Consider the following 57,671-nt stretch of genomic DNA (forward strand, 5'->3'; position numbering starts at 1 on the left):
CGAAGCGGTTGAATATGTTACCGGATTCGCTTTGCAAACGCAAGAACAAATTTCCGCTATTTTCTACGCACTCTCAAACGCAGCTTTCACGCTCGCAGCAAGCCGAACCCGCCGGTCGCCCAGCACGCGCAAACGCCCACGGCAAGCCGTCAAAACCCACTTCCGAACAACGGGCTCGTCAGCTTCGCCTCGCACTCGCTATGCTACACTCGAAAACAAAACGATGCCTTCACCACCCATACCACGTGGCCCTCGCCTCGCAAGAAGCGAGGGCCTGCCGGCCGAAGGGGAACGACCGTCATGCACACCGTCCTAATCGCAAGTACGCTCGAAAGCGACCGTGAAGAGCTGGGGAGCCTGCTGACGCAAACATGCACCGTGCTGAAAGCATCTGACATCCTGGAAGCGTTCTCCCTTGTCAGAGGATCGAAACAGGGCATATCGGCCATCATTGCAGACAACGATTTCCCCCATCTTGCAAGCATGACCGGACCAAACGTTTTCGAAGGGCCCAGCGTAACCGACGGCATTCCGTTCTTCTTGATTGTAGACGACCACAACGAAGCGCCCTCCACCGAACGGATGCCGAACGCGCTGGACATCATCGTTCGACCCTTCAGCCCTTACGCATCTCGACGCATCATGAACGCCATCGAAATGAACCAAGCGCAGCGCAAGCTGCGATCGGCCTTGGCAAACGAGCGAAAAATCAAAGAAGAATACCACCACTTCCTGAAACGCATGCCAGGAGGGCTGTTCCGCTACCACGCCGACGGTGGCGAAGAATTCAGCTCGATCAGCGCCGGACTGCTTGAAATGACCGGTTACGAAACCGGGCAGGCATTTCGAGAGGCAACCGGAAACTCGTTCAGGGGATTCGTCCATCCCGAAGACATCGAGGCCGTGGAAGAGTCCATAGCCGAACAGATGAAGTACGGCGACACCGATGTCGTCACCTACCGCATCAAGAAAAAAGACGGCAGCGTTCGCTGGATTGAAGATTGGGGGCGCTTGGTGGTTGACGAGGACGGCGTTCGCTGGTTTTACGTGGCAACGCTCGACATCACCGACAAGATCACCTACCAAGAAGAACTCGAGAAAAGCAACGAGCGGCTCACCATCTTGGCAGAGCTCAACAACGATGTGCTCTTCGACGCAAACTGCCGCCTTAAGAAAACGGAGGTGTTCGGGGATTTCGAAAAACGGTTCGGGCGTCCCATGGCGTCGAGCGACTTCGACAAACTGGGCCCGCAGGGGCCGTCGTGCCAGGCCAACCACGGAGATTTCGAAATCTACCAGCACGCGTGCACGAACCACGCAGCAGCGCGCGTCGACGTTGATGTTGCCTTGCCCGACGCGCAAGGCAACCCCCTGTGGTGCCGATACCAATCCGTCGTCTTGCGAGACGAAAACGGAAAACCGTATCGCCATGTGGGAAGGCTTCTGGACACGCACGCCATGATGGTGCAGCAGCAGACGTACAGAGCGCTTGCGGAGCACGATGACCTAACCGGGGCAATTGCACGGCGCACGGCCATCGAGCGCATTCGAAAACACTGCGAGCAGCACAGCGAGACGTGCGCGCTCCTGTTCATCGACGTGGACGATTTCAAGGAAGTGAACGATCGGTACGGACACCCCACGGGCGATCGCGTCCTGACGCACGTTGCCGCATTCCTAAAGGACGTCGCAGGTCCTAGCGCCGTCGTCGCGCGGTTCGGCGGCGACGAGTTTGCCGTGTTCGTACCGCATGCGCAAAACACGGCCGACCTCGATCGCCTGGTGGAGCGCATCAAAAGCGAAGCATTCGAGGGTTTTCACGACGAGGCCATAGAAAACCCGCTCGCATCGTTGTCGCTAGCCGTTGGCGTAGCTCGCAGCAACTGCTCGCAAACATGCGGCAACCCGGTGTTCGAAGATCTGTACCGGCAAGCCGACAACGACTTGTACCGTGCGAAGCGTAACAAATGCTCGTGTGCCAGCCAAGACTGAGGGCGGGAAACCGCTACGAATCCGAGGCCGCCTTCGACGGCGCGCGAAAAGCCGACCACGCCGCTCGCGCCGGCGCGAGCAAAAGGATCGTGGTAGCCGCAAGCACGATCAGATCGTCAAAGCCGCCGGTCACGTAGACCGGCTGCATCCCCGTGGCAAGCATGATCGGGCCCAGATAAACCAGATCGAATGCAGCGTGAACCCAGGCTAGAAACCACAGGCTGCAGCCCTTCAGGTACAAAACGGCCATGAAGAAGCCGAACAGCCCCGCCTGCACCGGCTTGAGCACGGCCTGCGTCCACGCAACCGCGTCCCCAACGGCCAGCGCCTGTCCGAACGACACGTGCAGCAGCCCGAACAAAACCGCCGAAACCACCGCAGCACGCAGCGGGGCCAAGCGCGTCAAGAACGCATCCAGGGCAAGAACCCTGAAAACACCCTCTTCGAACAAGCCGGTCATCAGGCATATCGGAAGAATGAAGGCAACGCGCGCCGCGGCGTCCGAATCAAAGAAACCAACCGGTTCGGAAAGCAGGCACAGCGCGATGCCCGCGGCAAACCCTACCGCAAGCACGAAAACCACCCAACGGCCAAGGGAGCTGATCGTCTTGCAAGAACGCTGCAACGCCTTGGGACGACCAATCCTCACAAGCGCAAGCACCATGATCGACAGCGCAATCCCCTGCACAAGCGAAGACTCCAGCGTATCGTCCGGGAAGACTTGGAAGCACATCACCGACAGCACGATTGCCGCAACAAACAAACCGGGAGCCCGAAACAAAGCGAGCACGGCCGAGGAACCCTCCCCCGGAGCCGAGGCCGAGGCCGAAACGGGCCGGTTCGCTTTCCCAGCCTCGTTTGATCCGCTTGAACCGTTTGAGCCGTCCTTTGCCTGCATCACGCAATTTCGCCCTTCATCCCGCAATCCCCCAGCCGTCCCAGTATACTGGAATCCTATGAACGAATCGCTCAATACAACCGATGAAGACACGCGTAGGGGCGTCTCGTCCTTCGCTTTGAAAATCGTAGCCATAGTCGGCATGACAGCCAACCACGCGTCCTACATGTTCTATCCCTACCTACCTGCCGAAGCGTTCTGCCTACTGTTCGGTCTTGGCGGACTCGCCTTCCCCATCATGGCATTTCTGCTGGTAGAAGGCTACCGACGCACATCAAGCGTACCTAAATACGCCCGGCGCCTGCTCGTGTTTGCCCTTATATCTCAAATACCCTACGGGTTGTTTCTTGCAGGAAACCTCAACGTGCTGTTCACGTTGCTCATCGGATTAGCCGTGCTGTATCTTTACGACCGCCTGGAAAACCGAGCAGGTTTTTGGGCGATCGCGGCGGCGCTGATGGCGGCAAGCTCTCTGTGTGACTGGGGCATTCTAGGGCCCATCATGGTCCTCATGATGAAGATCCTTGAAGATCGACGCCAGCGCATTGTCTACCCGCTTTTGCTGCCCATATTGGCAGACGGAATCCCCGCGCTTGCGCGATATCTGGCAAGCTCCAATCTGGTTCTGCTATCCTTCGCGCTGTACCCCTTGGCTGGATGCACGGCCACCATTCCGCTGCTGCTCTCATACAACGGAAAGCGCGGCCTGCCGATGAAGTGGTTCTTCTATGCGTACTATCCCCTGCACATCCTTGTGCTGGGCTTGGCGAAAGGACTGCTGCTCAACGACTGGACCTGGGGCATGTAAGCTATTTCCAGTCGGCTCCCAAAACCACCAGGAAGTCGGCGTTGATAACGTACGACCCGTCGTTAACCATAGCTTTGCCCACGCCGAGCGCATCGACAATCTCTTGGGCGCGATCCGCTTTTCCACCCTGCTCGTATACGACAAGCGTTTGCGGATAATCGAAGCTGTCCGCATTGCCCGACTCCACCTTGTAGCCCAGCGATTGAACGCGCTCGGCAGCCTGGGACCCCGCGCCGGTTATGCCGTTTCCATTGCGCACCGCAACCGTTCCCGAACGCTTCTGCGAAGCGCCGCCGCCGCTCAAATCGCCGCTCTCGTTCACAAGCTGCCCGCTGCCCGTGCTGGCCAAGATGGTACCCGACACCTCGTCGACGATATCGCCCTCCGTAGGCGGAAGACCCTGGTCAACGCGCGCCATCATGGCCTTCCATTGCTCGACGTTGTTGATCTCGTACCACACGCCGTCGATGTAGCTGGACGTGGTGGGTTCCATGCCGGAATACATATCCGTTGCCGGATCAAGCCCCTGCATGATTTGAGCTATGCCCACGATGTCCGTAATTTCAAGATCGGTGGTCACGTATTGGGAAAGGGCCTGCACGGTGCTTGCCATGGTGGCCACGTCAGCCGAGAGGATCTTCTTCGCAATAGCCCCCAGAACCAATCGCTGGTTCGCCGCGCGATACGAATCGCCGTCTCCGAACTCATCGTACGCATGCCGCGAACGACACAGGATAAGGGCTTGATCGCCGCTGAGCGTCTGCACGCCGGCATCCAAGTGGCCGCCGGCGTCTTCGTCGTCGATCTCCATGGGAACGTCCACCTCAACGCCGCCCAAAGCGTCCACCACGTCCTTGAAGCCGTCGAAGTTGATTTCCGCGTAATGGGAAATGGGCACGCCCGCCAACTTGGACACGGTCTCCACCGCCAGTGCCGCACCGCCAATAGCGTGAGCGGCATTCAGCTTGTTTTGACCGTATTCGCCCATGTCAACCAGGGTGTCTCGATGGATCGAAACCATGGTGACCTTTTTGTCGACCGGATCGATCCGCGCAAGTATGATGCTGTCGCTGCGAAACTGGTCCCCTGCGTATTCCTGGGAAGCCTGGCGATCGTTCGACCCGTCCGTGCCCATAAGCAGTACGTAGAACGGCTCTTTCGCCAAATCCGTATCAACGAGCGCCGCGCGCAACTTGGCATCGACCCCGGCGTGCAGGTTCCCCGACAAAATGCCGTAGTACGCAAACGCCGCGCCGGCTCCGCCCAACACGAGCACGCCCACCACCGCAAGCGCGATCACCAGCTTGCTGGGTCGCTTCCGCTTTGAAGAGCGCGGCACGTCAGCGCCGTTGCGCGACAATCGAGCGCGAGGCGTAGGAGAAGATGCGGATTGAACGCTCGGTCGCCTTCTTGCGCCATCGCCCGCGCCGCGCGAGGCGGCCGGTCGAGAAGCCCGAACGGGACCGGGCCGCGAAGAACGGTTTTCTTGCGTGGGTCGAGGTGATTCCTCATGCGCGCGCGAAGGGCGCCTTTGATTGCTTCGTTGAGAGTCCATGGACGTATTGTGCCGACGAACGCGCGACCGCGCAAGCGCGCACAAGCCTTTACTAGGAAAAGCCCATAGCGAATCGAGGGCGGCTCCTCAAGGAAGCCGCCCTCGCTATTCGTTAAACGCGCACGTTCAAGCGCTTGCACAGGTATTCGTTCGCAGCCTTTTCCACCGTGTCGTCAAGCGCCGCAAGGGAGGGGGCGGGAACTTCCGCACGCGCGGCGCGGCGTTCGAGCGCCCGAGCCAACAAAGCGTCCGCCACCTGCGGATTCTTCGCCAACAGCGGACCGTGAAGGTACGTTCCCACCACGTTTTTGTACAGCACGCCGTCCTGCTTGTCGTCGTCGTTGTTGCCATGGCCCACCGAGGAAACCACGCGCCCGAAAGCCTGAACGCCGGCGCCAAGACGCGTGCGACCGGCATGGTTCTCGTACCCCACCACCGGCATCTGCGCCAAAGGCGAGTCCAGCACGATGTTGTCGATCAGCCGGTCAGCGGATCCCGCCGCGCGCTCGGTGGTCATGTCGACGATGCCCAGGCCCTCGACCACCTCGTCGCCCAGCAGCCATTCCTTGCCGAGGATCTGATAGCCGCCGCAAATAGCCAGCAACACGCCGTCGTCCTCGACGAAGGCGCGCAGCTCATCGCGCATGCGCATGAGTTCGGCGGAAGCCAAGCGCTGCTCGCGATCGGGCCCGCCGCCCAAGAACACCAAGTCGACGTCCGCCAGATCGACGGACTGCCCGTGGTTCACGCGCTTGACCTCCACGGCAACGCCTCGGTCGCGAAGACGGCGTTCCAGAATGCGCACGTTGCCGCCGTCGCCGTATAGGTTGAGCAGGTCGGGGAACAGGTGCGCAATAACAAGCGGGGCCTCGGAATCCGACGGGTCGGCGGCAGGGGGCACCTGCGAAGCCGAGGGCGCGCTCGCAGCAGCAACAGGCGCCTGCGAAGCGTCGGATGCGTCCGCAGCAGCGGGCGTGCCCGAAGCGCCCGGCGCGCCTGCCGACGGCGCGGTTTCAGCAGCGGCCAACGCGTCCATGTCGGTATGAACGGGAGGAAGCGCCGTGTAGTTTGCAATAAGGTACGCCTTGACCTCGGCAGGCACGTTGGACAAACGCCCGAACAGGTCGTGAGCGTCATCGATCAGCTGCGCGTCAAGCCCGGCATACTTCAAGCGAACCTGCAGGTCGTTGCGGCGGATGCCGCCCGCGAACACCAGCAAGTCGCGCTCGGCGGCAAGCTCCTCGAAATCGATGTCCCACAGCCACGAGATGTCGCGACCGTCGCCCTCCTTATCGTTGACGAAGAACGCCACGGCCTTGGGCCCTTCGTCCTGCAAGATGATCTTGAGGTTTTGGTTGAACCCGGTCGGGTTCTTTGCCAGGTTGAGCAGCGCCGATCGACCGGCAATCTCGTACGATTGCAAACGCCCGTTCTGCGGGTCGAACGCATCGATAGCCTGCTGAAGCGCGTCATTCGAGCAGCCGAGCAGGCTTGCGGCAACACCCACCGCCGCCAGGTTGTACACCATGTACGCGCCGCTGAACGGAGCGCGCACCGAAAACGCGCCTGCGTTTGCGGCAACACCCTGCTGGGGCTTTCCCAGCTGAAACGACAAGCCGTCCGTGCTCAAGCGCACGTCCTCGGCGGCAAAATCAAGGCTTGCACGAGAAAAACCGCAGGTCGGACAATGAAAATCTCCCAGCTGACCATACTGGCGAAACGCATATTCAAACATCGACGAGCAACGCTGGCACATAGTGGCGTCGGCCACCGTGTTCTGAGGCAAGCCCATATCCTGAGCAACGCCGAACGCGATGGACCGGTTTTCCGCACGCTCGGCAATCATCGCGCACAACGGGTCGTCGGCGTTGTAGACCAGCACCGTGTCGGGCGACGAAGCCAGCGCGCCCACGATGCTGTCCTGGATGCGGTCGATCTCCCCCACACGATCCAGCTGATCGCGGAACAGGTTGAGCAGCACAACGTAGTTCGCCTTCAGATGCGGCAGGATCTTCGCCAGCCATAGCTCGTCGGTTTCGAACACGCCCCAATCGGACGGGCCCGCATGCAGCAGCGCCGTGGCCACTCCCGAATCCAGGTTCGCTCCGGTCCGGTTGCACACCACGCGTTGGCCCGCCTGCTCCAGCACATCGGCAAGCAGGTTCGTGACCGTGGTCTTCCCGTTCGTGCCGACCACCGCAACCGAGCCCTTGGCCAGCTTCGGCGTCAGATCGGCGATGATGCGCGGATCGACGTACAGCGCGATCTTCCCGGGAAAGTTGGCGGCAGGGCGATGAAACACGTTCTTCAGTCCCCACGTGGAGACGGCGCTCACGGCGCGTGCGGCGGCGAACTGCAAACCCATAAAGTGTCCTTCGTCTTGTAGTACGTGTAGTACGGCTTCAATGCGATCAGTATACCCGTTCGGTTGTCGCGCACGAACGCGCCCCGTGCCCGCAAGGCACGCCCCTCCATACAATCATCAGGTTGCGCCCGCGCGCCAACCGAAGCGCAGCATCCCCAGACAGCCTAAGAGGGAACGTGCGCCGCGCGGAAGGAAAACCAACGGCAGACGTCGGGCGGATGCCGGCGTCATGCAGCCCGCTGCCCGCCATTCGACGCATATTGACGGACAGGCCGCTGGAAAAGTGCGGCCTCGATTGCCGCTTCGGGCGTACAATAATCCACATGGACACAAATCAGATCATAGCCATCGTCATATTCGTGGTTGTCATGCTGGCGATCATGACCGAAAAGCTGCATCGGTCGCTCGCGGCCATCGTGGGCGCCATGGTGGTGCTCGCGCTGCACGTAATGCCGTTCGACGCAGCCATGGAGCACATCGACTTCAACACGCTGGGCGTGCTGCTGGGCATGATGCTGTTCGTGTCGGTGGTGAAGCTGTCGGGCGTGTTCGAGTACCTGGCCATCAAGAGCGCGCGCATCGCACGGGGCGACCCCTGGAAGATCATGCTTTTGTTCGTGCTGCTCACCGCCGTTTTATCTGCGTTTTTGGACAACGTGACCACCGTGCTGCTCATCGGGCCCATGACCCTGACCGTATGCCGCCTGCTCGACATCAACCCCATCCCGTTCTTCATGACCGAGATCATGGCGTCGAACATCGGCGGAACCGCCACGCTCATCGGCGACCCCCCGAACATCATGATCGGATCGGCCGCAGGATTCACGTTTCTCGACTTCATCATGATGGACGCCCCCGCCGTCGTGGTCATCTTGGCCGCGATTTTGATAGTGTTCTACTTCATGTACGGACGGTCCATGAAAGTCAACGACGAAGAACGCGCCCGCGTCATGGAGCTTGACGAGCGCACGTACATCAAAGACGCGCGCCTGCTCAAGTTGAGCGTTGTCATGACCGGCGTCGTAGTCGTCGGGTTCATGGGGCACGGAGCGCTGGGGCTGGAATCGAGCATCATCGCGCTCGGCGTGGCCGGCATCACCATCCTGCTATCGGGCACGAGCATCGAAGACGCGCTCTCGCAGGTGGAATGGACCACGCTTTCGTTCTTCGCCGGACTGTTCGTCATTGTTGGAGCGCTGGCGGAAACCGGCGTCATCGGCATGCTGGCGAACGGGCTGGTGGACATGACCGGGGGCAACGTGTTCGTAACCATGCTGGTGCTGCTGATAGGATCGGCGGTCATCTCCAGCTTCCTGGACAACATACCCTTCGTAGCCACCATGATCCCCATCTTGCTGACCATGGAAGCGTCGGGCATGGACGTAACGCCTTTGTGGTGGGCCGTCTCCCTGGGTGCGTGCCTGGGCGGCAACGGCACCCTTATCGGAGCTAGCGCGAACGTAGTGCTGTCCGACATCAGCAAGAAGTTCGGCTACGAGATCACGTTCATGGGCTTCTTCAAAACGGCCTTCCCCATCATGCTGCTCACGGTGCTGATGGCGGGCGTGTACCTGGTGCTGAGGTTCCCGGCCGCGTAGGCGAAGCGGTCGCGCATGCCGCGCGAGCCGACGACGGCATGCGGCGACGCGCGCGTTCCGATGCGACGCGAGCCTACGATCAGGCCAGTTCCTTCTCGAACGCAATGCGCAGGTCGCCCTGTTCGGCGCCTTCGGCCAAACGAATCTCGCCGCAATACCGAAAGCCCGCCTTCTCAAGCGCACGCCGCATCGGAACGTTTTCGGGGTGCGTGTCGATGCGCACGGAAGCCATGTTGGCGCGGCAGGCAAGGTCGAACGCATACTGGAACATCGCGCCCGCCACGCCCTTTCCCTTGCTTTCGTCCGCCACGCACACGCGATGCAGCGCCACGTAGCGCGCATCGTCGCCGGTCAACCACGCGCCGTCGATGACGGCATACGAAGGATCGGGGCCCTCTTTGTAGGCAAAGATCCCCTGCACCGAACCGTCTTCCATGGCAAGATACGTGCAGCCGTCCGCTATGTCCTGCACCCACGTTTCGCGACAGGGGTACCCGTTTTGCCACTGATTCACGTCCAAACCCCGAAGCTGACGCTTCGCCTGGTCGGTTATGTCGCACATGCGATCAAGGTGCTCAGCTGTTGCAATGACGAATTCCACGAACAACCTCCTGCGAGTTCGTAAGCCAAAACGAGCGATCAACGCTGCCCAGTATACCGCCTCGCAAGCGCCGACAATCCGCGCGATCAGCCAACAGCAAGCAGCGAGGAAACCATGGCGTCGACGTCCAGCAGCGACAAGGGAGCGCGGGCGGCATCTTGCAAGGATTCCGTCTTCAACGGCGCATGATCCAGCTCGTTCAAGTCGATCACGTAGGGATCGCCCGAAAAGCGCAGCCCCAACAAGCAATCATTGCTGCGCACGATCACGATTTGAGACGATGACTCGCTGACGCATGCCTCAACATCGAGCACCGGCACAAGTTCGTAGCCTTGCGAGAGCACGCCGCTAAACTCCTTAGGAAGAAACGCCAACGACTTCATCTTGCCCGACGACACCACTTCCTCAATAGAGGAGAACGCAATGGCGATGTTGCCGTTTGCGACGGGAACGACAAGCGCGTTCGAGCGATGCGCCTCCCGCTGGCCGCCGCCTATCAGTTCCTCTATCCACCGTAAGCGCTGCTCAACGTCACGCATGGGAACCCTCTTCCTTGAACGCTGCGTTCAACAGATGACGGATGCTCACGACCGCGCAAGGATCCCCGTTCTTCAGAAGCGCATAGCCGAAGCACCCGGCCTTGCGCAAGGACCCCCGATCGAGCAACTGCGGCAGCCGGCTTACGGAAATCCGCTCGTAGCCAACTACGGCGTCCACCACAAGGCAACGCCGCTCTCCCAGCTCTTCCAAAAACAGAACGAGCAGAGGATCCTCCGCCTTCAAAGGCGAGCCCGAACTCGCTCCGTTTATGAGCTTCGAGCGATTCCCGTCCTCTCCCACGTAAAACGCGGCGCGAACCCGCTGGGGCGTTGCCGCCTGAGGCTCTTGTGCGCTTTGGCTATCAGGCTCGATCCAGTTTGCATGATACGCTTCAAAGCGATCGATGCGTTGCGCGGGAAGCGCGAACGTCATTGAACCCGTGCGCAAAAGCGCTGCTTCCATAATGGTGAACGGCACGGGAATGTGCAGCACGATCTCAAGCGTGCTGCGATCGGTATTGCGCACCTCGCCGCGACCGCCCACGTGCTGCAAAAGCGATGCAACTTCGTTGAATTGGGAAAACATGCCTGCAACAGGAGTTTTGGAAGCAGCGGCAAACCCAGGGACCAAAAGGAGGGCGCCCAGTTCTTCTTCGGTATACGCCTCAAGCGGGCGCGTTAGCAGCCCGTGTTTCGCAGCATGTTGCCCAACGTCGTGCGAATTGAACGGCATGCCGTCGTGCTCGATGCGGCACACCACGTCCGATCCATCGGCCTCCAATCGCAAGCGCAGCAGAGCGCGCGCAGGCTTTCCCGCGGCAATGCGATGTTCGGGCTGCTCGATCCCGTCGCGAAGACACAACCGCACCAGACGCTTGATTATCTCCTCCATTGAAGCGAGCACCGACCGATCGAGAACCATGTGGCCGTCGGCAATGTCCAGGTCGACAAGCACGCCAAAACGCCGGCTGCAATCGGCAACAAGCGCACGCAGCGATGGCGCTATGCGATCGAACCGTTCGATACGCGACCGCGCAACGGCCGTGCGCAGCTCGTCCACCACCTTCGTATGCGAGAGCACGATGCTGTTCAGCTCATGGTCTTGCGGCATGCTCTCGGCATGCTCGCGCAACTTGCGATGCACCTCTTCGAACTGCGCCAACACGTTGACAAGCTGGCTCCCGCGCCCGTTCAGGTGATTTTCGTCCGCAAACGAATACGGCAGCGCAGACGCGGTTCCCCCCAAGTCTCCAGACGCAATGCTTTCCTTCTTGTATGCAGGAATAGCGCTTTCATCAGCAACGATGGTGCATCTATCTACAAAGAACGACCCTTTGATGGTCAGCAAAACCTGTTCGGGAACAGAAGAGGTGAAGCGAATGAACAGCCCGTGGTCACGCAGGTACGTAATGGTGGATCGATCGCTTTTAACTGCGCGGGGATGGCACGACGCCGTTTCGCACAGCGGCACGATACGGCGCATCACAAGCGACGCGCGCGTGTTCTCGAGTCCGCAATTAGGCTTGAAGATAACCTGAACGATGAATTCCTCGCGCTTCGCCTGCTTCATGCCTGTTCACCCGCCACTTCAGACTGAGCGAACGTGCAGCAGTTCTTTCCGGTTTCCTTGCCACGATACAACGCGCGGTCTGCACGCGCGAAGTTCTCGGCAAGCGTAAAACCGGAATCGTACGAGCACAGCCCGAACGTAAGCGTGCAGGAGAACTCGCCCATCCCATCGTCGATGCGATACGCGGCAACTTCTTCGCGCATGCGATTGCACAGGCGCAGCGCGTCATGGTCGGACGTTGCAAGCATGACGATAAGCAGTTCTTCGCCGCCCCAGCGAACAACGGGGTGGCTCCCAGCCAAATCATCCAGAATGTCGGCGATGCACACAATGGCGATGTCGCCCGACTGGTGGCCGCGCACGTCGTTGATTGCCTTGAAGTCATCTATATCGCAAAGCGCCAGCACCGTGTTCGAATCATGGCTGGACTCCTGCATTTTCTGCTCTAGGTAATCCGTAAGGTAGTGTCGGCTGAACAGGCCCGTAAGCTGATCGCGAAAGGCCAAGCTTCGCATGGCATCGAGCTTGTCCTGCAATACGGCGTTCGCTTCACGCAGCTGAAGGCACTCGGCACGATCCGATTCCGACGTCGAATCCGACGAAGGCGCAGCAGTCCGCCCGGTCACTTGCCATCACCGTTTGAGCGCCGCGCGGGCTTCTCAAGCGTAAAGCGATCGATCAGGCGCTTGAGGCCGCGAGCCTGGTCAGCCAGCTCCTCGCCAATCACCGCGCTCTCTTCCGAAGCCGCCGAGTTTTCCTGGATCACGTCGGACAGGCTGTTCATGCTTTCCTGAATCTGCGACAAAGAATCCAGCTGCTGCGCTGACGCCAATGCGATGGCGGACATCATCTCCTTCACGCCCTCTGTAGCAGACACAGCGTTATCCATGCTGGCCGATGTCGTCTTAATGAGCGCGCTGCCGTTTTCCACGTTGAGGGTGGCATGGGCGGCGAACTCATCAGCCGCGCGCGACGCCTCGCTCACCTGCGACGCTAAACGCCGAATCTCTTCGGCAACAATGGCGAATCCGTGGCCGGCCTCACCTGCGCGCGCCGCTTCAACGGAAGCGTTGAGCGCAAGAATGTTCGTCTGGAACGAAATATCCTCGATGGTGTTCGCAAGCTGCGAGATATTGCTCGTGCTCACCCTGATGTCTTCGATGATCTTCACGGCCTGGGATATCTGACGATTGCTCTGCTCGACGGCATGCAGCACCATGGCGGTGTTTTCGTTGGCCGTAACCACGCTCTTGTTGTTTTCCTCCACCACCTGGTTAATGCCCTGCACGCTGGTTGCCAGCTCCTCGATGGCCATGGCTTGTTCGGCGGAACCCTGCGCAACGGTCTGCGAGCCGTCGGCCATTTGCGACGAAGAGCGCTCCACCTGATCGGCCGTCTCCTTTAGCCGCTCCACCGTCAGGCGCAGCGTTTCCACCGTCTTGTTCATGGACGCAGCAAGGGAACCCAGCTCATTACTCGAATCGGCAACGGCACGCACCGTAAGATCGCCTTCCGCCACATGCCGCGCTATGTCTTCGATCTCGACCACCGGTACCGCAATGGCACGAGTAATGCGACGCCAAAGCACCATCACCAGCGCGATGGCGCAAAGTCCCAGCAGCACGATGATGACCGAAGTTGCGATTTCCACGTAGGTTGTATCCTGCGAGTACTCAAGAGCTTCCTTTTCGGCGATATCGACGATGCTGTTCGCCAGCGCCACCATGATGTCCTTTTGCGGCGTGTAGCTCTGATCGTACATCTCGTGCGCCCGCTCGATGTCGCCCGCGCGTATCGCTTCGATAACCTGATCGCGAACAACGATAAGGCTTTCGCTTGTCAGGGCGAACTGCGTCAGAACATCCACGTCGGTTTTGAAATTGCTGGCAACAACGTTGTACTCGGCTTCGCGCACGATTGCCAGCTGCTCGATGTCGGAGACAAGCTGCGTTCTTTCGGCGGGGTCATCCGTCAGAATGCACTGCCTCAGCGAAGCAGACGTTTGCTCGATGGTGTTGCGCAGCAAGATGGCGCTTTTCGACACCTGATACGGACGCTCGTAAAACTCCGTGGTCATCACTGAATTCTGATGAACGCCGAAGATAGCCACGCAAATAGAAACCACGAACAGCACGATGATCGTGAGGTAGGAAACCATGAGACTGCGGCTAATGCTCGCGTTTTTAAATGACAGGTTCATAAGGCGGTCGCTTCCGGTCGCTTTTGATATACCGAATCTTTCCTGTAGTCGAATCTTGCTCGGTCACGGAGTATTTCCGCGTGGCCGAGAATAAGGTAACCCGAAACGGCTAAATGGCGATACAAGTTGTCAAGCACCTGCTCACGAGTGCGTTCGTCAAAATAAATAATAACATTACGGCATATAATAAGGTCGTAGCGGCGACGCAGCGCCTCAGGATTGCAAAGATTCGCCTGCGCGAACGCTACGCGGCGGCGAATCGGGGCGGTTACCGTATAGGTTTCCCCGGTGCGCGTGAAGTAGTCCGAAAGCCAGTGCGGCGGAACCTTTTCCACATGCATAGGGTGATACACCGCTTGGCGAGCTTTCGCGATGGCCGCGCTTGAAACGTCGATGCCCGTAATGCGCACTGGGGGAATAGCGTGATCGCGGCTATAGTCCTCTACGATCATAGACGCGGTATAGCACTCTTCGCCCGTGGAACAGCCGGCGCATAGTATGTTCCAGGTACGACGCGGCCGAGAACGTTCCAGTTCAGGAAGCGCGACGGTACGCAAAAAATCGAACTGCTCCCGCCCGCGCAGAAAATACGTGTAGTGCGTCGTGGCAAGATCGATGAAGCGATTCGTTATCTCGGGATCGGCGCCCCGCTCCACCATATCGAAGTAGGACGAAAACGAGGCGCACCCCAGACGTTCCCGTTCGTGCGAGAGCCGACATTCAAGCAGCACGCGTTTGGACTGCATATTCAGCCCGAGCGTGCGGGATAAATACGTGCAGATTCTATCGAACTCTCTGTCGGTTAAGTGATCCAAACCTGTATTCCATTAATTACATAGGCACTCGAGTTTATACAGCTTAGCATGCTACGCACCTTGTTGCCAGAAGGAACCAACCCCTCGGGAAATCGAAGTCGCCAAGGCCGTCGTTTCCGTTGCACGAAAAGCATCCAAGAGCTCGCGAGCGCCCTGCCGCGCGCGCAGCACCTAGCAACCATGCGCGCCCGTTCGCCCTGCCGAGCGCTCGCCCGCGGACACCGCGCCCTGCCGCGCGCGGCAACGAATCGAGCATGGGAGTCGGGGAGTGCGCCCGCCCATCGGGTATGATGAAATGAACTCCGGCGGATGACGTCCCGGGCGCCCCAAGAAAAAGGACTCCGAACATGGAAACCAACCAGCCATCCATAATCGACCTGCTTATCGAGGCTCACGTGCACCTGGAAAGGCAAGGGCCGGGCAGCGATGACACGACGCGCCAAGCCTTGAGCTTCCTAGGCGAGCTTGACGGCTTCTCGAACGTAGCGGACCTGGGCTGCGGAAGCGGGCCGCAAACGCTCGAGCTTGCGCAGCACCTGACGGGAACCGTGGTCGGCCTCGACCTGTTCCCCCAGTTTATCGACGTGCTGAACGAACGCGCTGATCAACTGGGGCTCAAAGATCGGGTGCGAGGCATGGTTGGCTCGATGGACAACCTGCCCTTCGAGCAGGAGTCGCTCGATCTTATATGGTCGGAAGGCGCGGTCGACAACATCGGTTTGGAGAAGGGGCTTGCCCATTGGCACCGCTTCCTCAAAAAGGACGGCTACGTTGCCGTAACGTGCCCCTCGTGGCTTACGAACCAGCACCCTGCCGTCATCGAGAAGTTCTGGACCGATGCTGGAAGCGGGCTGGATTCGATCAGCCACAACATCGAAGTCCTGCAGAACTGCGGGTATCGGTTCATCGCTTGCTTCACGCTACCGGAAAGCTGCTGGACCGACGAGTACTTCGCACCGCGCGAAACGGCGCTCGAAAAGCTACTGGAAACGTACCCCGGCAATGAAACCGTGGCGGCGTTCGTAGCGGAAAACCGACGCGAAGTCGAGCTGTACGCAACGTACGGACGCCATTACGGATACGTCTTCTACATCGGCAGGAAAGCCTAGGGAATACGCGGGGCCGCCCGCATCCCGCCTTCCCGCACCTCATTCCGGGTGAGGTTGTTGACCAGTCTTTGTATAACAAAAGAAAGCGCCGGAGGAAGTGAAATGCTCACCATTCGGGCGCTTTGCTAATACGTACTCTAACAGGTATCACTTGATGATGCAAACTTCCCCGCTACGATTCACATAAATCAAATGCTTGATGGTTCTCAACTCGCAGCACCATTTCCGCACCTCGCGCTCAATGACCATATCGGGTAGTTTCTTCATCCTTCGAGCATCGAGGATGACGTTCTTCGACTGATGCAGCGCTTTTCGCAAGTTCTTCTCAATAACTTTCGCCTTGTCGGATTCGGGGGCTTTAATTTTCCAGATCAGCCCATTCACGATCACGTCGGCGGACGTGGTTCGGTACTCCTCGCTGCGACGGATAAACTCCACGGTCATGCCCGCCATCGCGAGCGCCTTGGCCGTTTCGTATTCGTGCGGCCAGACGTTGAGGTCTGGCGAGATGATGATCTTTCCCCTAGATTGCTTCATGGGTGCCATTATACAGGCTGCAGAAGTCGCATTGCTTTCGAAAGAAAGGGCATCCCTACCCGTGGATCTTGATAAAAAACAGGCCGCCAGGTTCTACCCTGGCGGCCTGCATCTTTCGTGGAGCCAACGAGCGGATTCGAACCGCTGACCTACGCATTACGAGTGCGTTGCTCTACCAGCTGAGCCACGTTGGCATACGGCCTCTTGCGAAGCGCGAACATGAAGTATACAGAAAGCCCGCTCACCTCGCAAGAGGGCTTTCGTGGATTTCTCGCAGGAATTTCCACAACCCGGCCTGCGCGCAGGCGTGAAAGCAACAGCTTCCCCGCCAACCGGGAGCGCACCAGGCAGGCTGCTATACTGGAAACACCTTCGCGGGTCCATCGCAACGATGCGCCCCGTGCGAAAGAGAGGAGTCCTCATGCTGTACGACAACGTCATGGTCCCCTACGACGGATCGGCCTCGGCCGACGCCGCGCTGGCCGAGGCCGTGCGCTTCGCCAAGGAAGACCCCGGCCTCACGCTGCACATCGTGCAGATCATAGACACGAACAAGCTGGTCATCAACAGGTTGGAAGCGCAGAGCATAGTGGACGCAGCCGTGCCCGAAGGCATGCGCAAGGCGTTCGAGGAAGTAACGGCCGAAGCGAACGATCGTCTGCATAGCCAGATCGATGGGATCATCGACGGCTTGATGAATCGCATCCGCATCGAGATCCTCGAAGAAACGCACCCCGGAACCCAAATCGTCTCGTACGCCGACGAATGCAACTGCGACCTCATCGTCATGGGATCGCGCGGGCTGGGCGCGCTGCGCGGCATTCTGGGCAGCGTGAGCAGCTACGTTCTTCGCGAGGCCCCCATCCCCGTGCTGGTGGTCAAGGAATAGCGAAGCGCACAGCGGCCGCGCGTTGATCGTTTGTTGGGATTCCCGTGCTATGCTTCGCCGCGTGCATGCCCATTAAAGCGAAAGAACCGTATGAGAGCAGGACAGAAACCTACCGACGTCACCACCGTGCTTGTCGTGGACGACGAGCCCGATATCGTCGAACTATTGGAAGAATATTTGAGCGACCAGGGCTTTCATGTTCTTACCGCCAAAGACGGAGCAACGGCGCTCAAGCGGGCTCAGCAAAAGCCCGATCTCATCGTGCTTGACGTCGGCATGCCGGAAATGGATGGTTACACGGTATGCCGACGCATTCGCGAACACCTAAGCTGCCCTATCCTGTTCCTGACGGCTCGCGTGGAAGACGTCGACGCCCTTGAGGGGTTCGAAGCGGGTGCCGACGACTACGTGCTGAAGCCTTTCTCGCTAGCGGTACTGGGCGCCCGCATCCGCGCGCACCTCAATCGAGAGCAACGACGCCAAACAAAAGCCGAAGTGCGCTTCGACGGCAACATCGTCATCGACTACAGCGCGCGCACCGTCAGTGTTGCGGGCCGCGCGGTCGAGCTGACGCGACGCGAGTTCGACATTGTTTCATTCCTCTCCAAACACCCTGGTCAAGTGTTTGAACGCGACCGAATTCACGAACGCGTCGGCGGTTGGGAGAACGAGAGCGACCCATCGGTCGTCACCGAGCACATCCGACGCATCCGCAAGAAACTGGCGAAGGCTGGAGCGGAAAACGACCCCGTCGAAACCGTGTGGGGAATGGGGTACCGATGGCGCGCGTAGGTCGGGCCGGCGGCGCCGACGGCAGGCCCGCAGGCACGAGCAACGGCGACAACGGCGCGTCCGTAGGTGCGGCCCGCCTCGCGCAGCTGAGGGAACGCTGGCGCAACGCATCGCTCAAGACCTCGTTCATGGCGTACATGCTGCTGTTCCTGATTGCGGCGCTCGTGCTGTCCCTAACAACGTCAGCGCTGTTCGGCAGCCTGCAAAACGAAGCGACCGCCGATGCCTATGAAATATCGGGTCTCTACCTCTACGACAAGGAAACCGACTCCCTAGTGGCGGCGCGGTCGATCGAAGTCACGTCCGACAGCCGCCTGGCGTTCGTGCAAAGCGCACGCGACGGCATGCAGTCGATCGCGCGGGCTGAGCTGCCCGAAAGCACCGCCGTAGCGGACGCGAGCGACTACTCGTTCGTCTACGACTTCAACTACGAATCCAGCGGCGAGCAGGAAACGCCCGAGCTCACCTTCGGAACCGAAGCGACGCTCACGAACCTGCCCGCCTACGACGCATGGGCGCGCGAGCGATTCGACGCATGGCTGGCCGAGAACCCCGACAGCCCCTATGCCCCGCTCTTCTCCCTGAACACGGCCGAAGGTTCCGCGGCGGAAGGACCCATGACGTCGCCCGTCGGCTACTACCTCAGCACGCCGGCATCACCAAGCGCATTGGCTCTTTCCTCCCTGTTCGGGTTCTTGTCGTTTCTCATGTTTCCCTTGTGGTTCGGCGTGTGCATATTCGCCGCCGCACGCCGCTTTTTCCGCATGCGGCTTGCTCCGGGCCTTGCCGTGCTCGACAACGCCACCGAAAAAATAGCCAAGCAAGACCTCGATTTCACGGTGGCGCGCGGCCGCGACGATGAACTGGGAAGACTGGCTCAGTCGTTTGAAACCATGCGTGCTTCTCTGGCGGAATCGCAAAAAGCGCTGTGGCGCACGGTCGAGGAAAGAAAGCGCCTCAACGCTGCCTTCGCGCACGACTTGCGCACGCCGCTCACCATACTGAAAGGCAAGATCGAGCTTCTGGATACGCGCATCAAAGCGGGGACGGCGTCTCCCGAGCAGCTGGAAGCCTCGACGGCGGCGCTTTCGACCCAGGTCGAACGGCTCGAACGCTACGTCGCGGCCATGAGCAGCCTCCAGAAGCTGGAGGATCGCGAACCCGAACGGTCCGACATCGCGTTCAGCCGCATAGCCGAACTGATCGAAGATGCCGGCAACGGCCTGGCTCGCTCGAACGAGGCGCGCTTCGCCCTGTTCGCCAGTCAGCGATGCGCATGCGAGCAGCCTTCGATGCGCGTTGACGGCTCGCTCGTAAGCGAAGTGGCAGAGAATCTTCTAGCGAACGCCTTCCGTTACGCATCGAAAACCGTGTCCACGCGCCTGGACGTCCGGCCGACAGAACACGAAGGCTGTGAAGAACTCGTGCTCATCGTGGACGACGACGGGCCGGGCTTCTCATGCGCGGCCCTGAAGAACGGCTGCGCGCCGTTCTTCAGCGAGACTCCGTCGAAAGAGCGATTTGGCCTGGGGCTCAACATCAGCAGCTTGCTGTGCGACAAGCACGGCGGATCGCTCACGCTCGAAAATCGCCCCGAAGGAGGCGCGCGCGTGACGGCGCGGTTCGCATGCCGACCTTGAACTCGACCTATAGTTTACGCGACGTTGACCGGGAATAGATATTTGGCTCGTAGCATCTGATGCAAGCTAATCGCACCAGAGAATCGAGACACCCATGGACGACATCACCGCACTGCATCGAACCATCGCGCCAGGCGCCTCGTCGCAGTTCCCTCCCTGCGCCGCAAGCGCCGCTGCAGCTGCCGCTCGCGCGCGGCAGCTGCAAATAGCGAAGCGCGCGGCGTTCATCGTTGCCCTGCTGGCCTGCTCCGCAGGCTTGATTGCGCTCTGCGTTCGCTTCGGCCCCGAAGCTTTGGCGTTCGTATCGGATACCGAGCGCTTCCGCGCATGGGCGGAAGGCATGGGAATCGGGGGGCGCATCGCGTTCGTCGCGGCGAACGCCGCTCAAGTGGTGCTAGCCTTCCTTCCCGGCGAACCGCTTGAACTCGCGGCCGGATACGCGTTCGGCACGGTCGAAGGCACCCTGTGGTGCCTGGTGGCAAGCGCGATCGGAACCGGCCTTGCCCTGCTGCTCACCCGCACCTTCGGCATGCGCGTCGTGAGGCTGTTCTTCCCTCCCGAGAAAATTTCGGAAGTCAAATGGCTGCAAGACACGCGACGGTTCGAGCTGGTGCTGTTTCTGGTGTTCCTTGTTCCCGGAACGCCGAAAGACCTGCTCACATACGTTGCCGGATTGGGAACGAGCCCGGCGTGGCGCATCGTGGCACTCACGACCGTAGGACGCATTCCGTCTATCGTTTCGTCTACGCTCGTAGCCGGGGCGGTGGGCAGCGGCAACTACGCCGCAGCGGCCATCGTGGCTGCCATCACCGTTGGCCTGGCGGGAATCGGCGTGCTCGCCTATCGGCACGTCACGCGAACCAAAACCGAAACCGTGTAGTTATTGAGAATAGTTACTGATAACTACCGATTCGTAACCTCTCTTCTCGAACGAAGAGCGTATGATGACGACAAGAAGTTCACTGAAGTCGCCACCAACGAGCGCTATGGCCACAGCGCAACCGGCCAGCTCATCGGAGCGACACAAGGAGAGAGAGGCCCCTATGCCCAGTTTCGCTAATCCGTTTGCCGGCAACGTCGACCGCAAAATGACCAACGCCGAGCTCATGCAGGCACTGCGCCTTGACATCGCAGGAGAGCTTGAGGCTATTTACCTGTACGAATCCCACTACCTGGCCACCGACGATCCCGCGGCTAAGGCCGTGCTGGCCGACATCCGCGACGAGGAGAAGGCCCACATGGGCGAGCTCATCACGCTGATGCGCCATCTGGATCCGAAGGAAACCGAGTTCTTCCTGGACGGCGAAGGCGAAGTTCAGGAGATGCTGGAAGACCTGGGCATCAAGACGGACGGTCAGATTGCGCCGGCGCCCGCCGAACCCGCAGCAGCTCCTACGGTGGGCGATCTTTCCTAACCTTGCCACCTGTGCGGAAGGGGCCCGCCCTTCCGCCGACGACCCAGCAAGACAGTCGGCTTTGCTTTCTGCCTTGCGCGTGGCCGCACGCTTTCCCAAATCGAAAGGAGTTCGATATGGATTACCTCGCTCGTGAATCGGCCGATCTTTCGGCTGAGCTTTGGAACCGAATCGACGACGCCGTCATAAGCACGGCGCGCCAGCAATTGACCGCACGGCGCTTCCTGAAAACCTACGGACCGCTCGGCCCCGGAGCAACCACCGTCGCCGTAGACGGCGTGGCCAAAGAAGAGGTGCTCGAAGACGGCATCGGCCGCATTGTCGGGCGCACGCAACTTGAACTGCCCATGCTGTACGAAGACTTCACCCTGCTCGGGCGCGATCTTGAGCTGGCCACCCAAACGGGCATGCCGCTTGATCTGGCTCCGGCCGTTACCGCAGCCAAGAAGGCTGCGCGCCGCGAGGACAGCCTGGTGCTGAACGGCAGCCAGCTGCTGGGGACCGAAGGCCTGCTCACCGCCAAGGGCGCGAACAAGATGAAGCGCACCGACTGGAACAAGGGCGAGAACGGGTTTTCCGACGTAGCAGCCGCCGTTTCCCAGCTTGCCAAGACCGGGTACCTGGGCCGTTACGCGCTTGCCGTGGCACCGGATCTGTTCCTGGCCTTGCAGCGCCTCCAGCCCAACACCGGTATGCTGGAGATCGACCGCATCAAGAAGCTGATCGGCGACAACGTCTACATGACCAGCGCAATCGACCAAGGCAAGGCCGTGTTGGTGTGCGCGGAGCCCGAGTACCTCGACTTGGCGCTCGGCCTTGATCTTTCGGTCGGGTACGCAGAGCTGGTGGACTTCAACCACCACTTCCGCATCATGGAAACAGCCGCGTTGCGCATCAAAGACCCCGCAGCAATCGTCGTGTTCGAGTAAACGCGAAACGGCCCGCACGCTTCACAAGGTGCGGGCCGTTTCTTTTCGAGCGGCGCAGGCCGCCGAAGCTACGGAACAGGGCGCGTAAGGGAGGGGTCTGCGCGCCCTGGGAACCGAAAGGCTACGCGTCGATCGCCGCAGCGGCGTACTGGCCGGCCAGGCGGCCGCCGCAGTACGCGCACATGAGGGAATAGCCCTCGTAGTCGGTGTACGGCGCGCTCATGAGCGTACCGTTGTCGGCGCCCGCCACGTACAGACCGGGGATGGCCACGCCCTCGGCGTCGATAGCCTGCAAGCGGTCGTTCGTGCGGATGCCGCCGATGGTCACCCAAGCGCTGGGCTCGTACTGCATGGCGTAGAACGGACCGGCGGCCACCGGCTGCAGGAAGCAAGCCGGCTTGTAGAACTGGTCGTCCTTGCCCGCAGCGCACGCAGCGTTGTAGGTTTCAACGGTCTTCGCCAAATCAGGGGCGTCAATGGCCTCTGCCAGCGCCTCGATCGAATCCGCCTTGAAGGCCCAGCCCTCTTCGACGGCAGCGTCGAAGTTCGCCTGAACGTTCTCGAGCGCCTTGCCCTTGAGGGTCATCATGCCGGTGCGCCAGTTCTCGGCGTCGGAGCCGCACAGCGTCCACGCATCGGTGCCCGCGTTCAAGCCGTCGACGTACGTCTGGTCGACCACCGCGTAGTACTTCCCGCCCACCAGTGAGATGGCTCCGCCCAGCGCCAGCGGAAGGTTCGCGAACTTGCCTTCGTTACTGAAGCGACGGCCCTGGTTGTTCACCAGCAACGTGCCGTAAATGCCCACCGTGAACGCCGCGTTCTTGCGATCGTACAGGCCGTCGGCCTTCTGATTGGAGCCGGCGAACTCGTTGCCCGCGATGCCCCACTGCGTGGACACCTGGCCGCCCGCAGCCTGCACCATGTCGATGCCCTCGCCCACGGACAGGATGTTGCCCAGCGGGTTCACGAACGTGCCGAACTTCTCCAGCATCATGTCGGCGCTGCCCAAGAAGCCGCCGGTAGCCACGATGACCTGCTTGGCCTTCACGTCGATGACGCCTTCGCCTTCGCACTGCACGCCGACGCATGCGCCGTTTTCCATGATAAGGCGCTTGCCAGCGGTGTTGAACAGGAACTCGCCACCTTCGGACTCAACGAATTCCTGAAGCGGCTTCATGCGCGCCTCGCCCTTGGCCTGCGTCTTCGAGTCCTTGGGATCGGCCTGGAAGTTGGCGCGCACCGAAGCATGGCCGGCGCCGTAGTTGTCGGGACGCAGGCCGGTGGGCACGCCGAAATCGCTGGTGAACTGGTCGATGGTTTCGCCGGAAATCTCCACGGCGGCCTTGATGGCGGCAGCGTTCGTGGACCAGTGGCCGTACTCCATAATATGGTTGAACGCTTCCTCAACCGTAAAGTCGATGCCAGCTTCCTGCTGCAGCTTCGAGCCGACGATGAACGGGCCGCCCGCCAGCGAGCCGTTCGCCACGCCCACGTTCGCGCCCTTTTCGATGACGACGACGCTCTTGCCGGCGCGCACGGCCTCGACCGCAGCCCACATGCCAGCGCCGCCCGCGCCAACTACGGCGATGTCGCACTCTTTCGTCTGGTCGGCCGTTTTCATAGCGGCGTCGTCGCCCTTTGCGGACTCCGACTTCGATTCGCTCGACGCCTGCGGGGCGCAACCGGCCAGCGCGGCGGCTCCGCCCAGCGCGGCCACGCCTCCCAACGTCAGAAAGCTGCGGCGCGACAGGCCCTTGGTGATCTCGCTCATAAGAACTCCCTCCGAAGAATTCACGTGTCCGTCAGCTTGAGCGCGGCGTCGGTGCCGCATGCCAAGCTGATCGGCTGCCCTCCCTGGGCTCTTGGGCCATCATGCGTTCAACCTTGGGGTTTGTCGCGGGTGAACCGCCCAACAAGGGGGGTGAATCCAAGCTCACCCCTGCATTCACCCCTCCCGAAGCACGGCATGCATGCAGGCAGGCGACTGCCGCAAAGACGCGCTCGACGCATGGTTTGACCAAGCGCTCAGCAAAAGCCCTTGCCAGATACCCAGCATTTGCGGCAGCGCGCAGCGCGCCCGCATCCTCACGATGCAGGCGCGTCTCTTCGTAACGCCACGCACCCGACCTGGTACAATATGGCAACCACAAGGAGGCGCCGTGAAACCAAGTGATGTCGTACGAGCCATCGTTCCCGAAGATCAGGCAGAAGAGGAAGATTCTTTTGCTGCGCTGCTGTTCCCCCTGCGATTTTTGGGCATGGGGCTGCTTGTCGCATGGCTATGCTGCACGCACGTAACCTTCATTTTTCCTGGCTTCGGATTTCCCGACGCGTCACTTGCGGCCATCAATTACGGGATGCGCGTAGGCGACGTTGGCACGTTTTTGGTGCTCGCCCTTTTTTCAAACCGCATCGGTCGCCTCGGCAGTCATAAAAAAGCAAGCGCAGCATTCGTAATCATCACGGCAGCAGGGACAGCGCTTCTGGGACTGGTCTTGTTCCCCGCAGGAAGCGCAGCGGCAATTCTGTTTGCCGTATCGGCCGTAACGGCTATCGGCGGGGCCTTTCTCTTTTGCCTTTGGGCGGAAGCGTACAGCCAGATGGGAACCACGCGCACGCTCATGTACGGCGCAGGTTCGTGCATCACCGCCGCCGTAGTTTCGTTCGCAGTCAGCACCATGCAGGAACCGTACGCTATCGCCGCAACGGCGCTGCTTCCCTTGGCGTCGTTGGCATGCGCCCTGCTGAGCTTGCGCATCCTTCCAACGGAACCTGCCCGCTCGGCGAACACACGCTACCCCCTTCCCTGGAAGCTGCTGGGCATCATGACGGCCGCCGGACTTCTTTCCGGCACCGCAGGATCGGTCATCCCCGATGCCACCTGGATGGGAGCCATCCACCGCGTGGTGGCGACCGGACTCGCGGGTATCGTGATCATCGTGATGGCGCTCACGCTGAAAGATCGTATCGACGTGCGGTTCCTTGCAAAGGTTGGCCTGCCCCTTTCCATCATCGCGCTGGCAGCGATTCCCTTCGCTGATCCGCAATGGGGATTCGCCGTCTCGTTTTCCCTCAAGCTGGCATACGTGTGGTTCACCATGTTCGTACTGCTCATGCTGGCAAACATCGCGTTTCGCTTCGAGGTTCCCACCCTGCGGCTCTTCGCCCTTGCCCGCGCGTTGAGCGAGTTGGGAATTTTCGCGGGAATCGGCATCCGCCAATGCCTGCTGCAGAACAGCCTGTTTTTCAACGAGGCGTTCCTTGTTGGATTGGCGCTGGGCGGCATCGTGCTGGTTTTAGTATGCGCACTGGTCTGGACCAGCGAAAAGTCCGTGAACGGAGACTGGGGCGCATCGGGAATAACCCTTGACGGACAGCTGCATGTGCCCGGTCCGCGCGAACGGTTCATGGCGCGATGCGAGTCGCTAGCGGAACGATACGGCCTCACGGCCCGGGAAACCGAGATCATGGGGCTCATCGCCCAGCGAAAAAGCCGCGCCGAAATCGAGCAGCAGCTGTTCCTTTCCGAGAACACGGTGAAGACCCATGTTCGTCATCTGTACGCCAAGCTCGGCGCGCACTCAAAAGCCGACGTCATAGCCTTGTTCGAGGAGTGACGCCCGTGCAGCGTGGGCACACGCGTCACGTGGCGCGCAGCACGTGGCACGCGGCACGCTGCACTCGGCACGTGGCACGTGGCACGCGGCACACTGCACCGAAGCCCATGGGCCCGCTGTCAAAACGGACGAGTTTTGCGGGACTTTGGCCGGAAATTTCGCCCCTCGGAAGCAAGGTTTGCGAGTAGCTTTCGCATAATGCCAGGTCAGAAGCGTGCGCATTTTGTTTATTCTCACTCGAGGACCCGCAAAACTCGTTCGTTTTGACAGAACGCACAGTCCACGCCAGCCATCGTCGATCCGCCGCCCGCTCCGCAGCGCCCCCTCTCCTGCCGCAAGCGCTTCGTGCTATGATGCTCTACCGTGACCGAAATCATCCAACATAGCGCGCGCCCTTTGTGGACCTACAAGGTGTTCCTCCTGCTGGCAGCTGCCATTTGGGGCTTAGGCACCGTCGTCATCAAGTCGACCGTCGACGCCTTCCCTCCTGCGTGGCTGGTAGGAGTGCGCTTCACGGCCGCCGGCATCATCCTGGGCGTCATCATGCTGCCGCGCTTCCGCAAGAATCTAGATGCGGATCACCTGAAAAAAGGCGGGATTCTGGGAGCATGGCTGTTCCTTGCGTACTGGGCAAACTCCACGGGGCTCACGGATACCACAGCTTCCAACAGCGCTTTCTTGACATCGCTGTATTGCGTGATCATCCCGTTTTTAGGCTGGGCGCTGCGCGGATCCAAACCCACGCGATTCAATGTAGCGGCAGCCATCGTGTGCGTCGCAGGCGTCGGATGCGTTTCGTTTGCAGGCGCATCGGGACTGTCGCTGCGATTCGGCGATCTGGCCACCCTGCTTTCCGCCCTGTTCCTGAGCTTTCATGTGCTGTTCACGGCGAAATACGCGCGAGGGCGCGACATGACGCTGCTCACCGTGGTGCAGTTCATCGCAGCGGGCGCACTTGGTTTCGCCGCAGGCATCGCGTTCGAGCCGACGCCTAATTTCTCCGCGTTGGGCCTGGATACCTGGACCAGCTTGGCCTACCTGGCCGTCTTCGCTTCGTGCATAGCGCTGCTGCTGCAAAACGTCGCAGTCGCGCACGTTGACCCGGCTCCGGCATCGTTGTTCTTGGCTACGGAATCGGTTTTCGGGGTAACGTTTTCCATTATGTTTCTGGGCGAAGCCCTCACCGCACCGCTGTTCGCCGGGTTCGCTCTTATCTTCGCCGGCATTGTGGTGAGCGAATACCTACCTTTACGAGCGGAAAAGAAGCGCGCGGCCCGAAAGGCAAAGCCACGTGATTAAACGGTTGCGCGGGCGCGTGACGCCAACCGATAACCGCCCGACAAGCCGATCCGCGCCCAAAAGCAGAACGATAAATGTCACTTGCCTATTAGTAGACTATGTCATATAATAGTACTCGTCTGAAGCACCCTGAACCGGAAAGTCCTCCAACGCTTTCCGGTTCTCCTTTTTCTGGGGCACATCGCGCATCGATCGCTCTTGACACCCTTTGCATGTACCGCGATCGAGCGCACCAGGCAACGCACCGTCAGAACCTTCAATTCATCCCTCTGAAGAAAGAAATACCGAAGACCTAGTACGCTTGGAAGGATGCTGAAACCCGTCTTCTTACTACAATTGAAAAGGCTTATCTCCACGCAAGACGAGGGGTCAAAGCGTGAAGGCCTGCACAAGAAACAACTTACGCACGGGTAGAGGAGATGGTTGATGAAAGCGTACAAAACAGTGGTATACAGCTTTTTTATCGGAGGGTTATTTGCGCTCATTGCCCAAGCCTTGGTGACGGTATGGACCCAGCTTCTTGCCAACACTCCCATGGAATTCTTCATCGGCGGCTCCACCCTTATCAGCATGGGCGTCATCGGATGCGTGCTGGGAGGATTTGCAAACTATCAGATCGTAGAGAAATGGGGGACTTTCGGAGCCCTTCTTCCGTTTTCAGGTTTCGCCATGGCCGTCGGCATGAAGATGATCGGACCTTGGACAAAAGACAATGCTAGCGTCGGAAAAGCCATCATCCCTGGTCTTTGGTTGGTGATTTGGTTCAACCTTGTGGCGGCAGCCATCAGCATCCTGTTTGGCTACATCTACGGCATGGCAGGCATAGAGCCCTTGATCAGCCTCGAAAAAAACACCACCTCCACAGTGTTTCCTCTTTCCTTCTTGATAGGCGGCGCGCTCTGCATGCTGTTCCAAGTTGTCTACTTGATAGTTAAAAAAATAACTCCCAAGTGCAAGCCGCTTTGGATTCTGCTTACGGCATGGTTTTGCGGATCCGTTTTCGCGCCACTGGGCATCTCTGGCGCACTTGCAAGCTTGGCGGGACAAGGCTTCAGCGTACTTATCCCCGTTGGTGGTTACAACATGTACAACGTGGGAATGTCGTTCGCTATGGGAGCTTTCGACGACGGCTTGCTCCATCTAGGCTCGTTCTTCCTCGCCGTCGCAGGACTGTTCTTTACGGGACTTGCAACCTTTTTGATCTATAAGGTAAAGTTTGGCCGAATGCCGCTTGAAGAAGTTCATCGCATGAAAGGCCAGGAGTTCATCGACGGAATATAATGAACCTACGTGCAAACAAAGCGCGGCAAGGAGACCGGCATGTCAAAGAAAGCAAGCAAGCAATTCTCTAAGGCCTTCGAAACCATCGAGACTTTGAAGGCAAGCAACCGCAAGGCGTTTATTAAGATCCTTGCGGCCATGGCAGTCGTCCTATTGCTCGGCCTCGGACGCACTGCCCTCGACGTGTACGGCCTCATTCCATCCGAGTCGGTTGGCACAATAGCCAGCGGCGCTGTTTATCTGATAGCTATATTTATGGCTTTCATTGCAGGGCAATCGGGCATCAGCATTGCCAAAAATCGACGCGAGATCGACAGCATCTGTGATCGTACGGGAATTACGAAAGACCGCATCAAGACACACCGGTAGAAGCGCCACCCGTAAAGCAGCTCACCTCTACCGACCTAAAAGCGCTGCCCCTTATAAAAAGGGGCAGCGCAAAACCATGGCATCATTTCCAAAATGAGAAGCCTATCTCATTTTGACATGCGCAACGGTTCGTTCACACGCGTCAGACATGGACGAATATCTTCGGTCAGTTGATCCGTTCTTCCCTTCTTACACGAGTTGTAGCACACTTCACCGCAAATCGTACACACCACAGGCTCGGGAACAGCCATGTCCGTCAAATCAAACCCGCATTTCGTACATGGGTTTGGTTCAGAGAAATGCTCCAGATCCACCGCATTGAACATACCGCACTCCGGACACTTGACCGGGCGTTTGCGCGGCGGTCTGCAACCGCCGCAAATCGGATTACACGACCAACACACGTTCTCTCGCTCCCTTCAACCGATCTAGACGCACGAACACCTTGTCGTCGCTCTTTGCGATCAATGGTAGCAAGAGATAGTCCCTCATCCATCATCCCCAGAGTCCCATATTTAACTAAGGACACACAGGTTCGACCAATCATCCTTCTCAACGCATTCGCTTGCTATATAATATATGACGTAGTCTAGTATGATCGCATGTCACATGCGCGCGACACGCGGAAACTCACGGGGAACAGCGCGCATACTCAACCCATGGAGGCTATCATATGGCAAGCCATCACTTCACTCTCACCTCGTACGACCCGGTTTACGTAGTCGCCGAGGAAATCCGAATTCCCGAAGACGCCATCAAAGACCAGGCAATCCGCTGGTTGAAAAACATGATTTGCAAGGCCGGTGAAGAGCCTAAACTTACCGACAGCTGGATCAGCACCCGCACCGAAGACTTCAAGAGTGTAGATGACCTGTTGATCTTCATTCGATACAACATGTATAAAGACAGCAGGGAGCTTCAAGAACTGGCAGACCAAGACGTTATCTGCAAAGAACTCGCGACGCGTTTGGTTGAAGAGCTCCCCGAAGATCTCGTTGAAGGTGCGCTCAACGACGCGAATGTACGCCTTGAGGAAATGATCGCCCGGAACGGTATGACCCTGGAGAGTTTCAGCCAACAGCGCGGCATCACGGTTGAGCAAGTGTACGCCGACGTCAAAGAGCGCACGCTTCAAAGCCTCCGAGAAGACTCCGCGCTCGAAGCCTACGCAACCCATCAGGGAATAATCGTTGAGCCTGAAGATTATTACGATATCATTCCCGGAGACAGCATCCAGGACAAGGCGCGGAAGAGGCGCCAGATCGAGATGCAGGGCCGCCTCGCCCAAATGGAAGAGTACGCCCGAAAGACCAAGGCCCTAAAAGAAGTCATGGAAAACGCGAGGATCAAACGCAAGGCTACCGACACGGAATGGCTGCGCTACGGAGACACGAGCAACGACGTGCTCAACGCGAACAAGCAGTTCCCTGACAGCTTCGTAGGATTGTAAGACGTAAAGCGCGAAGCATCTAAAAGGATTCTTTTCGATGCTTCGCGCAAAAGAGAAAATCGAAGCCCCGCGCCGCAACGCGAATGCAAAAGAACCCCCGCCATACTTGAAACCAGGCGGGGGTTCTTTTGCACTATCGGCGAAAAAGCTTAGCGATAGTCTTCGCCCTGGTCGCCACCAAGCAGCTTCGACTGCTCTTTGAAATGTTTGCTCTTTTCGGCAGCAGAAACAAAATTCTCAGGCGCATCTTCGATTTCGAGAATCTCCACTTCGAAATTGAGATTCTGGCCAGCCAAAGGATGGTTCAAGTCAAACACCACCACGCCCTTGCCAACCTCCAAAACCGTCGCAGGCATAGGCGATCCGTCTTCGCCGCTTGCTAGCATAATGCGCTTTCCCACTTTGACGTCGGAAACGGGAATCTGCTCCAAGGGAATGCGCGCCGTATAATCCTCTAAGTACTCACCGTATCCACCGTATTCATCAACGATAAACGTAGCACGCTCGCCCACTTCGTTCATCTCCAGAATAGCCTTCTCGAATCCGTCGATCGCCATATCCATACCCGTTTGAAACTTCATCGGATTCTCCGGCGTAGCGAACCCAAAAACCGTGCCATCATCGAGCTTACCCGTGTAGGTAAGAGTTACCGTAGAGCCAAGTTCCATCTTCGATCTCCTTTTCGAATCGATTGTCCACCACAACGCGACAGACAATCCAGCGGGCAGTTCGCTTATTCAACCGGTTCTTCTACCACCGTGACCACAGCCGTCTCAACCAGCCATTCCGTCGATTTCGACTGACGACACATCTTTCGGACGGACGCCATGCGACCGCTCTTTTCCCAATCTTCACGCGTGCCCTCAAGGCCGCGCTCGCTCGAAAACATTCCATCGATGTCCTCTTCGGAAAGCTCCCAGCCCTTTTGCGCGAACAGGGATTCAAGAGCGCAGTCGATAGCTGCGCGGCGTTCTGCTTCGATCGAGATTTTTTCTTTCATCTTGTCGCCATCAATGCTGTTCTGCAGCATCCATTGCTGCAGGCTGGTTCCCTGCTGCTTGAGCGACTGAATCATCTCGCGTCCGACATCTTGACGAATAAAATCAATGTAATAAGCAGGGACGGCCCCTTCTAGGCGATTGACCAATTGATCAATCGCTCGATCTACCATCAGACCGGGGAGGTCTTTCCCCTTCTGCATATTGATGGCCAATTTCAACTGCTTCCGCAGATCATCAACATTTTCGCAACCAACTTTAACCGCAAATGCGTCATCCACTTCAGGCACGATGCATCTTCGCAAACCCTTGACTTCGACGATCGCGCTCAACTCGCCGTCGCCGTATTCCGATTCGCCTTCGGCATCTTTTGCCTCGAAGTCGAATTCGAGCCTGTCGCCGACTTTCGAACCAATTACCTGAGCATCAAACGATTCGGGCATGGTTCCCTCGCCCAGACCTATCATGCGGTCGGCCGCTCCAAGACCAGACACCATCCTGCCGTGGTTCGTCACGGTCAAGGTCATTTCAACATAGTCACCCCATTCGGCTTTATGCTCAGCATCGTCGATCGTTTCAAAAGAATGGTAATAGCTTTGCAGTTCGCGAATCTGAGCTTTAATATCCTGCTCGGTTGCCTCCTCGGGCGGCATCACGATAGAAACCGGTTCATAACTTGCCAGATGCATGCTCGGCGCAACGGGTCCGGACACATCGAACGAGAACGGCTTCCCTTCTTCCAGCATCTCGGCAACGTTGAATTGAGGATCCCCGATAAAAAGAACTCCCTCATCATCGATAGCTTTGAAGGCAAATTCATTGATAAGCGTCTCGGCAACTCCGCCCATAGCGTTCGCATGACCGCCTACGCTTTGCTCCAAGATATTGCGAGGGGCTTTGCCTTTCCGAAAGCCCGGAATATCTTTTTGAGAGATCTGGCGAAAAAACTCTTTCGCTGATTCTTCGACTTCCTGCACCGTTGCGACCATGGTGAAAGAGAGCTCTTGAACCTCGCCATCATCCACGCGCGTTTTGTCTTTGATTAGCACGATTTCCCCCGAGTAGTTCGAAGATGTTTGGCTTTTTTGAACCCTGTTCAACTTGCATTCAAGCCCGCTGACTGCATGGTAGTAATTGTACCACAATCGCCCTGCTATAATTCTTGTTATATGGCCTTTAATCAGGCTAAACTATCAAAAGCAAGGTGTTTGTAACTTAGCAGAAAACGCCCGAAAACTACGATGAAAACACCGAAACGAATAGGCTTATTTTCCTTTGTTTGCAGGGAGGAAATCATGGGGACCTACGAGCGCGAGCAGCAGCACATCAAACAGGGAATTGCCCAGCGAGGCCAAGCAGCACTCGACTATTTTGCGGAGCTGGATGCCGAGCTTTCTGAAGAGGCATCCTGCCTTACGCATCGCCCGGATTACAGCAAAACGCTCTTCGCACCTGAGCACGATGACATCTACCGGGAATTCTGTTCTTACCTCGACCTACCCAAGCCTCGCTTCTTCGACAAAGTTGAAAGCCCTCTCGTGATCGAAGGGCTCACGGCAGCCGATGTCTACTTTGCTATGAAGTCGAAGAATCCGCGAATTGTTTCGATAGACGGAGCGGCTGTATACAACATGCTCGTCAAGCTTCGTACGCAACCCGAAATCACCAAGCGGGTGCTGAGTTTCACTCCCACGTGCTACAAATGCGGATAGCAGGCTCTACGCAGGATCAGCCGTATTCAAACGAATAGCGCATTTTTGCAGCTCGTCAACCATGTGCATGTCTACCGCTCCATCGCACGCGAGCCCCTGATCAATCTGCGCGTCAATCAAAAAGCAGGCTCGAACGAAATCTTCGTTCTGCTGGCTAAGCATCCCCAAGCGACGCGCGACCTCGAATCCCTTTTCAAGATCGGTCGATTTCGCAACTCGCCAAAGATGCAGCGTCACCAAGCGCACCGACCCTTGAAAACGTCTTTCAACAGGAACTTCCACCGCGCGACCTCCTTGTATTGCCCTCAGCAATGATGCGTCTCGTCATACAAGTCGCCTATACCGACTATAATGGAGCAAGCAAAAAGTCCAACCCCGATCGAACAAATAACCCCAGACCAGCATGCAAAAACCGCATCTTCAACAACCCATTGTCGAACAGATACGAACGGAGCGCCCGCATGTCCGATGAAGCACTCGATGCAGCCCTCGCCGAATACGCCGACGTCGAAAAACGCTACGTGCAAACCCTTGAGAAAAAGGGGTTGATATTCGCTCCAAAATACGCTGACGCCGATCTTTGCGCCCAACTTCGCACACGCCTGATTGCACGAGGAGTTGCTTCGCGCAATAGCGGGGCAAGTCTCAGCGTGGGGCATCTTTCGTCGGCCTGCGTGGAATGCACCGGCAACCGCGGATCGGAAACGTTTTCCACTACGTTCAAGTGCCACCGAGATTGCTATTTTTGCTTCAACCACAACCAACCCGAATACGAAACGTTCTTTCGCGAAGGCTGTCCCTGGAAGGAAACCCTCGAACGATCGGCAAGCGAGAACCAAACTCTTGCTTGCGTGGGTCTAACCGGAGGCGAGCCTCTACTCGATCTGGAAAACGCGATCGACTTTTTACAACATGCAGAAAGAACGTGGCCAAACGCACACAAACGCATGTACACCTCAGGGGATCTGCTGACCGAAGAGAGCGCTGCGAGATTGTGCGCGGCCGGATTGGATGAAATCCGATTCAGCGTAAAGGACGACGATACTCCCGATCAGCAAAAGCAAGTTATTGCAGCTATGCGCGTCGCCAAGCGCCACATTCCCTCGGTCATGGTGGAAATGCCGGTGATTCCCGGTTCCGAGCAACATATGCACAAGTTGTTCCGCGCATTCCAAGAGGTCGGCATCGATGGCATCAACCTTTTGGAATTCTGCTTCCCCTTCTGCAACTGGGACGAATTCAGCAAGCGAGGATTCATGCTGAAGAACCCTCCATTCGAGGTCATGTACGACTACGATTATTCGGGCGGCTTGGCCGTCGCCGGTAGTGAAGCACTTGCCCTTTCGCTTATGGAGTGGGCACTTGACGAGGGAATATCGTTTGGAATGCACTACTGCTCCCTTGAAAACAAGCACCGCAGCGAGCTTCGACAAAAAAACGAACGAGCTGCCAACGCTCATCCGTGCGTAGTATTCGACAACGACGATTTCTTTTTGAAAACGGCAAAAGTGTTTGGAAAGGATGTGCCTCCGGTACGCGCAGCGCTTCAAGAAGCAGGCTGCACCGACTTCATGGAAGACCCGGCCGAACAATCCCTTGCATTCCCTCCGCGCTTTCTCGATACAGCGCGCAGCATCATGGCAAATAACGGGAAGTCCGTCCGCATCATGACATGTTACTTGGTGTGCGAGAGCAATGACTCGGAAAGCTACCTGATTGACGTGGCTTTGCGCGAAGCATAGTGCCACAAAGCTTGCACGGCATCCAAGCGAACTTCAAAGAAACGCCCCGGACGTCCGGGGCGTTTCTTATTCACGCATGCGCGGTCAGGCGTACAGAAACTACGCAACCTTCCAAGGAGCGCCCGCCGGATTCAATTTGCGACGAAGAGAAAGTTCTTCAGCAAAAAGAATGCAGTAGCGCATACCCTTAAGTGTCACGTACAAGCACGCGATCTCATGCTTGCCACCATGGTTGAACACGTCGTACGTCAGGTACTTACGATCAAGCATATCCTGGTATATAGGATTGCCTTTAAGCTTGCTCAAAAGCATGTTCGTAGACTCGCGCCCCAGTTCGTCCTGCTTCAGGCAGATGTTGTACAGGATGTTCTCCTGCTCCTCCGTCAGTCGACCCAGTTCTTCGACTTCTCGCTTGATCTCGTCTTCAGTTGCCATAAGAGCCTTGCCTCCTTGCGCGGTCCGGTGTTCGCTTTTTCGGCGCTTCCCATAGTTTTCAATACGATGCCCGTAAAGCTCTTTCCCCCTGAAAAGCGCTACGGACAACGTAGTGCTCCCCATTTCAAGAAAGGACTCGCCCCGAGAAACAAGCGAGCCCTTTCTCTTCACTTCAGCAAAAGCACATCGCTTAAGCTTATTCCGCCGGCTTGATGTCCTTGAAGCTGCCGCCAAGACCAAGTTCGCCAGCACCTTCGTTACCAGTAGCCTTCGTGGAGGTGTAACCGCCCCAAGCGCGGGCAATGTACTTGCCCTTCACGAAGAAGATCTGCGCCTTCATCAGCTCGGCCTTGGTAATGCCGCACTCAGCCATAGCTTCATCTTGGCTCTTGCCCTCAGCCAGCAGAGCGTTCAGCTTCTCTGCGCCCTCGGGTGCGTCAAGTGCCAAAAATTCGTCACGAGTCATTTCGCCCTCCTTGTCAGTCTTCAACACGATACCGTGGTCACCGGCTACGCAACCGATGGCCACGGTAATCCTACCTAGAGCGCAAGCTTAGAGCTGGAACAGCACCATCGGGCGGTCGAACTCAGCCATCTTGGCCTGCATCTCCTCAAGCGTACCGTAGTACATGGAAGCAGACTCTTCTACCTGCACAGCCATCGGGCGCTGGCCGGCCTTATCGCCGCCCGTTCCCCAATGCTCGGAGAAGATGGACGTCGGGCACGGGATGTAGAACCATTCCCAAGCGTCGCCGTCATTGCCCTCGCCCTTCTTGAACGGACCAACTTCGACTTCCTTGATGCCGAACTGATCGAGAGGAAGGCCGAGCTCTTCCTTGCAGGCAATCTCAGCGGCATGATTGCCAGAGAAATAGGTGTAATCAACGAGCAAAGCGTATTTCTGATCTGCCATTGGTGTCACTTCCTTTCTTGTTAGTCCTGGTCAAGGCTACGGACGCGACGAACGTTGCACATGACGCCCTTGTAAGGAGCACCGAAGCCAAGCTTACCAACATTGAAGTGCGGAACCAGACTGTTGAAGTTGGACTTCCAAACGCCGAACAGGTTGGGCTCTTCGCCATCCTGCTCGGGGAACCACCAGCCATGAGCGCAGTTCAGGATACCGGGCTTGATGACCGGAGTAACCTCGGCCTTGAAGCGAGCCTCGCCGAACATGTTGTAAACCTCGCACCAGTCGCCATCGGTGATGCCGTATTCCTCGGCGGTCTGCGGGTTGAGCTGCACCCACGGCCACGGATCGATCTGACGCAAAGACGGCACGTGACGATGCTCGGAGTGGAACGAGCTGTAACGACGAGAGCCAGACGTAGAAATCAGCGGATACTGACCGGCAAACTCAGGCTTGCTGATCGGGCTGTAGTTCGGCTCTTCGTAGTACGGCAGCGGGTCCTCGCCCCAGGATTCGTACAGAATCGAGTAGGCTTCGATCTGGCCGGTAATGGTGTTGAAGCCGGGCTCGCCGTCGAAGCGGAGCAGACCCTTCTCGTACTTCTCGTACTCGAAGCCATGAGCGCCGGGCTGATACAGGCCAAGCTCCTGGAAGGTCTTCCAGTCGAAGCCAAGCTCCTTCAGCTGATCGCTGTAGAAGTCCTCGACAGCCGTTGCCAGAGCATCGAGGTCGAGGGACTTGCCGTCAGCAGGCTTGTACCACGGCCACCAGCTCGGGTTGAGGCGCTGACCAAACATGAGGCAGATCTCGACGTCGGACTTGCACTCGCCAACCTGCAGAGCCTTGTTCATGGGGCCCATGAACACGGTGTTGCGGCCATAGTGCGTCAGAACGATGCCGTTGTGCTCGGCCCACGTTGCCATCGGCAAGAAGTAGTCGCCCACGGCCATAGCCGTCGGGGTCATGGTGAGGTCCTGAACGACCACGAACTCGAGCTTTTGCAGAGCCTTATGCCAACGCTTCGGCTGAGCGGAGCAGGTCGGAGTCAGGAAATTGGAGCTGTTGAACCAACCCATCTTCAGAGCATAGGGCTCGTCGGATTCCATGGTGTTCAGCGTCTCGTCGGGCTGCGTGGTAGCCATGCCGGTGGACAGACCCGGCCATGCAGCAGCACCGATGCGCTTCTCCCACACAGAGTCTTCCATAGCGCCACGCTGCTCCATACGCCACTTGCCAAGCAGAGCAGACGGAGGACCAAGCGTCAGGCCACCGGGGCGGTCGATCGAGCCAGCCAGAGCGGCAAGAATGATGAACGCCTGGGACAGCTGCACGCCGTTCTTGTTCTGATCGAACGCCAGACCCCATGCCCAACCGACAGGACGCTCGGTACCGATAATGTGCGCAACGCGCTTGATATCCTCGGCGGGAACCGTGGTGATCTCGGCAACCTTGTCGACGGGGTACTCAGCAGCACGCTCTTTGATCTCGTCCAAGCCGTAGATCCACTTCTCAGCGAACTCGTGATCGTACTCGTCGTTCTCGAACATGAGGTTCATGATGGCCAAAGCAAGAGCGGTGTCCGTCTGAGGACGAACCTGCAGGTTGATGTTGCCGTCATGAGCGCCCACCCACGTGATACGGGGGTCGATGGAGATAATCTTGGTGCCAAGCTTCATGAGGTCGACCAGGCAGTGGCCGAAGAAGCCGTCGCCGTTGGACGGAAGAGGTTCTTTACCCCAAACAACAATGTACTTCGGCACTTCGTAACGCGGATCCTGGTAGCTGCCAGGCAGATGGCCGGCATAGTCGAGCTCGGGATAGCCAGCACCCAAAACGTAGTCGGAAATGGAGCAGCGCGGACCGTAGCAGGACCAACCGGACTGCGTGTAGCAGCAGTTGGGCGACTGCAGAACGGAGAAGGTCAGCGCATAGTAGAAGATGCAGGCCTCGCGACCAGTACCGCCGAAGCACACGATCGACTCGGGACCATACGTCTCCTGGAAATAACGAACCTTCTCGCAAATGGTATCCAGAGCCTCGTCCCACGTGGTCTGAACCCACTTGTCCTTGCCGCGATCGGCATAATCGCGCTTCATCGGGTGGATGATACGCGACGGAGCGTACGTGTACTCGCGAAGAGCAAGGTTCATTGCGTTCACGCGACCGGTGGTGATGGGGTTGTCGTCATCGCCCTCGATGCGGATCAGCTCGCCGTCCTTGGTAACAACCTTGACGCCGTACCCTACGGGATGGCTTCCCGGAGGCGACCACGTATTGCTACGGGTTACAACCGTCCCATCCTCCATTACGGTTTGCCACTGTTTACCGTATGCCATGTTTTCCTTCTTTCTGAGCTCGTCACTCGCATACTGAAGAAACTTTTTCCGCCTTGCGGCGAGAAAACCAAAACATAAGCTACTCGGCGATCACCCCCTCCCCGGGCTTTCAAATCTGAAGGATGCCCATCCCCAACGGGCATCGCCAAGTACTGTTCGCCTTAAGCGGTGGGAGGCTTGGGGGCACCGGGAGCCGCGGGAGGCTTGGGGGCACCGGGAGCCTTGGGGGCACCAGGGGCACCAGGGGCTGCAGGGGCTGCAGGGGCGCCTGCACCGGGAAGCGGCTTTTCGCCATTGATGTACGGCGTGAAATCGCACTTGCAGAACGGGCACTTTTTCAAAGTAACGCCCGCCATCATCTGGATGGTCTTACCGCACTCGGGGCACTTGTTCATCCCGTCGCCGCCGGACGCATCTGCTGGTCTAAAACACATAAGGGAAGCCTCCGTTCCTCATTTGATCGGCAACCGCAGCAACGTGCCGTCGCCGACCACTCCAACGTATGTCATGCACGATGCAAAACGGGGATTTCGCCACCGTGCCAATGACTTGCCAATACCGGCTTCGGCCATTGCAAGCACCAACGTATCCGGTGATTTCAGAATAGGTAGTTCCGCAAATTGCATATCGAATCACAAGGACAATTTTGGTGTGAATACCATCGGTCCGAGAGGTTGATTTTCGTTTGAGACAAGTACGATATGACTCTGTTTCACCTGATAATAAGCCATTTTTTACATTTCTTGCTTTTGGTGGTCGACGCGCGAACGGGCTTAGGTACGCTATAATCGCGGCAGACCCAAACACCCCTGAGGAGGCCCTGGTGAAAAAGAACAATCGAGTCTATCTGCCCGCGGACGCACTGGCCCGTCACGAGGATTTCGACGTCTGGTACGAAGACGGGGACACGTTTCTCAGCTTCAAGGGAGATTGGTCCAGCGAACGCGACAAAGTGACCATATTTGGACGAATGGGCGGCGAGATGGGGCGTATCAAGCCGGACGCGCAAACGCTTACGTACTATTTGCAACTTGAGCGATGGGAGTATGCGTTCCATACCTTGCGAGTGTTCAAGGACTATTACATAGAGGGCCTGCGCTGGCTGGTCAAAGGAAGCCTATCCAACCCCCCTTTCCACTTCACCAACGAAGACACCTCGAAGCAGGAAGGCCACGTCCGCCTAGTCGACTTCAAAAACCGTGGGGCATGCTACGAAATCAAAACGAGCGACGTCGCCAAGCTGCGCATAGCGACGGCAGCCATCGTGGCCATGGGCATCAAGGAAGAATACAAAGGAAAGAGCGAAAGCTTGAAAGACCCCAATGCGTCGAAAGCCCAGAAGCTCAAGCGATGGATGTTTGAAGGGCGAGGCCTTACCTACGAACAGCTACAAGAGCTCGAGAAGGCCCCTGAGGAAGCTAAGAGCCTCGCTGAAGACGCCAAGTAGGCACACAAGACCACCAACGCCAAGCAAACCGGGAGAGACCCGGACAGCTGTCCGGAAGCACTGATCAAGCCGAGCAAAAAAGAAGCCCTCGCTCCTTCATCGAAGGGCGAGGGCTTCTTGCGTAACAAAACACGTTGCGAAGCCACACGTCGGACGGCTAAGCCGTCAAGGGGAGACGGTCGCGTCGCGAAAGATCCATGCTACTTCTTCTTGTTCTTAGCCAGCTGAGCGCCACCGAACACGAAGAAGTACAGGAAGGGAAGAAGCAGGCCGACAGCCATGAGAGGCAGTGCGTACGGCTGCTTGGACCATCCGGGAACCACCAGGGGGCAAACGATGCACAGCACAGCCAAAATAGCAACGATTACCAGCATAACGCCGAAGCGCATCATACCGTCGCTCTCGGAGTTGCCAAGCTTGTCTTCCTCTTCCGCCAACGCATCCATAGACTTGCCAGCTGTTTCCTTAACGAACAAAACCGTGCAGATGAAGCCCAGGGCAAACGGGACAATAAGCACGAGAACCACCGTCGACCAGTTTGTATTGCCGGCAGCAGTCTGGAACATGGCCATACCGGCAATACCGCCGAGAACGATGGAGGACGCCGAACCGCCGAAGCGGGCGAATGCCTGGCACCAAGAAGTACCAGTATTGCGGATGGCGGTGGGATAGCTCTCGGGCATCAACGGCTGAACAGCGGTGATGGCATAGTTGAGCGCAAAACCGAACAGCAGCATAAGCGCGATGCACAAACCCATATTGTTCGGAGCAACGAAGATGGAGCACAAAATGATAGCGACGATGCAGAACAGCCACGACCCAGCGAGGTTGCGCTTACGGCCAACCTTGTCAGAAACGAAACCAACGGCGATGTTCGAAGCAATAGCCGCCACGTTGTTCCACGTCTGAAGGGCAACGCTGTCGGCCTGCGAATAGCCAAGACCCACGAACCAAGTGGGAATCCAGGCGTTCATGCCGTACACGCAGAACTGGCCGACGAAGTAAGCAGACCAGATAGCGCAGGTTGCCACGATGAACTTGCTCGAGAACAGAACCGAAGGGCCAGTCTTGGCAGGCTTCGGAGGAACGATCAGCAAAGCGGGATCGTAAGTGTGAGAAGAGTGACGCGTTGCCTGCTCGATCTGGGTCAGGCGCTCGCATGCCTTCTCCTTGTTACCCGAGTTAGCGTACCAGTGCGGAGTCTCGTGCATGGTAAAGATGAGAATGATGCCGTAGATCAGAGGGATGCCGCCGATCAGGTAGCAGATACGCCAGTTGGCGTACATGGTAGCCGTACCGCCATCAGCCAGAGCATAGGTCACCTGGTTGGTGAATTCGCCCAAAAGCGGCGTAGCTGCGTTGCAGATAGGATTGGCAATCAAACCAGCCAAAACCCAGCCGACGACCATGAAGGCCATACCGAACGTAACAAAGATACCGCGTTGCTTGGACGGCATGCTCTCGGAGAACACCGTGGTCACAACGGGAATGCAGGAACCAACGCCAAATCCGGCGATCAGGCGGAACGCGGCGAAGAACGCCAGATCATTCGCAAATGCCTGAGGCAAGGTGAACAGCCCGTAAAACATAACGGCGGCAATCAACGTCTTCTTGCGACCAATCTTATCGGACATAATACCGCCGACAGCGCCGCCGATAACCATGCCGAGCAAGCCCCACGTGGTTAGAGACCCCATAAGTGCTCCGGGAGCCGCATCTTCCGGCCAGAATGTATGAGCAACGAACAGGTTGGTCGAATTGACGATCATGAAGTCATAACCATCGAAGATCATAGCAAAGGCGAGCAGCACGAACACGACCCACGTGTGCAAACTGATGCCGATGGAGTCTATGACTTCTGAGATGGTAAATTCTTTTTTATCCATCAAAACCCCCTCTGAAGGAAAGTAAACACTGTTGCAATTCGGCCATATCGGCCAAATTGCAAAAATTAAGTTCACCCTCTACGCGATAGCAAGACGGCAGCAGCGCATTGATGGGAAACTACAGACGCTTCAGTATTCGCAAATTATTGAGGCTTCCGCAGTTTTGAGTTCCGCCCCGTATCGGCCCTCGAATCACCCATAAGAATACGCAGCAGCCGGAAGAAACGACCGCGCACGTCCCCCTTTCCACGATTCTCCTTCGGATAGCCAAGCTGAAAGAGCGCAGCCTGGCCAACCCCCTATCAATCCTTGTCAAAAGAAACCGACGCCGCAAATACTAGGCATCGAAGGATGCAGAGCATCGAATCATGGGGGCAATTTTCAAATGGACCCTATCGTTCCGAGAGGTTGATTTTTATCATTCTTCAATCTCACCACCCCATATAACCCCAGATGGCGCTTGTAGACCTAATATTCTGCATTTGAACGACGATCTGTTTTCGTTTATATTGAACCCACCGATGATTGAGCCGCGAAACATCTGAGGGCGTGACCCATTTCCCCTATCCAACGCATCGGGAAACACCGCATGCGCCTACGCGCAAATGGAGAAGGAAACGGGCCGATTCAAAAACAACTCTGGGGGATACGGGGAGAGTCTCATGGCTTTGTCTTTTCCGCGCGTCAGCATTACGGTTAACGACGACCGAGGCCTAGGTACTCAAGGCGAGCTAAGCGGCTTATCGCTAGGATTAGGCATCCACCAAGCATGGGTGTATTCCGCCATGTTTGGGACTACTACGATTTTTCAAACAGGGGGAGGCACCGCCCAAAACGGCGACTCCATCCCCTCGGTTACGTTTGTGTTCCTGATATCCATCATCGTGTTTGCCGCAACGCTTTTCACCGCTGCGGCAACGGACCAAAAATTCCTTCGCACATACACGCGAAAGCAGACCATGATCGTTGCAGCGGCGCTTACCTTTATCGGAACGCTCTCCGTGTTCGCAGCTTTCGCTCCCGGAATAATCGGCATAGCGGCAACAGCGTTCGCTGGAGTTGCAACCGGGATCGGATCCGCGTTCATGCTCATCTTTTGGGGTGTCGCCTACTCGCGCGACAGCTCGGCGTCTATCGTCGTGAACACGGCGGTGTCCACCGTTATCGCCGTTGCCATATACTCTCTCGTCCTGCACATCGTTCCCGCACCGTACTCCGGAGCGCTTACCGCCTGCCTGCCTTTATTGGAGCTCCCGCTGCTCTGGCAACTTACACCCGAAAGCTATGCCATCCGGCATGCCGTTCCAATATTCAACCCACTACCCGTCAAGAAGGTTCCGTTTTCCCTGCGCCTCAGTTTTCCTGTACTCCTGTTTGGATTCGCGCTGGGCGCCTTGCGATCCGTTTCCACGCAAATCATCTTGCCATCATCCGATCTCACAACGCAGTTGTTAGCGCTATTCGCCGGAGGGGCGGCTACGATTCTGCTTCTTATAACCGTATTCTCGATTGATAAAAGAAGTCATTGGGATTTCCTTTTCAGGCCCATCGTTCCCTTCATTGCCGTCACTCTGTTCTTTTTACCATCGCTCGCTCTGGATAACAGCATGGTGCCCCCGCTTGTCCTGCTGACAGGCTACATGTGCTTCGAATCGCTCATGTGGGTGTTTTTCGGAGAGTTGGCTCAGGAGTTTCGCTTGTCCCCTATTTTCGTGTTCGGAGTCGGACGCGGATGCCTAGCTTTGGGATCTCTTGTAGGATCTCTTCTAGTCGCAGACCCTCACCTCCTAGACGCGCTCACGCCGTTTGGAGAAAACAGCGGCGCCGTCGTCGTCATGTTCACCATGGTGCTAGCGTACGCGTTGCTCCCGCGCGTACGCGATATCAAGCATGCCATTGGCCCCACGAACGCCTCTTTCAGCAAAGCCATCGCATCCATGAATCTTCAGAACGAACAAGCGCACATCGAAAACCAGAGCGAGAAAACAAGCAACAAGGCCGCTGAAACCAGCCCAATCCTCGACAGCGCAAAGAGCAAATCAGAGAACCCCCCTTCCATCGCTTCTGGAGATCCCCGGAGAAAAGCCGGATCGCAAAAAGCGGCAGCCGACGTATTGCCGCTTGACGAAGGGTCTCGCAAAAGCGGCTGGTTCCGCGGTCAGTGCGAGGAGATAGCCAATCGCTACCTGCTCTCTCGACGCGAAACGGAAGTCATGTTCATGCTGGCAAAAGGATACAACGCTGCCTATATCCAGGATCAGCTGTACATCTCCAAGAGCACGGCGAAAACGCACATCTCGCATATCTACCGAAAGCTGAACATCCACAACCAGCAGGAGCTGCTCGCCATGATCGGGGAAGGCCGGGAGCCGCGCGAGTAGGCGTTACTTCGCGCATTATCGCTAGAGGGCGCACGTCGAACTGCAACCCCAGCCGCCGTCCAGGCCGTCCCGCCGCGCCGCCCAAGCCGACGATTCTGCCGCCCTCCCGCATCGGGAATATAATGACGATTGCGTAAAACATAAGGCGGGCTTCCTGCGTTTATGGCAAGATGGAGCATTGCATAGTCGTATACAAAAACGCACGACAGCCAAGGTCGCTCAAACGCGAACCTCAACCATGCGAACGGTCGCGCACCGCACCGTACCGCACGAAATGCCGCGCGCGACCGCAGCGAAGAAGCAGCCGCGCATGCGATAAAGGAGACATGATGGGCTTTCTTTCGAGATTCGAAGGCAAGATGGAAGACACGTTCGAGGGCGCAGCCGACCGCATGGCGAACTCCCCCATCTCGCCGGTCCAGATTGCGAAAAAGGCCGAAAAGCAGATGAGGCGCGAAAAGATGGTAGGCGCCGGCAAGCAGTTCGCGCCAACCCTCTACACGGTGCTGGTCAACCCCGACGACGATCGTCGCCTGTTCGGATACTACCCCACTTTGGCAGGAGAAACGGAAACGTACTTGGCAGCCAAAGCGGCGGAGCAGGGGCTGGTCATGGACGGGCAGCCGCTTGTGCGCTTCATCGTGGACGACGGCCTCAAGCACGGCAAGTTCGACATCATCGCCGAGGCGGTGGCCGCGCCCATCATCGCGCAGCTGCGTCAAGAAGAGATGCAGCGCTACGGGCTTGCCGGAGCGCCGATGGGCTACGCTGCGCCGCAAGGCGGCTACGGTGCGCCCGGCTATCAGGGCGGCTATCAGCAGCCGTACGCGCAAGCTCCGGCGCCGGCCCCTGCGTACGCAGGATACGAAAACCCCAACGCGCCCATGGGCGGCTTCGACGCGCCCGGCCAGTACGACGCGTACAACCAGGGAGGTCAGCTTCCCTACGTTCCCGAAGACGAGATCGACCGATCCATCGATTACGGCGAGTACACCTTCGACAGCCGCGACTTCGACGAGTCCCGCGACGCTCCCGCCGCAAGCCCCGCGCCGCGCGTGGTCGATCCCTTCGACGTGGCGAACGCCAGCATGGGCGGCGCCGTGGGAGCTGCCGCAGGTGCCGGCATGGCCGCAGCAGCAGCCGCAGCGCCGCACGGCGCCGTAGCCGCCGACACCGTCGTGTTCGCCGGCGGGCAGCAGGCAGCCAGCCCCGTCCCCGCGCGGGCCGCCGTGCGCGCGCGCTTGATCGACGAGGCCAACAACCGCGCGTACGACCTAGCATCCTCGCGCCTGCTCATCGGACGCGAATCGAAAAATGACATCTCCGTCCACGACATCAACGCCTCGCGCACGCACGCCGAGCTGCGCCTCGACCAGCAGGGCGTATGGGTGCTCACCGATCTGGGATCCACGAACGGAACCTTCGTCAACGGGCGCGAAATCGCCTCCCACCCGCTATCCGAAGGAGACCGCATCACCATCGGCATGACGAACTTCGTGTTCACCCAAGCCTGAACGCAACGGAAAGGTTAACCCGTGATCGACGTCGTACTGCTCATCATCCGTCTGCTGTTCGTCGCACTGCTGTATTTGTTCCTGTTCGCCATCATGAAGACGGGCATCGGAGTTGTACGCGGACAACGCAAAAAAGAACGCACGTGGAATCTCTCGGTTGAACGAGGGCCGAAAGAGCTGCGCGGCGTATCCATCGTCGTGCGCGGCCCGGTCATCGTGGGTCGCAGTCCTGGAGCCGATATCGTAGTGGGCGCCGGATACGTTTCCGGACGCCACGCACGGTTCAGCCTGATGGGGCAGAACCTGTTCGTTGAGGATCTGGGGTCCACGAACGGCACGGCCGTGAACGGGCAGCTCATAGCCGAGCCTGCCGCCCTTAAGAACAACGACGTGGTCAACGTGGGCGACGTCGCCATTCGCGTAAGGTTTGCCTAATGGCTGAAAAACGCTCGTATCGATCCACTCCGCGCACCCGTCGCGGCGCAGTCACGCCCTTCGGCAGCCGAACCGACATCGGCTGCTTGCGCGACCATAACGAAGACAGCCTGATCGTGGCGCCGCCGCTGTTCGCCGTCGCCGACGGCATGGGCGGACACGCCGCAGGCGAGATAGCCTCGGAGATAGCCGTGAACGTGCTGGCGGAACGCGCGCCGGAGCATCCGGACGGCGAAGCGCTCGCGCGGGCCGTCGTAGACGCCAACCGCGAGGTCATTCGCGCGTCGCACGACGGGCGAGGCCGCGAGGGCATGGGAACCACCATGACGGCGGCCATGCTGGAAGGCGAGCGCTTGGTCATCGCCCAGGTGGGCGACTCGCGCGCCTATCTGCTGCATCAAGGAAAGCTACAGCAGCTCACGCGCGACCACAGCCTGATGGCCGACATGATAGAAGCGGGCCAGCTCACGCCCGAAGAAGCGCGATGCCACCCGCAGCGCTCCGTTATCACGCGCGCGCTGGGCAGCGACCCGAACCTGCACCCCGACATCTACGAGATCAACGTGGAAACCGGAGACCGACTGCTCGTGTGCTCCGACGGCCTGTCCGGCATGGTCCGCGACGAAGCCATAGAGCGCACGCTCTGTCGCGTGCAAGACCCCCAGCGATGCGCCTCGCAACTGGTCAACGAGGCCATAGCCGCCGGAGGCCACGACAACGTGACCGTTATCGTGGCAGACGTTACCGGCTTTGCGGAAGCACGGCGCAGGAAGATGGCGTTCAAGACGAAGCTTTCCATTGCCGTGATCCTCGTGCTGTTCGCAGCCATCATCGCAGGTACGGCCTGGGGAACCAGCACGTACCTGAACACGACCGCCTACCTGATGAACGACAATGGCAAGGTTGCCATCTATCGTGGCATTCCCGGCAGCGTGCTGGGATTCTCGTTCTCGCAACACGAACGAACCACTGACGTTCCCGTAAGCGACCTGCAACCGGGAACGGCGAACCGGCTCGACGCCGGCATACGCGTGGACTCCGTCGAGGCGGCGGAAGAACTGGTCAAGGAATACGAGGCCGAAGCCGCCGAGCGCAAGAACGCCGAAGAAGGCAAAAAGGAATCGCCTGCCGAAGGAGCCAACGCAGACGGCGCGCATGACGCGAATCCCCCGGCTCCCGCCAACTCGCAAGGCGGTACCGCATGACCAGGCGCAACCTAGAACTGATACTCCTATGCGTGGCAGCACCGCTTGTGGTGCTGCTGTTCGCCATGATCGCGATCAACCAGGGGCTTGCGCTCGACATGACCACGCTGGGCGTCCCTGCTGGCATTTTCGTCGCCTTCGTGATCGCGCACATCGCCGTGCGCAAATTCGCGCCCGGCGCCGACCCAGCGCTTCTGCCCATTTCGTTCGCGCTTTCGGGCATCGGCATTGCGTTCGTCACGCGACTGGCGCCCGATCTTGCCGTCAACCAGGTTGTATGGCTGTTCGTGGGCGTAGCGGCCATGGTGCTGGTGCTGGCGTTTATCCGCAACCTCGACAAGGTTGTGAACTACAAATACACCCTGATGATCTTCGGCTTCCTGCTGCTTCTTTCGCCGCTGATCCCTGGCTTGGGGCAAGAAATCTACGGCAGCCGAATCTGGCTTCATATCGGCGGCTTCTCATTCCAGCCCGGTGAGATCGCCAAAATCGTCATCGTGTTGTTCTTGGCCGGATACCTGGCTCAAAACCGCGAGATGCTCAGCGTGTTCACCTGGCGCCTGGGCCCGTTCAACCTGCCCGACGTGCGCACGCTGCTGCCGCTTTTGCTCATGTGGGGCGTGTCGCTTCTGGTGGTCGTATTCGAGAAGGACCTGGGCAGCGCGCTCGTATTCTTCTTCCTGTTTCTGGTCATGTTGTACGTGGCCACGGGAAAGAAGTTCTACCTGTTCATAGGCTTGGGGCTGATCGCCATCGGCGGCGTTGGCGCCTATCTGGCATTCGGGCACGTGCAGGTGCGTGTGAACACGTGGCTCGACCCCTTCTCCGATGCGCAGAACACGGGTTACCAGCTGGTGCAATCCATCTACTCCATCGCTGACGGCGGATTGTTCGGAACAGGCTTGGGACGCGGCCTTGCCGACCAGATCCCCGTGGTGGAAAGCGACTTCATCTTCGCCGCCATCGCCGAGGAGATCGGCTTGCTGGGTGCGGCGGGCGTATTGTTGCTGTTCCTGTGCTTCGCAGTGCGCGGCTTTGTCACGGCAGCGCGCGCGAAGAGCGACGTCAGCTCGTTCGTGGCCGTGGGCCTTACCACCATGATCGTGCTGCAGGCATTCATCATCGTGGGCGGCGTGACAAGGCTCATTCCGCTTACGGGCCTCACGCTGCCCTTCATCAGCCAGGGCGGATCGTCGCTGCTGGCAAGCTTCATCGCCGTAGGCTTCCTGCTGCGCTGCGGCGACGAAGGAACCGGCGTCGGCGCGGAAGTTGTCAGCGCCACGGGAACGCTCCACGCGAACAGCGTGCTGGGGCGCGTATCGTTAGGCAAGCGGCTGACGCACACCATGCTGCTGTGCTCGGCCTTGTTCGCGCTGCTGGTAGCCAACCTCACGCTTATCATGGTGGTGCAGGCAGACTATTACCAGAACATGCCGGGCAACAACCACACGCTGGCCAAGGAATCGCGAAGCGAGCGCGGCACCATTTCAACCTACGACGGCATCATCCTGGCGCAAAGCGCCATCAACCCCGACGGCACGTACAGCCGCTCGTACCCTGCGGGCGATTTAGCCAGCCACGTGGTGGGCTATTCGTCTTCGAGGTTCGGCAATTCCGGTATTGAAGCTGCGTACAACGACGCCCTCAAGGGCCAGCAGAACTTTGCCTCGTGGACCGACGTGCTGAATTCGCTGGCGGGCGTGGGGTCCGCGGGCAACGACGTCACGCTCACGCTGAACTCCAAGATTCAGCAAGCAGCCCAAGACGTTCTGGCGGGACGCAAGGGCGCCGTTGTGGTCATGGACCCGGAAACCGGGGCCGTACTGGCCATGGCCTCCGCCCCCACGTACAACGCCGCCGACGTGGAAACGCTTCTGGAAGCAGCCGGGTCGGGACAAGCAAGCGGCGACAGCTCCCTTGTCAACCGCGCTGCGCACGCGCTGTACGCACCGGGATCCACGTTCAAGATCGTAACGCTTGCCACTGCGCTGGAAGACGATGTCGCCAGCGAGGAAACCGTGTACTCCGCGCCGGGCACCATGACGGTGGAGGGAACCACGGGCGCCATATCGAACTTCAACCACAACGACTACGGCAACATCACGTTGGCACGAGCCATGGAGCTGTCCTCGAACACGGCGTTCGGCCAGCTGGGCCTGCAAATCGGCGGAGAGCGCCTTGTAGCCGGCGCCGAGAAGTTCGGCTTCGGCAAAGACATCGACTTCGCCATCGGCCTTAAAACGTCCCTGATGCCTACGCCCGAAGAGCTGAACAACAACAAGTGGAACCTGGCCTGGGCCGCTGCCGGTGAGCCCATGGACTTTGCCGGCCCGAACGCCACCGTGCTCGAAATGGCGATGGTGGGTTCGGCCATCGCGAACGACGGAGGCATCATGCAGCCGTACCTAGTCGACGGCATCTACAACGCCAACGGCGAGCGTAGCTTCACCGCCAACCCTTCCAAGCTCATGCAGGCGGTCAGCAAGGAAACCGCCAACCGCGTGAAAGACGTGCTGACCGGCGTCGTGAACAACGGAACGGGCACCGCCGCCGCTATCAACGGCGTGCAGGTGGCGGGCAAAACGGGCACGGCGGAGAAGGCCAACAGCAACGACAGCTGGTTCGTCGGCATGGCGCCCGCCGATAATCCGCGCGTCGTGGTGTCCATCATCATCGAGGACGGCGAAGAGGGCATCGCAACCGAAAAAGCGCAGAATGTGTTGAAAACCGCTCTAGAAGTTCAGGGGCTTTTGTAGATAAGATATGCTGGTGCGCTGTATCATGACTTTGACATGGCGCATACCCAGCATGTGACCTAAAGGAGCTAAAACGTGACCGGAAACATGATTGGCAGGGTGTTCAACAACCGCTACCAAATAACCGAGCGCATCGGCATCGGCGGCATGGCCGAAGTGTACCGCGCGCAGGACAACGTGCTCGGCCGCTTGGTTGCCGTCAAGGTGATGCTCCCGCAGTACGCCGCGGATCCCAGCTTCACCCAACGATTCAAGCAAGAAGCCGCCGCTGCCGCCAACCTGCAAAGCCCCTACATCGTGAACGTGTACGACTGGGGCCACGACGAAGGCACCTACTATATCGTCATGGAATTCGTGCGCGGATCCGACCTGAAGACCGCTATCAACGAGCGCGGCGCCATCAACCAGCGCAAAGTGGCGGAAATCGGATCGCAGGTATGCCAAGCGCTTTCGGTTGCGCACGGGCTTGACATCATCCATCGCGACATCAAGCCGCAAAACATCATGGTCCAGCCCGACGGCAACGTGAAGGTGATGGACTTCGGCATCGCGCGTGCGAAGAACTCCGTGAAAACGCAGACGTCCAGCGTGCTGGGAACGGCTCACTACATCTCCCCCGAGCAGGCGCAAGGCAAAGACCTGACCGCCACCAGCGACATCTACTCCCTGGGCATCGTGCTGTACGAGTCGGCCACCGGGCGCTTGCCCTTCGACGGCCCCGACGCTGTAAGCGTGGCCATGAAGCAGGTCAACGATTTGCCCGCGCCGCCGCACGAGATCAACCCCGACATCGACCCGGCGCTCGAAGCCATCATCATGAAGGCTATGGCCAAGAACCCGGCCGACCGCTTCGCCACGTCCAAGGACATGCGCCTGGCGCTGAACGACTACCTGGCCGGACGTCCCGTCAATCTGGGCGAGGGCTTCACCAGCGCGCAGACGTCGGTCATGGGCGGCGTGGTGCCCCCCATCGGACCGGCTGCAGTTGACGGAACGGCCGTCATGCCTGCCATGGGCGGCGTCGGCGGCGTGAACCCGGCTGCACCGGTTTCGCCCGCGCGTTCTTATCGTTCGGACGATGGCAACGGCAAGAAGAGCAACAAGAAGACCATCGCCATCGTGATCGGCATCATCGCCGCACTTGCCATAGTGGGCGGCGTAGCATTTGCTCTCATGTCCGGCGGCGGCAGCAACGACAAGGACGCCATCCCGCTTCCCGACGTAGTGGGGCAGAGCGCCGACCAGGCAACGGCAACGTTGACGCAAGCCGGATTCACCAACATCGTCACGGAAGAGTCCTTCAACGAAAAGGTGGAAGCCGGTAAGGTGGTCAGCCAAGATCCGCGCGGCGGCACCAAGCAGAAAAAGGACACCAAGATCACTCTGGGCGTATCCAAGGGAACCCAGGAAATCACCGTGCCCGACCTGACCGGAAAGACCGCTGATCAGGCGAAAAAGGAACTGACGGCAAACGGTCTGAAATACTCTGCCGGAACTGCCGAGTACTCCGACAAGGTCGAGAAGGACCACATTGTGCGCCAGGACGTTGCTCCGGGAACGCAGGTTGCAAAGGGAACCACCATCACCTACTACCTGTCTTTGGGCTCTGAAGGCATCGAGGTTCCCAATGTGGTGGGCATGATGCGCGGCGACGCGGTGGCCACGCTCAACAACTTGGGTCTGCTGGTCGACACGAACAACTACACGTATCAGGCCAGCGACAAGCCCGAGGGAACCGTGCTTGCCCAAACCCCGGCCGCTGGCTCTAAGCTGCAGGAAAACGGCATGGTCGCGCTCACCCTGAGCAAGGGTCCCGACAAGAAGTCGTACTCGGTGGCAATCAATTCCAACGGCGGCGGCTCCGTTACGTCGGACGTCACGTCGGTCGAAGAGGGCGGACAGGTAACCATCAAAATCACGCCTGACGCAGGATACGAAGTCGCATCGGTGCGCGGCATCGACGACGTGCCGGCATCGGGCGGAACCTTCACGCTCACCAACGTGAAGGGCAACGTCAACGTCACGGTCACGTTCCAGAAGGCAACCAGCCCAGCGCCTTCCGGAAATGCGACAAGCTAACAGGGCGCGCAGAGAAACAGACGGGCAACGCACGTCGGACTTACGCGAGCTCCGTCAGTAAAGCAGCTAGAATAGGCAACGAGAGGTCCAGGCCCTCGTTGCCTTTCTTTTTCTGCAGTTCTCGTTTGAAAGCGAGGTCGACCGCTTGATCGAATCGACGCTTTCCCTGCTCGTGGAAAAAAGATCTTGGTTCTTCGAGCTTTTGATCCAGCATATCGGAATATCCTGCGTGGCCGTGTTCCTTGCAGTTATCATCGGCCTTTCAATCGGCATGGCCATCGCACAATGGAGACGCGGCGCGAAACCTGTTCTTGCGCTGGTGAACTTCATCTACACCATTCCATCCATTGCCTTGTTTGGCTTTTTGATCCCCGTTACCGGAATCGGAAACGCAACCGCCATCGCAGCCCTGAGCATCTACGCGCTCCTCCCCATGGTGCGCAACACCTACACCGGCCTCACCAGCATCGACCCTGCCATAACGGAAGCTGCACGCGGCATGGGGTCAACCAACGGACAACTGCTCTATCGCATCGAACTGCCTTTGGCCGCGCCCGTCATCGTAAGCGGCATTCGAACCACAACAACCATGACCATCGCTTTGGCCGGTATCGCCAGCTTCATAGGAGCCGGAGGGCTTGGAGTTGCCATTTACCGCGGCATCACCACGAACAACCTGGAAATGACCGTAGCGGGCAGCGCGCTCATCGCCTTGCTGGCCATCACGGTAGACCTGCTGCTGGGACTGATCGAGAAACGCGCGCGACGGCATTTGGAACCACGCAACGCACAACGCAGTGGCTGGCGGCTGGGAATATGCCTGACCGTTGCCGCGTTGATAGCCGCGTGCGGCATCGTTGCCATGGAACAGGGCCCGAGTCCCTTCGGACCAATGACGAACGAGGGTAAAAGCGGCGTTATCCGCATAGCCACAAAGCCCATGACCGAACAGTACATTCTTGGAGAGATGCTGAACACGCTGATAGAGCACGACACCGACCTTTCCGTTGAGCTTACGCAGGGCATAGGCGGAGGCACCTCCAACATTCAACCCGGCATGGAAAAGGGTGATTTCGATCTGTACCCCGAATACACCGGCACCGGATGGAACGCCGTGCTCAAGCATGACAGCACGTACGACGAATCCATGTTCGACACGATGCAGCAGGAATACCAAGACCGCCTGAACCTCACCTGGGTAGGCCTGTACGGTTTCAACAACACCTTCGGGCTTGCGGTAAGCAAGCAAGTCGCCCAACAATACAACCTGCACACGTATTCCGACCTTGCACGCGCAGCGGAAAGCCTTGCACTGGGCGCTGAACCTGACTTCTTCGACCGGCAAGATGGCTACCCCGGCCTGCAAAAAGCTTACGGGATGAACTTCGGAAGCACGCGCGATATGGACATCAGCTTAAAGTACCGCGCGCTGTTCGAAGGGCGCGTAGATGCCATCGCCATCTCCACAACCGACGGTCAAGCAGCCGACGACCGGCTTGTCGTGCTGCAAGACGACAAGGGGTTCTATCCCACGTATCTATGCGGGAGCGTCGTGCGCGTAGATACGCTGAACGCCCATCCCGAACTGAAAGCCGTGCTCGACAAGATGCGGGGCCTTATTTCGGACGTCGACATGGCGCGCATGAACAACCAAGTGGAAACCCAAGGTCGTGAGCCGAAAGACGTTGCTGATGCGTTCCTTGCTCAGAAAGGACTCCTATGATCGCAATTGAATTCAACGACGTTTCAAAGCAGTTCGGCAGCACGCGAGCCGTCGACCAGGTAAGCCTCTCCATCGAACAGGGAAGCTTCGTCACCATCATAGGCAGCTCTGGATGCGGCAAGACCACGCTGCTCAAAATGGTCAATGCCCTGGCCATGCCGGACGAGGGGAGCATTTTGATCCACGGCAAGTCCACCGCCGACCTCAATCCCATCGAACTCCGACGAAACATAGGCTACGCGATCCAAGGAAGCGTTCTGTTTCCCCATTTGACTGTCGAGCAGAATATCGCATACGTTCCGCGCTTGCTGAATCGGGGAGATCGTCGAAGAACCGAAGCCGCGGTGGACAAATGGATGAGCATCATTGGACTTTCACCTCAAATCAAAGACCGCTATCCTTCTGAATTGTCCGGTGGCCAGGCCCAGCGCGTGGGCATGGCGCGCGCATTGGCCGCAAGCCCCGACATTCTTCTTGCAGACGAACCTTTCAGCGCCGTCGACGCCATCACGCGAACCGCTCTGCAAGACGAGGTTAAACAGATTCACGACCAAACGGGCATCACGATACTGTTCGTCACGCACGATATAGACGAAGCCCTTGCGCTAGGAGATCGCGTGCTCGTCATGGAGCGCGGGCAGGCCGTTCAATGTGCCTCCCCGTGCGAAATTCTACGCAGCCCCGCCACGGACTTTGTAAAGCGCCTTGTCACCCGCAAGCAGCGCGTATTCTCCTGCTCGGAAACCCTTCCGTAAGATTTCCCCTCAAGGGGCTTCAAAAAAATAGTCAATGCCGTAGCATGGACCGTATGAGGTTGACCGCCCGGTCAAGCAAGAGGAGACGCCATGGTCAACAAGCACGGCAATTTGGAGAAGTTCGAACGACTGCCCGCAGAACGGCAGGAAGCCATCGTGAACGCCGCCGTTGAAGCATTCGGGCGAAACGACTACAAAAACGCCTCCACCGAAAGCATCGCGCGCAAAGCGGGCATCTCCAAAGGCCTGCTGTTCTTCTACTTCAAAAACAAAAAAGAGCTTTACCTTTACCTGATGGAATACTTGATGGAAAAAGTATCGCACCTGGTAGTCGATGATGAATTCTACGCCATTGACGACTTCTTCGACCTGTTCATCTACGCAGGGCAACGAAAATGCGCAGTCCTCTCCAAGTTCCCCTACGCGCTCGAATTCTCCATCCACGCTTTCTACCCCGAGCACAAAGACGTCAAGGACACCATGGAGAACTGGACGCAAAACCAAATCGACCTCATGTTCGCTGCGTATTTCAAAAACGTGAATTTCGACAAGTTTCGCGATGATGTAGACCCGCGCTACGTTGTCAACCTGCTGATATGGCTTGCCGACGGCTACCTACACCAGCAACAAGCCCTGAAAAAGCGGCTTGACATGGACGACATGATGACCGAGATGCATCGTTGGTGCGACATGCTGCGCACCTGGTCTTACAAAAAGGAGTACGTATGACAGGCAGTCAGGCGATTATCGAGCTGCAGGCGCTCACGAAAGACTACGGGGAGGGACGCGGCGCCTTCGATGTAACGTTCTCGGTCGAACGAGGCGAGGTGTTCGGGTTCCTGGGTCCCAACGGCGCAGGGAAAACCGTTACCATGCGCAATCTCATGGGCTTTATCAAGCCCGACAGTGGCACGGCGACCATTGCGGGGCTGCGCTGCTTTCAAGATCGAGCCAAAATCCAAAACCGGCTTGGCTATCTGCCAGGAGAAATCGCATGCATGGACGATATGACCGGCAGCGCGTTTCTCAACTTCATGGCGCGTATGAAGCACGTGGATTCAATGATGCGCATGCACGAACTGATCGACTATTTCGAGCTTGATCCTACGCGCAAGATTCGCAAAATGTCGAAAGGAACCAAACAAAAAGTGGGGCTGGTATGCGCGTTCATGGCGAAACCCGACATCGTGCTGCTTGACGAGCCCACCAGCGGCCTTGACCCTCTCATGCAAAACCGGTTTATCGACCTGGTGCTTGACGAGAAAAGCCGCGGCACCACCGTCTTTTTGTCGTCGCACCTGTTTGAAGAAGTTGAGCGCACGTGTGATCGGGTCGCCTTCATCCGCGGCGGAAGAATTGTTGCAGTCGAGCGCATGGGCGACGTGCAAAAGAACCGCAAGCGCATGTTCGCAATCACCTTCGCCCAACCGGAGGCCCGCGCGCGCTACCTAACAGCCCACCCCGAGGCGCGCGCGATCGGCGGTTCTACAGCAGAGATCGCCGTCACCGGAAACATGGACCTGTTCGTGAAAGATCTGGCCGCCTACCCCGTGCAGGATCTGTCTGCGCGGGAGCAAACGCTCGAAGAGCTGTTCCTGCACCTGTACGGCGCTCAGTTGAAGGGAGGCGTCCATGAATAGCACGCTGCTGGCGAAGGAGCTGAAGTCGAACGCGTTCGTGGCGATTATCATCTTCGCGGTTTTAGGGATGTACATAGCCTGTATCGTCATGATGTTCGATCCCAGCTTAGGCGAAAGCCTGAACATGATGATGGACAGCATGCCGGAGCTGTTCGCCGCCTTCGGCATGGGAACGCAAGCGACCACGCTGCTCGACTTCATGCTGAACTACCTGTACGGGTTCCTGCTGACCGTGTTCCCGTTCGTCCTGATTCTCATTATGGCAAACAAGCTTATGGTGCGTTACCTGGACCGCGGCACCATGAGTTACCTGCTGGCCACTCCCAACAGTCGCGTGCGCGTCGCGCTTACGCTTGCAGGGGCCATGATGGTTGTTCTGGCCCTGCTCATGGTGCTCACGACAGCTGCAGAAATTGCCTGTGCGGAGCTTATGTTCCCGGGAGACCTGGACATTCCAGGGCTGTTCCGCGCGAACGTCGGGCTGTTCTGCCTGTGGACGTTCTTGGCGGGCATGTGCTTCTTCTCAGCCTGCGCCTTCTCGAACGCAGGAGCGGCGCTGTGGGTTGGCGGCGGAGCGGGTATTGCGTTCTTCTTGATGCAAATGGTGGCGAAGGTGGGCGACAAGCTGGCCTTTCTGGACAAGGTCAACCCGCTTGCGATGTTCGACAGCTACGGTTTGGCGACAAGCGATGCTTCCGCTTACGCAGGGTCGGCAATCCTGCTTGCCCTCGGCATCGCCCTGTTCGCCCTTGCGATTGGCGTATTCAACCGCCGAGACTTGAGCATCTAGCGTAACAAGGCTGAGGGAGCGAGCGCCGCGCGCACCTCCCCCAGCCTTACGACCAACTGAATTACTGCTGCACGCTCACAGCAGAAAACGCGCCGCTCTCTACCGTCGCCTTTACAACGATGGTTGTATTCACATCGGCGGAATCGGTCGCGTTCGCCAGCTTGAACGTTATGGTCGACTCGCCGTTGTTCTGCTGGTCAGCCATAAACCCGAACACGTGCATGCCCGCAGAGCCTATCACGTCGTTCGCGTTTTGGTCGTAGTACGTAGAAGACGGCAGATCCGCATCCGTGTCCTTCAGCACCGAATCGCCGCTCACGTCGGACGTCCACTGATACTGAGCGTCGGCGCTCGAATCCAAAAGCACCAGCATGTCGCCGTTGGAATACGCAACCCATCCGTTCGACACCTTCAAAACCGTTCCTTCGGCCAAGCTGCTGCCGTCGCCCATTTGATTTGCAGCGTTGTCGCTTGCCGCCGAGTTGTTCGCGGGAGCAGCGTTGTCCGAATTCGTTGCGGCATTGGTATCGTTTGAGCAGCCGGCCATTGCAATCAACGACGCCAAAAGCAGCGCCACCGCACTTCCTACCATAGAAAATTTTGCAATTTTAGTCATGAAATCCTCTCTTTCTTTGCATGCACTTCGAAAACCGCACGTT

At 58.4% G+C, this 57,671-nt stretch carries 50 protein-coding genes and 1 tRNA gene; 29 read left to right on the forward strand and 22 right to left on the reverse strand.

Annotated features, from left to right (window positions below):
- Nucleotides 1-300 precede the first annotated feature (300 nt).
- Nucleotides 301-1,992 (forward strand): diguanylate cyclase, encoded by a 1,692-nt coding sequence (locus LG373_RS09080; RefSeq protein WP_225749619.1) that lies wholly within the window; start codon nt 301-303, stop codon nt 1,990-1,992.
- 13 nt (nt 1,993-2,005) lie between these two features.
- On the opposite strand, the gene LG373_RS09085 is transcribed toward LG373_RS09080, so the two are convergent.
- A complete protein-coding gene (locus LG373_RS09085; RefSeq protein ID WP_225749620.1) occupies nt 2,006-2,782 on the reverse strand; it encodes a CPBP family intramembrane glutamic endopeptidase in 777 nt (258 codons plus the stop codon).
- A 166-nt stretch (nt 2,783-2,948) separates the two neighbouring features.
- On the opposite strand from LG373_RS09085, the gene LG373_RS09090 reads away from it, so the two are divergent.
- On the forward strand, nt 2,949-3,698 hold the full coding sequence (locus LG373_RS09090; protein WP_216529325.1) for a TraX family protein: 750 nt from the start codon (nt 2,949-2,951) through the stop codon (nt 3,696-3,698).
- Between the two features lies 1 nt (nt 3,699).
- On the opposite strand, the gene LG373_RS09095 is transcribed toward LG373_RS09090, so the two are convergent.
- Together LG373_RS09095 and LG373_RS09100 are read right to left on the reverse strand one after the other, a co-directional pair.
- Entirely contained in the window at nt 3,700-5,037 is a 1,338-nt protein-coding gene (locus tag LG373_RS09095) for an LCP family protein (protein ID WP_370632894.1), read from the reverse strand.
- A 328-nt stretch (nt 5,038-5,365) separates the two neighbouring features.
- Nucleotides 5,366-7,618 (reverse strand): MurT ligase domain-containing protein, encoded by a 2,253-nt coding sequence (locus tag LG373_RS09100; protein WP_225749622.1) that lies wholly within the window; start codon nt 7,616-7,618, stop codon nt 5,366-5,368.
- 323 nt (nt 7,619-7,941) lie between these two features.
- Here LG373_RS09100 and LG373_RS09105 point away from each other — a divergent pair, with 323 nt between their 5' ends.
- Entirely contained in the window at nt 7,942-9,216 is a 1,275-nt protein-coding gene (locus LG373_RS09105; protein ID WP_114566753.1) for an ArsB/NhaD family transporter, read from the forward strand.
- Nucleotides 9,217-9,295: 79 nt separating this feature from the next.
- On the opposite strand, the gene LG373_RS09110 is transcribed toward LG373_RS09105, so the two are convergent.
- From LG373_RS09110 to LG373_RS09135, 6 genes are all read right to left on the reverse strand, one after another.
- On the reverse strand, nt 9,296-9,817 hold the full coding sequence (locus LG373_RS09110; RefSeq protein ID WP_216529322.1) for a GNAT family N-acetyltransferase: 522 nt from the start codon (nt 9,815-9,817) through the stop codon (nt 9,296-9,298).
- 86 nt (nt 9,818-9,903) lie between these two features.
- Complete coding sequence (locus LG373_RS09115) at nt 9,904-10,356, reverse strand: bifunctional autolysin (protein WP_216529321.1); 453 nt, start codon at nt 10,354-10,356, stop codon at nt 9,904-9,906.
- Nucleotides 10,349-11,926, reverse strand: coding sequence for a chemotaxis protein CheA (locus LG373_RS09120; RefSeq protein WP_225749623.1), 1,578 nt, complete (start codon nt 11,924-11,926; stop codon nt 10,349-10,351). Before LG373_RS09120 ends, LG373_RS09115 begins: the two co-directional genes overlap by 8 nt.
- Nucleotides 11,923-12,552 carry a GGDEF domain-containing protein gene (locus LG373_RS09125; RefSeq protein ID WP_225749624.1) on the reverse strand — a complete coding sequence of 210 codons (630 nt, stop codon included), beginning with the start codon at nt 12,550-12,552 and terminating at the stop codon, nt 11,923-11,925. The genes LG373_RS09120 and LG373_RS09125 overlap by 4 nt, the downstream gene beginning before the upstream one ends.
- Nucleotides 12,549-14,126 (reverse strand): methyl-accepting chemotaxis protein, encoded by a 1,578-nt coding sequence (locus LG373_RS09130; RefSeq protein WP_225749625.1) that lies wholly within the window; start codon nt 14,124-14,126, stop codon nt 12,549-12,551. Before LG373_RS09130 ends, LG373_RS09125 begins: the two co-directional genes overlap by 4 nt.
- A complete protein-coding gene (locus tag LG373_RS09135; protein ID WP_216529318.1) occupies nt 14,123-14,941 on the reverse strand; it encodes a protein-glutamate O-methyltransferase CheR in 819 nt (272 codons plus the stop codon). Before LG373_RS09135 ends, LG373_RS09130 begins: the two co-directional genes overlap by 4 nt.
- A gap of 347 nt (nt 14,942-15,288) precedes the next feature.
- Between LG373_RS09135 and LG373_RS09140 the strand changes: the two genes are divergently transcribed.
- Nucleotides 15,289-16,050 (forward strand): class I SAM-dependent methyltransferase, encoded by a 762-nt coding sequence (locus LG373_RS09140; RefSeq protein ID WP_225749626.1) that lies wholly within the window; start codon nt 15,289-15,291, stop codon nt 16,048-16,050.
- A 147-nt stretch (nt 16,051-16,197) separates the two neighbouring features.
- Here LG373_RS09140 and LG373_RS09145 read toward each other — a convergent pair whose 3' ends face one another.
- Both LG373_RS09145 and LG373_RS09150 read right to left on the reverse strand, forming a co-directional pair.
- Complete coding sequence (locus tag LG373_RS09145; protein ID WP_225749627.1) at nt 16,198-16,587, reverse strand: hypothetical protein; 390 nt, start codon at nt 16,585-16,587, stop codon at nt 16,198-16,200.
- A gap of 118 nt (nt 16,588-16,705) precedes the next feature.
- Nucleotides 16,706-16,781 (reverse strand) — tRNA-Thr (locus LG373_RS09150).
- 227 nt (nt 16,782-17,008) lie between these two features.
- On the opposite strand from LG373_RS09150, the gene LG373_RS09155 reads away from it, so the two are divergent.
- The 6 genes from LG373_RS09155 (at nt 17,009) to LG373_RS09180 (ending at nt 22,252) form a co-directional block, all read left to right on the forward strand.
- Nucleotides 17,009-17,476, forward strand: a complete 468-nt coding sequence (locus LG373_RS09155) for a universal stress protein (RefSeq protein ID WP_114566716.1) — start codon at nt 17,009-17,011, stop codon at nt 17,474-17,476.
- Nucleotides 17,477-17,566: 90 nt separating this feature from the next.
- A complete protein-coding gene (locus LG373_RS09160; RefSeq protein ID WP_225749628.1) occupies nt 17,567-18,268 on the forward strand; it encodes a response regulator transcription factor in 702 nt (233 codons plus the stop codon).
- Nucleotides 18,256-19,908: a HAMP domain-containing sensor histidine kinase gene (locus LG373_RS09165; RefSeq protein WP_225749629.1), complete on the forward strand. Its 1,653-nt coding sequence runs from the start codon at nt 18,256-18,258 to the stop codon at nt 19,906-19,908. Before LG373_RS09160 ends, LG373_RS09165 begins: the two co-directional genes overlap by 13 nt.
- 94 nt (nt 19,909-20,002) lie before the next feature.
- Complete coding sequence (locus tag LG373_RS09170; RefSeq protein WP_225749630.1) at nt 20,003-20,788, forward strand: TVP38/TMEM64 family protein; 786 nt, start codon at nt 20,003-20,005, stop codon at nt 20,786-20,788.
- A gap of 163 nt (nt 20,789-20,951) precedes the next feature.
- Nucleotides 20,952-21,323, forward strand: a complete 372-nt coding sequence (locus LG373_RS09175; protein ID WP_114566720.1) for a demethoxyubiquinone hydroxylase family protein — start codon at nt 20,952-20,954, stop codon at nt 21,321-21,323.
- Nucleotides 21,324-21,439: 116 nt separating this feature from the next.
- The gene (locus LG373_RS09180) at nt 21,440-22,252 is read left to right on the forward strand and encodes a family 1 encapsulin nanocompartment shell protein (protein WP_225749631.1); all 813 of its coding nucleotides are present in this window, start codon (nt 21,440-21,442) and stop codon (nt 22,250-22,252) included.
- 121 nt (nt 22,253-22,373) lie between these two features.
- Here the strand turns inward: LG373_RS09180 and LG373_RS09185 are convergent, their stop codons facing one another.
- The gene (locus LG373_RS09185; RefSeq protein ID WP_114566722.1) at nt 22,374-24,023 is read right to left on the reverse strand and encodes an FAD-dependent oxidoreductase; all 1,650 of its coding nucleotides are present in this window, start codon (nt 24,021-24,023) and stop codon (nt 22,374-22,376) included.
- 388 nt (nt 24,024-24,411) lie between these two features.
- Here LG373_RS09185 and LG373_RS09190 point away from each other — a divergent pair, with 388 nt between their 5' ends.
- From LG373_RS09190 to LG373_RS09210, 5 genes are all read left to right on the forward strand, one after another.
- Nucleotides 24,412-25,869 (forward strand): helix-turn-helix transcriptional regulator, encoded by a 1,458-nt coding sequence (locus tag LG373_RS09190; protein WP_114566723.1) that lies wholly within the window; start codon nt 24,412-24,414, stop codon nt 25,867-25,869.
- A 363-nt stretch (nt 25,870-26,232) separates the two neighbouring features.
- A complete protein-coding gene (locus tag LG373_RS09195; RefSeq protein ID WP_225749632.1) occupies nt 26,233-27,168 on the forward strand; it encodes a DMT family transporter in 936 nt (311 codons plus the stop codon).
- Between the two features lie 426 nt (nt 27,169-27,594).
- Nucleotides 27,595-28,449 carry a SpoVA/SpoVAEb family sporulation membrane protein gene (locus LG373_RS09200; RefSeq protein ID WP_225749633.1) on the forward strand — a complete coding sequence of 285 codons (855 nt, stop codon included), beginning with the start codon at nt 27,595-27,597 and terminating at the stop codon, nt 28,447-28,449.
- A 39-nt stretch (nt 28,450-28,488) separates the two neighbouring features.
- Complete coding sequence (locus LG373_RS09205) at nt 28,489-28,818, forward strand: hypothetical protein (RefSeq protein WP_114566726.1); 330 nt, start codon at nt 28,489-28,491, stop codon at nt 28,816-28,818.
- A gap of 673 nt (nt 28,819-29,491) precedes the next feature.
- A complete protein-coding gene (locus LG373_RS09210; RefSeq protein ID WP_114566727.1) occupies nt 29,492-30,268 on the forward strand; it encodes a hypothetical protein in 777 nt (258 codons plus the stop codon).
- 149 nt (nt 30,269-30,417) lie between these two features.
- On the opposite strand, the gene LG373_RS09215 is transcribed toward LG373_RS09210, so the two are convergent.
- Nucleotides 30,418-30,936 carry a peptidylprolyl isomerase gene (locus tag LG373_RS09215; protein WP_114566728.1) on the reverse strand — a complete coding sequence of 173 codons (519 nt, stop codon included), beginning with the start codon at nt 30,934-30,936 and terminating at the stop codon, nt 30,418-30,420.
- Between the two features lie 65 nt (nt 30,937-31,001).
- Nucleotides 31,002-32,315: a trigger factor gene (tig, locus tag LG373_RS09220; protein ID WP_225749634.1), complete on the reverse strand. Its 1,314-nt coding sequence runs from the start codon at nt 32,313-32,315 to the stop codon at nt 31,002-31,004.
- A gap of 246 nt (nt 32,316-32,561) precedes the next feature.
- Here tig and LG373_RS09225 point away from each other — a divergent pair, with 246 nt between their 5' ends.
- The gene (locus LG373_RS09225) at nt 32,562-32,978 is read left to right on the forward strand and encodes a hypothetical protein (protein WP_114566730.1); all 417 of its coding nucleotides are present in this window, start codon (nt 32,562-32,564) and stop codon (nt 32,976-32,978) included.
- A 6-nt stretch (nt 32,979-32,984) separates the two neighbouring features.
- Here the strand turns inward: LG373_RS09225 and LG373_RS09230 are convergent, their stop codons facing one another.
- Nucleotides 32,985-33,260 (reverse strand): hypothetical protein, encoded by a 276-nt coding sequence (locus tag LG373_RS09230; RefSeq protein WP_216529306.1) that lies wholly within the window; start codon nt 33,258-33,260, stop codon nt 32,985-32,987.
- Between the two features lie 179 nt (nt 33,261-33,439).
- Between LG373_RS09230 and LG373_RS09235 the strand changes: the two genes are divergently transcribed.
- A complete protein-coding gene (locus LG373_RS09235) occupies nt 33,440-34,720 on the forward strand; it encodes a radical SAM protein (RefSeq protein ID WP_225749635.1) in 1,281 nt (426 codons plus the stop codon).
- A 99-nt stretch (nt 34,721-34,819) separates the two neighbouring features.
- Here LG373_RS09235 and LG373_RS09240 read toward each other — a convergent pair whose 3' ends face one another.
- The 5 genes from LG373_RS09240 to LG373_RS09260 form a co-directional block, all read right to left on the reverse strand.
- Nucleotides 34,820-35,155, reverse strand: a complete 336-nt coding sequence (locus tag LG373_RS09240; RefSeq protein ID WP_114566733.1) for a hypothetical protein — start codon at nt 35,153-35,155, stop codon at nt 34,820-34,822.
- Between the two features lie 196 nt (nt 35,156-35,351).
- On the reverse strand, nt 35,352-35,621 hold the full coding sequence (locus LG373_RS09245; RefSeq protein ID WP_114566734.1) for a hypothetical protein: 270 nt from the start codon (nt 35,619-35,621) through the stop codon (nt 35,352-35,354).
- An 87-nt stretch (nt 35,622-35,708) separates the two neighbouring features.
- Nucleotides 35,709-36,068, reverse strand: coding sequence for an oxidoreductase (locus LG373_RS09250; protein ID WP_114566735.1), 360 nt, complete (start codon nt 36,066-36,068; stop codon nt 35,709-35,711).
- A 20-nt stretch (nt 36,069-36,088) separates the two neighbouring features.
- Nucleotides 36,089-38,401, reverse strand: coding sequence for a molybdopterin-dependent oxidoreductase (locus LG373_RS09255; RefSeq protein WP_216529304.1), 2,313 nt, complete (start codon nt 38,399-38,401; stop codon nt 36,089-36,091).
- Nucleotides 38,402-38,562: 161 nt separating this feature from the next.
- The gene (locus tag LG373_RS09260; protein WP_225749636.1) at nt 38,563-38,835 is read right to left on the reverse strand and encodes a hypothetical protein; all 273 of its coding nucleotides are present in this window, start codon (nt 38,833-38,835) and stop codon (nt 38,563-38,565) included.
- Nucleotides 38,836-39,224: 389 nt separating this feature from the next.
- Between LG373_RS09260 and LG373_RS09265 the strand changes: the two genes are divergently transcribed.
- On the forward strand, nt 39,225-39,848 hold the full coding sequence (locus LG373_RS09265) for a hypothetical protein (RefSeq protein WP_216529303.1): 624 nt from the start codon (nt 39,225-39,227) through the stop codon (nt 39,846-39,848).
- 200 nt (nt 39,849-40,048) lie between these two features.
- Here LG373_RS09265 and LG373_RS09270 read toward each other — a convergent pair whose 3' ends face one another.
- On the reverse strand, nt 40,049-41,734 hold the full coding sequence (locus LG373_RS09270; protein ID WP_216529302.1) for an MFS transporter: 1,686 nt from the start codon (nt 41,732-41,734) through the stop codon (nt 40,049-40,051).
- 785 nt (nt 41,735-42,519) lie between these two features.
- On the opposite strand from LG373_RS09270, the gene LG373_RS09275 reads away from it, so the two are divergent.
- The 11 genes from LG373_RS09275 (at nt 42,520) to LG373_RS09325 (ending at nt 57,012) form a co-directional block, all read left to right on the forward strand.
- Entirely contained in the window at nt 42,520-44,115 is a 1,596-nt protein-coding gene (locus LG373_RS09275) for a response regulator transcription factor (RefSeq protein ID WP_225749637.1), read from the forward strand.
- A 326-nt stretch (nt 44,116-44,441) separates the two neighbouring features.
- Nucleotides 44,442-45,629 carry a DUF3662 and FHA domain-containing protein gene (locus LG373_RS09280; RefSeq protein WP_225749638.1) on the forward strand — a complete coding sequence of 396 codons (1,188 nt, stop codon included), beginning with the start codon at nt 44,442-44,444 and terminating at the stop codon, nt 45,627-45,629.
- 21 nt (nt 45,630-45,650) lie between these two features.
- On the forward strand, nt 45,651-46,064 hold the full coding sequence (locus LG373_RS09285; RefSeq protein WP_123193062.1) for an FHA domain-containing protein: 414 nt from the start codon (nt 45,651-45,653) through the stop codon (nt 46,062-46,064).
- Entirely contained in the window at nt 46,064-47,269 is a 1,206-nt protein-coding gene (locus LG373_RS09290; RefSeq protein WP_225749639.1) for a Stp1/IreP family PP2C-type Ser/Thr phosphatase, read from the forward strand. Before LG373_RS09285 ends, LG373_RS09290 begins: the two co-directional genes overlap by 1 nt.
- Complete coding sequence (locus LG373_RS09295) at nt 47,266-50,025, forward strand: FtsW/RodA/SpoVE family cell cycle protein (RefSeq protein ID WP_225749640.1); 2,760 nt, start codon at nt 47,266-47,268, stop codon at nt 50,023-50,025. The genes LG373_RS09290 and LG373_RS09295 overlap by 4 nt, the downstream gene beginning before the upstream one ends.
- 87 nt (nt 50,026-50,112) lie before the next feature.
- Nucleotides 50,113-52,104, forward strand: a complete 1,992-nt coding sequence (gene pknB / locus LG373_RS09300) for a Stk1 family PASTA domain-containing Ser/Thr kinase (protein WP_225749788.1) — start codon at nt 50,113-50,115, stop codon at nt 52,102-52,104.
- A 145-nt stretch (nt 52,105-52,249) separates the two neighbouring features.
- Complete coding sequence (locus LG373_RS09305; RefSeq protein ID WP_225749641.1) at nt 52,250-53,827, forward strand: glycine betaine ABC transporter substrate-binding protein; 1,578 nt, start codon at nt 52,250-52,252, stop codon at nt 53,825-53,827.
- A complete protein-coding gene (locus LG373_RS09310) occupies nt 53,824-54,582 on the forward strand; it encodes an ABC transporter ATP-binding protein (RefSeq protein ID WP_216529297.1) in 759 nt (252 codons plus the stop codon). The genes LG373_RS09305 and LG373_RS09310 overlap by 4 nt, the downstream gene beginning before the upstream one ends.
- 90 nt (nt 54,583-54,672) lie before the next feature.
- Nucleotides 54,673-55,311: a TetR/AcrR family transcriptional regulator gene (locus LG373_RS09315; protein ID WP_216529296.1), complete on the forward strand. Its 639-nt coding sequence runs from the start codon at nt 54,673-54,675 to the stop codon at nt 55,309-55,311.
- Entirely contained in the window at nt 55,308-56,222 is a 915-nt protein-coding gene (locus LG373_RS09320) for an ABC transporter ATP-binding protein (RefSeq protein WP_216529295.1), read from the forward strand. Before LG373_RS09315 ends, LG373_RS09320 begins: the two co-directional genes overlap by 4 nt.
- A complete protein-coding gene (locus LG373_RS09325) occupies nt 56,215-57,012 on the forward strand; it encodes an ABC transporter permease subunit (protein ID WP_216529294.1) in 798 nt (265 codons plus the stop codon). The genes LG373_RS09320 and LG373_RS09325 overlap by 8 nt, the downstream gene beginning before the upstream one ends.
- Nucleotides 57,013-57,073: 61 nt before the next feature.
- Here LG373_RS09325 and LG373_RS09330 read toward each other — a convergent pair whose 3' ends face one another.
- A complete protein-coding gene (locus tag LG373_RS09330; protein ID WP_225749642.1) occupies nt 57,074-57,628 on the reverse strand; it encodes a protease inhibitor I42 family protein in 555 nt (184 codons plus the stop codon).
- Nucleotides 57,629-57,671: the final 43 nt, after the last annotated feature.

It is taken from the genome of Paraeggerthella sp. Marseille-Q4926 (assembly GCF_916618935.1).
Taxonomy (GTDB): Bacteria; Actinomycetota; Coriobacteriia; order Coriobacteriales; family Eggerthellaceae; genus Paraeggerthella; species Paraeggerthella hominis.

Coding starts and splice junctions, on each gene's coding strand:
- LG373_RS09080 (WP_225749619.1), top strand. CDS start 301: ATGCACACCGTCCTAATCGCAAGTACGCTCGAAAGCGACCGTGAAGAG.
- LG373_RS09090 (WP_216529325.1), top strand. CDS start 2,949: ATGAACGAATCGCTCAATACAACCGATGAAGACACGCGTAGGGGCGTC.
- LG373_RS09100 (WP_225749622.1), bottom strand. CDS start 7,618: ATGGGTTTGCAGTTCGCCGCCGCACGCGCCGTGAGCGCCGTCTCCACG.
- LG373_RS09105 (WP_114566753.1), top strand. CDS start 7,942: ATGGACACAAATCAGATCATAGCCATCGTCATATTCGTGGTTGTCATG.
- LG373_RS09115 (WP_216529321.1), bottom strand. CDS start 10,356: ATGCGTGACGTTGAGCAGCGCTTACGGTGGATAGAGGAACTGATAGGC.
- LG373_RS09120 (WP_225749623.1), bottom strand. CDS start 11,926: ATGAAGCAGGCGAAGCGCGAGGAATTCATCGTTCAGGTTATCTTCAAG.
- LG373_RS09130 (WP_225749625.1), bottom strand. CDS start 14,126: ATGAACCTGTCATTTAAAAACGCGAGCATTAGCCGCAGTCTCATGGTT.
- LG373_RS09140 (WP_225749626.1), top strand. CDS start 15,289: ATGGAAACCAACCAGCCATCCATAATCGACCTGCTTATCGAGGCTCAC.
- LG373_RS09145 (WP_225749627.1), bottom strand. CDS start 16,587: ATGAAGCAATCTAGGGGAAAGATCATCATCTCGCCAGACCTCAACGTC.
- LG373_RS09155 (WP_114566716.1), top strand. CDS start 17,009: ATGCTGTACGACAACGTCATGGTCCCCTACGACGGATCGGCCTCGGCC.
- LG373_RS09160 (WP_225749628.1), top strand. CDS start 17,567: ATGAGAGCAGGACAGAAACCTACCGACGTCACCACCGTGCTTGTCGTG.
- LG373_RS09165 (WP_225749629.1), top strand. CDS start 18,256: ATGGCGCGCGTAGGTCGGGCCGGCGGCGCCGACGGCAGGCCCGCAGGC.
- LG373_RS09170 (WP_225749630.1), top strand. CDS start 20,003: ATGGACGACATCACCGCACTGCATCGAACCATCGCGCCAGGCGCCTCG.
- LG373_RS09175 (WP_114566720.1), top strand. CDS start 20,952: ATGCCCAGTTTCGCTAATCCGTTTGCCGGCAACGTCGACCGCAAAATG.
- LG373_RS09180 (WP_225749631.1), top strand. CDS start 21,440: ATGGATTACCTCGCTCGTGAATCGGCCGATCTTTCGGCTGAGCTTTGG.
- LG373_RS09185 (WP_114566722.1), bottom strand. CDS start 24,023: ATGAGCGAGATCACCAAGGGCCTGTCGCGCCGCAGCTTTCTGACGTTG.
- LG373_RS09200 (WP_225749633.1), top strand. CDS start 27,595: ATGAAAGCGTACAAAACAGTGGTATACAGCTTTTTTATCGGAGGGTTA.
- LG373_RS09205 (WP_114566726.1), top strand. CDS start 28,489: ATGTCAAAGAAAGCAAGCAAGCAATTCTCTAAGGCCTTCGAAACCATC.
- LG373_RS09210 (WP_114566727.1), top strand. CDS start 29,492: ATGGCAAGCCATCACTTCACTCTCACCTCGTACGACCCGGTTTACGTA.
- LG373_RS09215 (WP_114566728.1), bottom strand. CDS start 30,936: ATGGAACTTGGCTCTACGGTAACTCTTACCTACACGGGTAAGCTCGAT.
- LG373_RS09225 (WP_114566730.1), top strand. CDS start 32,562: ATGGGGACCTACGAGCGCGAGCAGCAGCACATCAAACAGGGAATTGCC.
- LG373_RS09235 (WP_225749635.1), top strand. CDS start 33,440: ATGTCCGATGAAGCACTCGATGCAGCCCTCGCCGAATACGCCGACGTC.
- LG373_RS09240 (WP_114566733.1), bottom strand. CDS start 35,155: ATGGCAACTGAAGACGAGATCAAGCGAGAAGTCGAAGAACTGGGTCGA.
- LG373_RS09245 (WP_114566734.1), bottom strand. CDS start 35,621: ATGACTCGTGACGAATTTTTGGCACTTGACGCACCCGAGGGCGCAGAG.
- LG373_RS09250 (WP_114566735.1), bottom strand. CDS start 36,068: ATGGCAGATCAGAAATACGCTTTGCTCGTTGATTACACCTATTTCTCT.
- LG373_RS09255 (WP_216529304.1), bottom strand. CDS start 38,401: ATGGCATACGGTAAACAGTGGCAAACCGTAATGGAGGATGGGACGGTT.
- LG373_RS09260 (WP_225749636.1), bottom strand. CDS start 38,835: ATGTGTTTTAGACCAGCAGATGCGTCCGGCGGCGACGGGATGAACAAG.
- LG373_RS09270 (WP_216529302.1), bottom strand. CDS start 41,734: ATGGATAAAAAAGAATTTACCATCTCAGAAGTCATAGACTCCATCGGC.
- LG373_RS09275 (WP_225749637.1), top strand. CDS start 42,520: ATGTTTGGGACTACTACGATTTTTCAAACAGGGGGAGGCACCGCCCAA.
- LG373_RS09280 (WP_225749638.1), top strand. CDS start 44,442: ATGATGGGCTTTCTTTCGAGATTCGAAGGCAAGATGGAAGACACGTTC.
- LG373_RS09290 (WP_225749639.1), top strand. CDS start 46,064: ATGGCTGAAAAACGCTCGTATCGATCCACTCCGCGCACCCGTCGCGGC.
- LG373_RS09295 (WP_225749640.1), top strand. CDS start 47,266: ATGACCAGGCGCAACCTAGAACTGATACTCCTATGCGTGGCAGCACCG.
- pknB (WP_225749788.1), top strand. CDS start 50,113: ATGATTGGCAGGGTGTTCAACAACCGCTACCAAATAACCGAGCGCATC.
- LG373_RS09310 (WP_216529297.1), top strand. CDS start 53,824: ATGATCGCAATTGAATTCAACGACGTTTCAAAGCAGTTCGGCAGCACG.
- LG373_RS09315 (WP_216529296.1), top strand. CDS start 54,673: ATGGTCAACAAGCACGGCAATTTGGAGAAGTTCGAACGACTGCCCGCA.
- LG373_RS09320 (WP_216529295.1), top strand. CDS start 55,308: ATGACAGGCAGTCAGGCGATTATCGAGCTGCAGGCGCTCACGAAAGAC.
- LG373_RS09325 (WP_216529294.1), top strand. CDS start 56,215: ATGAATAGCACGCTGCTGGCGAAGGAGCTGAAGTCGAACGCGTTCGTG.
- LG373_RS09330 (WP_225749642.1), bottom strand. CDS start 57,628: ATGACTAAAATTGCAAAATTTTCTATGGTAGGAAGTGCGGTGGCGCTG.